Raw genomic sequence first — 57,671 nt, 5'->3', positions numbered from 1 at the left:
TGTTCATCGGTCGTCTCCTGAATTAGTAATGATGTTCCGTTTGATGAAGTAAGTATGCACACAGGCCGTACATGCGTCCGGTTCCTGATGTAACTCCCTATGTGGGGACGCCCTTTTTCTTTCCCAAGGGTTTTACAGCAATTTTTTTGTTTTTTTAGACTGGCAACTTTCTCCGATTGTGAGGATCCGCTAGGGTAAGCCGTCCCAACCCAGTGATAAGCGATTATGAACGACAAACACGGGCTGCTGTCCGCCCCGATCAACCTCACATTGCGTAAGATGACCGTGCCCATGGTATTTGGGCTGTTCGCGATCATCATGTTTAATGTGGTGGATACCTTCTTTATTTCACTGCTTGGCACGGAAGCACTCGCTGCGGTGAGCTTCACCTTTCCCATCACCTTTGCAGTTAACTCCATCACGCTAGGATTAGGGGTCGGCATTGCCGCCTTGGTCGCGCGATTACTCGGCCAGGGTGATCATCAAGATGCCGCGCGGGTCTCGAGTCATGGTTTGATCTTGGCGGTACTCATGGTGATGGTCGTCGGTTGGTTAGGAGCCGCCACCATCAATCCGGTGTTCTCAGCGTTGGGGGCAAGCGATAGCTTATTGCCATTAATCCACGATTACATGCAGGTGTGGTATCTCACTATTCCATTGCTCGTCGTGCCGATGGCAGGGAACGCGGCTATCCGCGCCACGGGCGATACAAAAACCCCAGCAAAAATCATGATGGTCTCCGGCCTGATTAATGGAGCGCTCGACCCCTTACTGATTTTTGGTTTGGGCCCATTTCCAGAACTGGGAGTGCAAGGGGCGGCCATCGCCAGTGCCGTCAGTTGGGCGGGGGCATTAGTTGCCGCGTTGAGTATACTAATTCGCCGTGAGCGACTGCTGATGGCGCCGCAATGGACCAAGCTAGCGACTGACGTGCGTCAGATCCTCAAAATTGGCATGCCGGCTGGAATGACCAATGCCTTAAACCCAGCCGCAGGCGCCATTTTAATGATGATGCTCGCCTCACAGGGAACAGAAAGCGTTGCCGCCTATGGCGCCGCTCAGCGTATTGAAGCCATTTTATTAATTGTGATGATGGCGATGACGTCATCGCTCACGCCCTTAATGTCGCAAAACTTTGGTGCGCAATACCATCAACGGGCCTTTCAAGCGCTGTTTAGCGCGATGCGATTTGCCATCTTGTTCCAGTTTGCCTTGTACTTGTCGCTGTGGCCTTTTATCGATTTGATTGCGAATTTATTCAGTGACGATGTGCGGGTGCAACAAGAAATTGCCCACTATTTAATGGTGGTCCCGGCAAGTTACGGCTTACAAGGCACCTTGATGTTATTGGTCGGCGGCCTGAATGCGATGAAGCGTTCGCTGCATTCGTTCGCCTGCAACCTCGTCCGTTTGTTTGTCTTTTTAGTACCTTGTGCGTGGCTGGGCGGCATGGTCAACGGCACCCATGGCTTGTTTGCGGGCATCGCGATTGCCAACCTGCTGGCGGGTATTATGGCGTACCTCTATGCTGTGGTGTTGCGCCGTCAAACACTCGCGGCGTCATTGCCCGTCTGAGCCAACTCATGAACGCGGTGCTGCAGAGCGTCTAACGCCTGATAAAGCGCTTGATACTGCGCGGCACTGAGTCCCTCAAGCATGGCTTTTTCCCACTCCAACACCTTGGGAACAATGGTCTGGTAATGGGTGCGGCCTTTGTCGGTCAAATGGACTAACGCGGCGCGTTGATCACCTTGGCACGCGCGTCGCTCTACCAGCTGGTGCTGCTCTAAACGGGTAAGCAAGCGCGACACTTTTACTTTATCCAGCCGCGTTTCTGCGGCTAAATCTTTCGCCATCACGCCATCCCGTGCCCCCAAAGAGGCCAGCACGCGCCATTCTGGACGCGATAATCCAAACTCTGCTTCATAACGTGCCGCAAGACTATCTGCCACCAACTCCGCCGTGTGAACCAGCTTATAAGGCAAAAAGCTATCGAGCGTTAAATGAGGAAGGGTCATATCAATTAGTTTCAAGTGAAATCATATAGCCTACTTTACGAGAGGCTTCGATAAGATGCAAAGGTAGTGCTTTGTTTACACTTAAGGTTTTTAAGCGGCAAAAATACTGAACACACAAGGTAAAATATTTGTTAACACCACGTTGCTTTTTCTCGTCTCTGATCGCTAGTATACACAGATAGATTGTTTCTTTTGAAACTATTTGGCGGTCCCAGTGAGCTCGGCCGCCCAGCACAAGGAGCGAGTTATGCGAAAGTGGTTTTCATTCCCCATTCGTGAAGGAGATGCCTCTCGTCAAGCCCACTGCGACTTTCCCGAGGGAACCTACGAACGCGAGTGTGGCAAGGAAGGCTTTTTTGGCCCGGCCAGTCATATGTATCACCGCCATCCCCCGACGGGCTGGAGCGAGTGGGAAGGGCCATTGCGACCGCATGCTTTTGACACCAACCGAGTTGAAACTCAAGGTACGTCGCCAATGGATGCGCCGGTGCTGTTATCCAATGCCAACGTTCAGGTTCGCTTATGGCGCACCGATACCGCCATGTCTTATCTGGTGCGCAACAGCGATGGCGACGATTGCTTGTTTGTCCATCAGGGCGAAGGCTCACTGTATTGCGATTATGGCCACTTGCGCTACAGCAAAGGCGATTATTTGATCATTCCTCGCGCCACCAGCTGGCGACTGGTGCCGGATGAGGCCACCACCTTGTTGATGATTGAAGCGACACACGGCTCCTACATGAGCGCCGAACGAGGCATTGTCGGCGAACATGCGGTGTTTGACCCCGCGGTGTTAGAACATGCACGCATTGACGATAGCTTTAAAGCCCAGCAATCCGACAGCGAAAGTTGGCAGGTGATGATCAAATCGCGCCAGCAGCTTAACCGTGTCACCTATCCTTACAACCCACTCGATGCGGTGGGCTGGAAAGGTAACCTCACCGTGTTCCGACTCAACTGGCGAGATATCCGCCCATTAATGAGCCATCGTTATCACTTGCCGCCATCGGCGCACACCACCTTTGTCGCGCAAGGTTTTGTGATTTGTACCTTTGTCCCCCGCCCGATCGAGTCCGATCCTGGCGCACTGAAGGTGCCTTTCTACCACAATAACGATGACTATGATGAGGTGCTTTTCTATCACCAAGGTGACTTTTTCAGCCGCGATAACATTGATGCCGGCATGGTGACCTTACACCCTTGTGGCTTCCCACATGGTCCTCACCCAAAAGCCTTTGCCGCGGGCAAAAAGCATCAGAAAAAAGAGACCGATGAAGTGGCGGTGATGATCGATACCCGCATGCCACTTGATATGGGCGACGCGGCGAAAACCACCGAGCTGACCGATTATGTTTACTCTTGGCGCACGCCAAGTGACGCAGAATAGCGAAGGAGAAAGCAATGAAACTGGCTTCACTCAAACACGGACGTGATGGCAAATTGATTTTGGTCTCTCGTGACCTTACTCGCGCCGTCCACGCCGACGATATTGCGCCCACACTACAAGCGGCGCTCGATAACTGGGCGACACTTGCGCCCAAACTGACTCAACGCTACGACGCGCTCAACGACAACCAAGTCAGTGAGTCCTTTGCCTTTGACCCCATTGTCTGCGACTCACCACTGCCCCGCGCCTATCAGTGGGCGGATGGTAGTGCCTACGTTAACCACGTTGAACTGGTGCGCAAAGCACGCGGCGCACAAATGCCTGAGAGTTTTTGGACCGACCCGCTGATGTATCAAGGCATGTCTGATGGCTTTCTCGGTCCACGTGACGAGATTGAATTGGTCGATGATGCATGGGGCTGTGACTTTGAAGCCGAGCTTGCCGTCGTCACCGATGATGTCCCCATGCACCTTAATGCTGACAAAGCGGGCCAACACATTAAACTGCTGATGCTGGTCAACGACGTTTCACTGCGCAACCTGATCCCCGGCGAGCTTGCCAAAGGGTTCGGCTTTTTCCAATCCAAGCCGGCTTCTGCATTTTCACCAGTGGCGGTTACCCCAGATGAGCTGGGCGATCACTGGTGCGATCATAAAGTCCACTTACCGATGCATGTCACCCTCAACGGCGAATGGTTCGGGTCACCCGACGCCGGTGTGGATATGACCTTTGATTTTGCCGAGCTGGTCGCCCATGTGGCGAAAAGCCGCCATGTCAGTGCGGGGACCATTATTGGCTCCGGTACTGTGTCCAACACCGATCGCAGCAAAGGCTCGTGCTGCTTAGCCGAAAAGCGCATGCTGGAAATTATCGACCAAGGTGAGGCAAAAACCCCGTTTATGACCTTTGGCGATAGCGTCACCATCGATATGCGCGACAGCCAAGAGGCATCTATTTTCGGCGCCATTGAGCAAACCGTGACCCGTTACATCCCGGAGTAACCTTGATGCGCGCCTAGAGTCTCTAGGCGCGCTTGACGTTGACGCCGTCTAGGAGCTTGTATGCTGCTTTATGATTACAGTAAGTCGACCGCGGCCTACCGCGTCCGCATCGCCCTTGGCCTTAAAGGCCTCACTTACCAACGAGAAACCGTGTCCCTGCTGGATAAACACCAGCACAGCGACGCCTATCGTTCGCTCAACCCCGCCGGTTTAGTGCCTACCTTGGTCGATGGCGATGTCACCTTGAGCCAATCGCTCGCCATTATCGAATACCTCGACGAGCGCTATCCACAGGTCAAACTGCTCCCCAGTGATCCAGTGCAAAAAGCCCAGTGTCGATCACTGGCGCTCGACATTGCCTGTGATGTGCATCCACTCAATAACTTGCGGGTTCTGCAATACTTAACCGGCCCCTTTGGCCACAGTGATGACGACAAAATCACTTGGTATCACCATTGGCTAAAACAAGGGTTCGATGGTTTGGAAGCCAAATTACAAGGATTAGACAGCCCCTTTATTGGCGGCGAAGCGCCCAATTTGGCCGATATTTGTTTGGTCGCGCAGCTGTTTAATGCACGCCGATTTGCGTTTGATTTAACGGCCTACCCAACCCTGACGCGCATTGAATCACAATGCCAAGCGCTGGATGCATTTATACAGGCACACCCTGATAAGAGCTAAGGAGAGGACATGAAAGACGGATTGTTGTGGGCGCCGGATAAGGAACGTCAAACCCACACCTTACTCGCCGCGTTTATCCGTGCCGTGAATCAAGATCACGACACCCAGCTGAGTGGCTATGACGATCTTTATGCATGGTCAGTACGCCAAAGCGGCGATTTTTGGCAACAGTTATGGCAATTTGCTGGCGTGATCGGCGATCCGGGCGAGAGAGTGTGCGATATCGACCCCGAGCACCCTAATCGGGATAGCCAGTGGTTTCCCACCGCACGTCTGAACTATGCCGAAAACCTGCTCAAGCACGCAGAGCAATATGCCGACCAACCGGCGATGATTTTTAGCGGTGAGCATGAGGTAGCACGCACCCTCACTTGGCGTGAGCTCGTCGATCAGGTGGCGGCCATCCGTCACTACCTAGATACGCAAGGCGTTCAACCAGGCGATGTGGTTGCCGGCTATTTACCCAACCTACCGGAAACCGTGATTGCGATGCTTGCCACCGCGGCACTAGGCGCGATTTGGACCTCAACTTCACCGGACTTTGGCGTCGACAGTGTGTTAGACCGTTTTGGCCAAACCGAGCCCAAAGTGCTGTTTACCACCGATCACTACCACTACAACGGCAAAACTTATGACTGCCTGAATAAAGCGCAGCAGGTGGTGGATAACGTACCGGCCATTGAGCGCCTAGTGGTGATCCCTTTTGATGGTGATCGACCTTCTTTACCTGCTGGCGTGGATAATTGGCAAGATTTATTGACTAACGACGCGCCGCCGCTTCGCTTTACCCGCGTGGCGTTCAATGCCCCACTCTTTGTGCTGTACTCTTCCGGCACCACGGGTAAGCCCAAGTGCATTATTCATTCGGTGGGGGGGATATTGCTCAATCATTTGAAAGAGCATCAGCTCCATTCGGATGTACGCCCCGGCGATCGCTTTTTCTATTTCACCACCTGCGGCTGGATGATGTGGAATTGGCAAGTCAGCGCTTTAGCAAGTGGCGCGACCTTGGTGCTTTATGATGGCTCGCCGTTTTATCCGGATGCGGGAGTACTTTGGCGACTGGCCGAGCGGCACCAGCTCACCCTTTTTGGCACGGCGGCGAAATACTTAGAGGCATTGGAAAAACAAGGGGTGGCGCCAAAAGATGATTACTCGCTGGCGTCGCTACGCGTCCTATGTTCGACCGGCTCGGTACTTGCGCCCGAGCAGTTTGATTATGTCTATCAAAAGATAAAGTCCGATCTGCAGTTAAGCTCGATTGCGGGCGGCACCGACATTTGTGGCTGTTTTGTTCTTGGCAGCCCACTGTCACCGGTTTATCGCGGCGAAAGCCAAAAGCGAGGCTTGGCGCTCGATGTACAAGTGTTTAACGCCCAAGGCCAAGCGGTTGAAGAGCAGAAAGGGGAGCTGGTGTGTTGTAATAGCTTCCCCAACCAGCCGGTTGGCTTTTGGCACGATACCGATGGCAGCCGCTACCACAATGCCTATTGGAACAAGATTGATGATATCTGGTTTCATGGTGACTATGTACGCCTGACTGCACAAGGTGGTATGGTGTTCTATGGCCGGTCTGATGCGGTATTAAATCCAGGCGGGGTACGAATTGGTACGGCGGAAATCTATCGCCATGTGAATCAGCTTAGCGAGATCATGGATTCGGTGGTCATTGGTCAGCAATGGCAAAATGATGTCCGCGTGGTGCTGTTCGTCAAACTCGCCGCCGGAGTCACACTGGATGAGTCACTCAAGCAAACCATCAAAAAAACCATCCTCACCCAGTGCACGCCGCGTCACGTTCCCGCCGTAATTGCCGAGGTGAGCGATATTCCACGCACCAAGTCAGGGAAACTGGCCGAGTTGGCAGTGCGCGATGTGGTCCATGGCCAAGACGTGGCGCAGTTAAGTGCGCTGGATAACCCAGCATCACTCGACCAATACCGTCAGCGCCCCGAGCTCACCGAGTAAGCGGGACGCCATGATCGAAAAAGGCCGCATCCTCATGCGGCCTTTTGGCTGGGTTTAACCCCGACATGGCTTAGCGCAGGCGATGGTCATCATCGTCGTCATCTTTGCGCTCATATTCCCCCTCAAAGGTATTGCCATCCTCACCACGGCCTCCGCGACGGAACGGATCCTCCCCAAAAGGACCTTGCGTATTGCCCCCTTGATGGAAGTTACCTTGGCTAAAGCTCGCTTGAGACACAGTGACGCGCTTCATCACTTGTTTGGCGAGCGCGGCTCGCGGCCCAGGCAAAAGCACCAACATCCCCATCGCATCGGTCATGAAACCTGGCGTTAACAGCAGCACACCGGCGACGGCCAGCATCACGCCTTCAAGGATTTGCTGGGCGGGTAACTCACCGCGGTTGAGCCTATCTTGCACCGAAGCCAGAGTCATCAGTCCTTGACTCCGTACCAAAGAGGCGCCGACGAATGCGGTGATCAAAACCAGCGCCAGTGTTGGCCACAATCCCAACCAACCACCAACCTGAATGAACAGGCCGATTTCAATCACTGGGACCAGAATAAATAGCAGCAATAAGATTGGAAACACGATTCACCTCGCGCTGGAAATGGACTGTTCATCCTAACATCAAAATCCGCCAAAAGCCGAACAACGAAACCGAATTTAGCCCTTGAATCAAAGTGCAAGAAAGCGCATTTTGTCTGTGCGCCATGCTACAGCTGTGACCGGGGTCAGCCCTTTTCACCGCATTATATGCTGTAATGGCGGCTGAAAGGATGTAACAGATAATACATCCAGCCAAAATCTCTGAGGAATGGATTCTACAGCAAAATTTGTGGCGACGTTTTAATCATTATAATAACTTGATGTTAAGGCCAACGCATGTCTCAGACGATTATAACACCCAATGAAACCTCAACCCTAACCACAGCAACCCGTTTAGAAGAAGATTTACTCGGCCAACGCGCGGTACCTGCCGATGCCTACTACGGCATCCATACGCTGCGGGCGATCGAAAACTTTACTATTTCCGGCACCCGGATTTCTGATATCCCCGATTTCGTACGCGGCATGGTTTACACCAAAAAAGCCGCCGCGATGGCAAACCAAGAGCTCGGCGTGATCCCCGCAGATGTCGGCGATTACATCATCAAAGCCTGCGACCAAATCCTACAAACAGGCAAATGCATGGATCAATTCCCCTCGGACGTCTTTCAAGGCGGCGCTGGGACGTCAGTCAACATGAATGCCAATGAGGTGATTGCCAACCTTGCGCTTGAGCTGATGGGGCACGAAAAAGGTGACTATGATGTGATTAATCCCAACGATCACGTCAATAAGAGCCAATCGACCAATTGTGCCTACCCCACCGGTTTTCGTATTGCCGTTTACAACAGCATTCTAAAATTAATGGATGCGATTGATTATCTGCAAAAAGAATTCGACGCCAAGGCCGAAGCCTATGCACACGTGATCAAAATGGGCCGCACCCAGCTGCAGGATGCGGTGCCGATGACGGTCGGGCAAGAGTTCAAAGCCTTCTCAGTGCTACTGCGTGAAGAGATTAAAAACATCAAATACACCGCAGCGTTACTGTTAGAGGTCAACCTCGGCGCGACCGCGATTGGTACTAAGTTGAATGCCGCCGAAGGCTATCAACAACTGGCGGTAAAACGCCTAGCTGAAATCACGGGCTTACCCTGTATCCCGGCCGAAGATTTGATTGAAGCCACGTCAGACTGTGGATCCTATGTGATGGTGCATGGTGCGCTAAAACGCCTGGCAGTGAAACTATCGAAGATTTGTAACGACCTCCGTCTACTTTCCTCGGGCCCACGTGCGGGGCTCAATGAAATTAACCTACCCGAAATGCAGGCCGGTTCATCCATCATGCCCGCTAAGGTTAACCCGGTGATCCCAGAAGTGGTTAACCAGGTTTGCTACCGGGTAATGGGGAATGACACCACCATCACCTTTGCCGCCGAAGCCGGTCAGCTCCAGCTTAACGTGATGGAGCCCGTCATTGGGCAGGCGCTGTTTGAGTCTATCTCGATTTTAGCCAATGGTTGCCGCAATCTCGGTGAAAAATGTGTGAGCGGGATTACCGTTAACCAAGCGGTGTGCGAGCACTATGTGCATAACTCGATTGGCATCATCACTTATCTTAACCCCTTTATCGGCCACCACGAGGGCGATATTGTCGGTAAGATTTGTGCTGAAACAGGTAAGAGCGTTAAAGAAGTGGTGCTCGAACGCGGTTTAATGACCGAGGGGGAGCTGGACGAGATCTTCTCGGTTGAAAACCTGATGCATCCTAAGTATCGCGGTAAACGTTTTAACGCGTAGTGGGTCAGTCATCGTAGTGGGTCACTCACAACAGACACCGACGACCGATAGAGACAACAAAGGGCGCTGACAGCGCCCTTCTTTTATACCGTAAACCGCCGTTACAGCACCTGCGTAATCAGCAAGCCACAAGCGATACTGAACACCATACTCAGCAAGCCTGGTGCCATAAAGCTGTGATTAAAAATGTACTTACCAATCCGCGTGGTGCCGGTTCGGTCAAAGTCGATGGAGGCAATGATAGGCCCGTAGTTAGGAATAAAGAAATAGCCGTTGACGGCCACAAAGGTCGCAATGATCATCGAGGGTGGCAGCCCCAAGGTAATCGCCACCGGCACCAATACCGCTGTCGTCGCACCTTGACTGTTCACCATCACTGACAAGGCGAACAGCGCAAACGCAAATGTCCATGGCGCCATTTCTACCAAGCCAGACACCGCCTCTTTCACCATCTCACCATGGCCACCAATCAAGGTATCACCTAGCCACGCAATACCAAAGATAGCGACAATGGCGCGCATCCCAGCATGGAATACCGAGCCTTGGCTAATCGCATTACCGTCCGGCTTACAGGTCAAAATGATCAATGCACCCACTGACAGCATCACGATTTCAATGGTATGCGCCATCCCCATTGGCTCGCCATCAAAGGCCGGGCGCAGGGTTGGGAATGCCCCCATTATGACCACGGCTAAGGCACCAAATAAGAACAAGCCAACCGATTTCTTCGCCTCCGGCGTGACTTCGATATCTTCCACCGCCAAATCCGCTTCCATTTCTCGACGAAAGTCAGGGTCTTGCAGGCGACGTTGATATTCAGGATCGTCTTTAAGCTCTTTACCTAGCTTATTAACAATCACACACGCCAAAGCAAGGCCGATAAAGGTGCTAGGAATGGTGACCGACAGTACATCAGTGAGCGTAATCCCTTTGTGCTCCAAAAAGGCCACACATGCAACCACCGCTGCCGCGATGGGGCTGGCTACAATCGCAAATTGCGAGGCAATGACCGCCATACCCAAAGGGCGAGCCGGACGAATGCCGCTTTTGCGACTGACTTCAGCAATCACCGGCAATACCGAATAGGCAACGTGTCCGGTTCCCGCCATCATGGTGAAGACATAAGTCACTAAAGGGGCAACAAAGGTAATGTGACGTGGGTTTTTACGTAATATATTGGTGGCAATTTTAATTAAAAAATCCAAGCCACCTGCAGCTTGCATGGTTGCTGCAGCGGCGACCACCGCCATGATCATCAGCAACACGTCGATAGGTGGATGCGTGGGTTGCAAACCGAAACCAAAACTGAGTACCGCGAGCCCGACCCCGCCCATCACACCTAAACCAATGCCGCCGATACGGGCACCGATTAAGATGCAGCTGAGTACCACTAATAACTCAACCAAGAACATAACTTTCTCCTACTTTGGATAGACGTCCCCACACGCCCGTTCACATGCATTCATTGTCTTATGGCACGCACATGGCGTATTAGGGCGTAGATACGATATGACGATTCCTCCGTCTGCTTACCACCACCGATAAGCACCATCCTTGGTGGGAGATGTGAGCAACCGCGCTCAGCACCATGGCCAAATCCTAACCAGATACAGTCACGCGCATGTTGATTCAGGTAAGAAAAAGTAACACTTTTCGCGAACTGACAACAAAAAGTTCAGAAATTGAGATCTTTCACCTAGACACTGATGGACTTTTCATCCTCCTTAGTAAGTGTTATGTTATATCATAACAAACAATAGGGAGTCGTTATGAAAGCCAATATCCACCCCGAATATCGTTCTGTCGTTTTTCATGACACCAGCGTTGACGCCTATTTTATTGTCGGCTCAACCTTACAAACATCACGTACCATCGAGTGGCAAGATGGCAAAACCTATCCTTACTATCCACTGGATATCTCGAGCGCCTCACACCCGGTGTATACCGGAAAGCAACGAGCGACGAACAAAGAAGGCCGAGTTGCCCACTTTGCGCGTAAGTTTGGCCAAGTCGGTCGCCGCAAAAAGGAACAGGCATGAAAGTCGTCAATTCACTAAAAAGTGCCCGTCAACGCCATCCTGACTGTCAAGTCGTTCGGCGTCGCGGACGCATGTTCGTCATTTGCAAAACCAATCCACGTTTTAAGGCGGTGCAAGGCCGCGCAAAAAAACGCGTCTAAGCGTCGGCGACGCACTGCCACTGATGTGGCAGTGCCTCACGATGTGAGCACATCTTGAGGTCATCATTTCCTTTTTCGAGGCGAATCATGGTATGTGTGTATACTCATCCTATTTGCCGCAAAAGGAACAAGTATGAAACCGGGTCGTCGCTTCACGCTGGCTGCTGGATTATTGATTGCTGCACTGGGTGCCAGTGCGCTTTATATTGCGCGAACCCACCAAGCGACAGTGCCACCGACAACCCCTGCTACCGCACCGCCATTTATCACCGTCAACTCGCAAGAAGCACTTGATGCAGAGCTCGCCAGCGCCGCGGCTAATCAACAAGTCGCCTTGGTTGATTACTACGCCGATTGGTGCATTCCGTGTAAACAATTCGCCCAAAAAACCTTCACGGATCCGGCTGTGGCTCAGCAGCTCAGCCGCATGCACCGCATTAAAGTGGATCTGAGTGAAAATCGTCCTAATGATTTTGCGTTAATGCGCACCCAAGACGTGGCCGGGCTACCCACACTCGACTTTTGGTTACCCAATGGAGAGCGTCATGCGACAGCCCGCATTACCGGCTTTTTAGCACCTCAAGCTTTCATGACTCACCTACGCCAGCATGGATTGAAACATGAAGTAAAAAGCGAGCAATGATCAATCTCTTAGTTCTCTTGTTACAAAATTGATAAACCCCATATCTGGTGGTAGCTTTATTGAAAACAAAGGGAAGATAGCCGCATTATGGAAGCGCAACACACCATCGTTATCGCTGATGATCATCCACTGTTTCGGAACGCCCTCTTTCAATCCGTGCATATGGCGATAAGCGGAGCCAACCTGCTAGAGGCAGACAGCTTAGACAGTTTAAATCAGATCTTAGCGCGAGATGCTGAGGTCGACTTGGTGCTGCTCGACCTAAAAATGCCTGGCGCGAATGGCATGTCAGGGCTGATTGCGCTGCGTCACCAATATCCCACCCTACCGATTGTGGTGATCTCTGCCAGTGAAGAGCCGAGTGTGATCCGTCAGGTACGCGCTCATGGTGCCTTTGGCTTTATTCCTAAATCCAGCGATATGCGTGCGTTGGTACAGTCGTTAACCCAAGTGCTCGACGGCACGCCCTGCTTTCCAGATAATCTCGGCGAAGACGATGAGAGCGAAAGCTTATCTGACAAACTCGCCACACTCACCCCACAGCAGTACAAAGTATTGCGAATGCTTTGCGATGGCTTGCTGAATAAGCAGATCGCTTATGACTTAGCGGTATCCGAAGCGACCATTAAAGCCCACATGACGGCTATATTTCGCAAACTGGGCGTGAAAAACCGCACTCAGGCGGTGATTTTATTGCAGCAATCTAATATCGAACTTTGATACGCTAGCGCTCTAGACACCGACTTTGGAGCGCCTATGTTAAGTATTCTTGCTACGCAATTCGTGATTTTATGGGCCGTGATCGACCCTGTCGGTAGCGTGCCCATCTATCTGTCGCAAACCAGCCACATGTCCGCCAAACAAAAGCGCCGCGTCGCGGTGAAAGCCTTGGCAATTGCCTTTGCCATTTTGCTGTTCTTTTTAATTGTCGGTCAGATTTTGCTTGAAGCCATGCAAATCCCGTTACCCGCATTCCAAGCGGCCGGTGGCTTGGTGTTGCTATTGTTTTCCCTCACCATGATTTTCGGTGAAGGAAAACCCGGCCAAGAAGCCAAAATGCTGAGTGAAGACGTTGATAAAGCAGAAATTGCCGCCACCGCGGTTTATCCACTCGCCGTCCCTTCTATTGCCTCCCCCGGTGCCATGATGGCGGTAGTCATGCTCACAGATAACAATCGGTATGCCATTGCGGAACAAGCGGTGACCGCTGGGGTGATGTTTGTTGTTTTGGTCGCGACCTTGGTCTTACTCCTCGGCGCCAATGTGATTCACAAAGTGATTGGGAATGTGGGGGCGTCGATTATCAGCCGCGTCATGGGGCTGATCCTTGCCTCGGTCGCCGTTGCGAATTTACTCGAAGGCATCCAAAAGTTTTATCACCTCAGTTAGACCTTTGGCGAAAGACTTGGCTGGCTCAACCCGAGTCAGCCGTACCTAGCTCACAAAAACCCTGCTTTTTCCGCTCATTATCGCTGACTGCGCTCGACTAAAGTTGCAATGTCGCTTCGTCCATCCCCTGCTATCGTCTTCAAGTAACATTCCATTAACGTGCTAAACAAGGAGAAGGCGATGGCGTTTCAAAGCAAGGAACACGCGAAAGCCTACTGGGACAGAAACGTCAAACTGATGATCAGTCTGCTGATTGTCTGGTTTGTTGTCTCATTCGGCTGTGGGATCTTATTCGTGGATGCCCTCAATACTATTCAAATTGGTGGCTACAAACTTGGGTTCTGGTTTGCTCAGCAGGGATCGATTTATACCTTCCTCGGCATCATATTTGTGTATGCCAAACAAATGCGCAAACTCGATCGCGAGTTCGGCGTGGACGACGAGTAAGAGGACTAACACATGGATTTAAGAACCATTACTTATATTGTTGTCGGGTTCACGTTCGCCCTCTATATTGGGATTGCGATCTGGGCACGCGCAGGCTCCACCAAAGAGTTCTATGTCGCCGGTGGCGGGGTGAACCCAGTGGCGAACGGGATGGCGACCGCTGCCGACTGGATGTCAGCTGCCTCGTTCATTTCTATGGCCGGCTTAATCGCGTTTATGGGCTATGGGGGCTCGGTCTTTTTGATGGGCTGGACGGGCGGCTTCGTCCTCCTCGCACTGTTGCTCGCCCCTTACCTACGTAAGTTTGGCAAGTTTACCGTGCCAGAGTTTGTCGGTGAACGCTTCTATTCAAAAACCGCGCGCATTGTTGCCGTCGTTTGTTTGATCATCGCCTCCGTCACCTATGTTATCGGCCAGATGAAAGGGGTGGGCGTCGCCTTTGGCCGCTTCTTAGAAGTCGACTATTCCACCGGGCTATTAATCGGGATGGTCATTGTCTTTATGTATTCCGTGATGGGCGGGATGAAAGGCATTACCTACACCCAAATTGCTCAGTATTGCGTGCTCATTTTAGCTTACACTATTCCCGCAATCTTCATCTCCCTCAAACTGACGGGTAACCCATTACCACAGCTTGGTTTAGGTAGCACCATGGCGGGGACGGATCAGTACTTGCTCGACCGACTCGATCAGGTGGTGACCGAACTCGGCTTTGTCGAATACACCACCGCCGTGCGGGGTAGTACACTCAACATGTTTGCCTACACCATGTCACTGATGATAGGTACGGCCGGTTTACCCCACGTTATTATTCGCTTTTTCACCGTCCCTAAGGTGCGTGATGCACGGACATCTGCCGGTTGGGCGCTGTTCTTTATCGCGATTTTGTATACCTCAGCACCTGCGGTGGCGGCAATGGCGCGCTTGAACTTAATGGACACGGTGAATCTACCGAACGGTGACAACCTCGCCTATGACCATCGTCCAGACTGGTTTAAGAACTGGGAAACCACCGGGCTGCTAGGCTTTGAAGACAAAAACGGTGATCAGAAAATTCAATACACCTCGAATTCAGAAACCAATGAGCTACGTGTTGACCGCGACATCATGGTGCTGGCCAACCCAGAGATTGCCAAGCTACCTAACTGGGTGATTGCCCTGGTCGCCGCCGGTGGCTTAGCCGCGGCACTGTCGACTGCCGCCGGGTTGTTGCTTGCGATATCGTCAGCCATATCCCACGACTTAATTAAAGGGGTCGTCAATCCAAATATCAGCGAAAAAGGCGAGCTACTGGCAAGCCGGATATCTATGGCATTAGCCATTGCTGGGGCCGGCTACTTAGGGCTCAACCCACCAGGCTTTGCGGCCGGGACGGTGGCACTGGCGTTCGGCTTAGCCGCGTCATCGATTTTCCCGGTACTCATGATGGGGATCTTTACCAAGACCATTAACAAAGAAGGGGCGATTGCCGGTATGGTCGCGGGGATCAGCGTTACCCTGTTCTACGTATTCCAACACAAGGGGATTTTGTTTATCTCTGACTGGACATACTTAGAAAGCCTCGGTAGCAACTGGATACTGGGTATCGAGCCCAATGCCTTTGGCGCAGTAGGGGCCGTGTGCAACTTTGCCGTGGCGATCATTGTCTCGCGCATGACCAAAGAAACACCGCAAGAGGTGCAAGATTTGGTCGAGCACGTTCGTATGCCGTCTGGAGCCGGTGATGCGCAATCACACTAATCCCGTGTTAACCTATCAAGCCCCTGCGGGGGCTTTTATACTGTTGGTTACGACCAGCCAAGGAGAGGCATGATGTCAACGGTCACGCGTTTACTCACCAATAAACATGTGGTTATTGCGATGCTGGTTGCGCCAGTGTTAGCGGTGATCGCCTATTTTGCCGTCGATGCCAGTGTGTCTGAGACGCCCAAAGCCGCTCAGCCAGGGCAAAGCTATCCGCTGGCGGTCCGTTCTAATTGCCGTTATACCAGCGGGTTTTGTCAGCTCGAAAATGGCGATATGAAACTCAAACTGGAATCGCAAGGCGTCGAAAACAACCGGCTAACGCTGCGGTTGGTCAGCGAGCTGCCCCTGGAAGGCGCACAAATCGGCCTGACAAACATCGCACCGCAAACCATGCAAATCCGCGATGAACAAGGCATGACCTGGACGGTCTCTCTGCCAGCACCACGCAGCGAAGAGACGCAAATCCGCCTGGCCGTGAGTATGAAAGGGAGCCACTATTATGCCGAAACGCCAGTGACCTTTATCGAACATAAAACGTTTTATACCGAGCACCAACAGGCGCAGGATGCGTCATAATGTGAGACGGTTGCCATTCACGCGTCAATTGACATCAACGATGTTCGGATCGCCGCTACGATGGTGGCGATTTTGTTTTCATACGCTTGCTCTGTCAGCCAATGACTCACATCCGCCCACCCATCACCGTCTAGGTGTGCCAATTCATCAACCTCGATATGCCCATCAACAGGGTTAAAGTGCCCTGCCACCTTAACAATACCCACATCTGTTTCTAGGCGCGGTAGGGTAAAAGGGGTCATCGTTTTCCTCGCTGTTGTAATAATGCACGCAACTTAAGCGGCTTTACCGGTTTAGAGAGATACATAAAGCCTAGTCCAGTCACGGTCTGTTGTGTCTCGGCGCTGCGGTCAGCACTGATGATCACCCCTTGAAAGCAGCACCCTACTTTTAGTTGGCATTGTTGTAGCACTTGCAACCCCGTTTGCTGGTTCGTTAAGTGATAGTCACTCAGGACAAACTCAGGCTGCCATTGCTCGCCGATCGTCTTGATCGCACCACTCACGTCAGGGGCGCAGCGAACGTCGCATCCCCACCGTGATAAAAGCTGCGCCATCCCATCCAAGATGTCTTGCTCATTGTCCACACATAAGACACGGCAACCTTCGAGCTCTCGCGCCGATGAGGTGGCAGGCGCCACAGGACTTGGCTCGACCTTTTCCGCTTGGCTCGCATTCACTGTGATTGAGAACACCGTGCCCCGACCCGGCCAGGACTGCAATGCCAGAGGCTGAGAGAGGATTTGGCTAATGCCCTTCGCGATCGCCAACCCTAAGCCCAGCCCTTGCTCGGCCCCTTCGCGGTCAATGCGGGTGAACTCTTGAAAGATATCTTGCTGACGATCGACAGGGATCCCGTCGCCATCGTCCCACACCTCAATGCGGTAGTCGCGCCCTGCCCGTCGCACACCTAACAACACTCGGCCCTCAGGGTTGTAGCGAAAGGCATTGGTCAAAAAGTTTTGCAGCACCCGGCGCAGCAAGTTCTTATCAGACTGAACAAACACCTGGCTGGTCACAACGCGAAAGTCCAACCCCTGGCGGCGAGCCAGTACGCCAAACTCCGCCTCTAGCGCATGAAACACCTCGCTTAATGCAAAGGTCTCGATACGTGCTTTCATTTTGCCCGACTCCAGGCGTGAGATATCGAGCAAATCACCAATCAACACTTCCGCACTTTCTAGTGCGCTTTCTATGTGCTGAGCAACGGCTTCAGTATCTCGGTTTGCCGCCATCTCACTGAGTGACGAAGCAAACAAACGTGCAGCATTAAGTGGCTGCATCAAATCGTGACTGACCGCGGCCAAAAAGCGACTCTTCGACTGTGAGGCGGATTCAGCCTTGCGGGTCGCATCAATCAATCGGCTATTTAGCCGCTCTAATTCACGCGTTCGCTCAGTCACCCGCGCTTCAAGGGTTTCATTAGACTGCTTGAGCGCCGCTTCCGCATCCCGAAACGCGGTGATATCGGTAAATGTCATGACAAAACCACCGCCCGGCATCGGGTTGCCCTGCAGCTCAATCACTCGTCCGTCTGGATGCACTCGCGAAGAAGTATGCGGTTTTCGTCGTGTTAAGTGCAGCACTCGCTTGCTGACATGCTCTTCCGGATCACCCGGCCCACAAAGTCCGCGCTGAGCATTGAATCGGATTAAGTCCGCGACCGGTCGCCCGACCTGGATAAGCCCAGGTGGAAATTGAAACATATCAATGTAGCGCTGATTCCATGCCACCAGCCGCAGTTGCTTGTCCACCACAGAGATCCCTTGGTTGATATGCTCGATAGCCCCTTGCAGTAATCCCCGCGAGAAATCAAACAGCTCAGAGGCCTCATCAACAATGGTGGCAATTTCTTCCAACTGCATATTGCGCCCCTGAAGGGCCGATGAAAGGACTAAGCGTGCCGACGACGAACCAAACACGCCTGCCAACACCCGCTCGGTATGACGGATCAGCGGTGCGCTGGCCTGTTGTTGGGGCATCAGCTCTTCACCACGCTGCTCTGCAAATTGGCTAAACGCCTGGCGCATGCGCCGGCGACCCACGAAGCGAGCCGCGAGCATCTCCAGCTCCGCCACTGTCACCCGGCTTTGATACAAGCGCGCATCATCGTTTTCCGGCAGTGGCATGCCAACAAACGCGGCGGCCTGTAAACGCTCACTCAGTGATGGTCGCGTGAGTAAAGAAACCACCACAAAGCCAAGAGCATTCATTAACACACTGAAGGCCAGTCCCCAATCCACGGTATTGAGGTGAGTAAACGGTGAAAAATCGGGAGGGGTGATAAGCCAAATCAATAGGTTAGATTGGCCATCTCCTGCCAGCATGCCGGTTTGGGTCATCATGGTCACCAACCACAGTGAAAACCCCACGAGTAAGCCAGCATATACGCCTTTTTTGTTGCCTTGACGCCAGTACAAGGCGCCAATCATCGCAGGGGCAAACTGAGCAATGGCCGCAAAGGAGAGAAAGCCAATTTCCGATAAAGTGGGCACAGTGAGGATCAGATGATAGAAGCCCCACGCGGCAATTAAGATCAAAAAGATCAGCGCACGACGAACGTTAAGTAACAGCCCAGAGAACTGCGCAAAGTTACGGGATTTCAGCTTCATTCGCCGCAACAACAGTGGCATCACCAGATCGTTCGATACCATGATCGCCAACGCAATGGTTGAAACAATCACCATCCCGCTGGCAGCCGATGCCCCCCCCATAAAAGCCAGTAGCGCCATCCCCTCAGCCCCTACCGATAGCGGAAGCCGAATCACATACGTATCAGCTGGTGCTCCAGGTAACAACGCTTGCCCCGCATAGGCGAGCGGTAGCACAAAAATCAGCATCAGTAACAAATAGGTCGGGAAGACTTTACGCGCCGTATTCAGATCACTCGCGCGCGTGTTTTCCACTACCATGGTGTGAAACTGGCGCGGCAAGCAAATGATTGCCGCCCCTGTGAGCAAGGTGTGAATGATTAAGCTGCCCACATCCGGGCGACCAATCACGCCAGAGTCCTCAAGACTCACGGGCAAGCTGGGCGCTTGGAATAGCAGCCATACCACAAAAATACCCACCCCGAGAAACGCGACCAGCTTGACGATCGACTCGAAAGCGACCGCCATCATCATCCCTCGGTGGTGCTCCGTACTGTCAATATGACGCGTACCAAATAACACGGTAAATGCGGCCAAGGAGATACACACGAGCCAGGCGATTTGGGGCTGTGCCAAGCCAATGCTTTGCCCCAGCTCTGGCGACAGAACATCGAGCCCCATGGCAATACCGCGCAGTTGCAACGCGATATAGGGCAGCACACCGACTACGGCAATCAAGGTCACCATCACCGCTAAGCCCTGCGATTTGCCATATCGCGCCGCAATAAAGTCGGCAATGGAGGTAATGTGCTCGCGCTTGGCGATCAAGATCATTCGGGCAAGAAAACGCCACCCAAGGGTAAACACCAAGATAGGGGCAAGATAAATCGGTAGGAATGACCATGGTGAGCTGGACGCTTGGCCAACCGTGCCAAAAAAGGTCCAAGAGGTGCAATACACCGCGATAGAAAGGCTATAAATCCACGGGCGCCATGAGCGTAACCAGCGCGGTTGACGATCACCATACCAAGCAATCGCGAACAGTGCGCCCATATAAAGCAGTGAAACAGAGACAATTACCCAGCCTTGTGTCATGGCTCCCTTCCTGACGCAATCCTTTGCCGAACCCTTGAGCTGGGTGTAACACGGTATCGGCGCCCACTCAATCGTCTCGTATTCGCTTTGTGGGCACCTTAGCTAACTTTACTGCAAGCCTAATCGTGGTTTATTACAGCTTAGGCCTGTTTATGCCACCTTAGCTTGCTTGGCACGCCAAAATGCCGGCTCACGCAGGGGTAAAACGAAAACAGGCAACGCAAGCAGCGCCATGGTATAAAAAGTGCCAGAGGGCGATACAGCATAAATCCACCCACTTGCCGTGGTCAGCGCCGCCACCACTGCGCCCATTGGTAGCGCATTGTACGCCGCTTGTGTGGCCACCAATCGCGCCCCACACTCGCGCTGAATGTACTGCATCGCGCCAAGGTGTGCGCCGGCAAACGTAATGCCATGAAGCAGTTGCACCAGTATCACAGGCACCGCAGCGGTCGTCGTCCCTGTGATCCCCCAGCGCAGCAATACACCCACAGCCGCCAATTGGAACAAGGCTTTTGATGACCAGCCATTAAAAAGCCGCGCCCCCAAGGCAAATACTGCCACTTCCGCGACAACCCCGAGGCTCCACAAATAGCCCACGATGCTCTCGCTATATCCAGCCTGCTTCCAGTAGATCGCACTAAAACTGTAGTACGCTGCGTGGCTGCCTTGCAGCAGGGAGGCGATTAACAAGAACACGACCACCTGACGGTCGCGGAAAAGCTGACGCATCGAGACTTTGCTATTGGTCATATCGTGCTCGCTTTGTGGCATCAATGTCGGTCGACGCAACGTCAGTAGCAAACAGGCAGACAAGCCGCCAATCGCGATCCAGGGAATAATCGCCGCCGATTGCTCGGTCACCAGCCATCCGGTCAAACTCGACCCAACAATAAAGGCTATCGATCCCCAGAGGCGAGTTCGACCATAGTCGATAACTTTATGGCGCGCATAATAGTTGGCGAGCGCATCTGACAGCGGGACGGAGGGACCAATGGCTAAATTAAATAACACGGTCACCAAAGCCAGCCACCACACATTGGCACCCATCATAGGATGCAAGGCACACGTCACTAACGCCATGAGTGTCAAGACCCGCAGGGCCGGCAACAAGGCTTCAACCTGTTGTACGCGCGGTGTGAACACTAAGTTGGCCACACAACGGGTTGCAAAACCAAGCCCAATCAAGGTGCCGATCACGCCTGAATTGAGACCAAGATACTCAAACCAAACCGCCCAAAACGGGAGATATACACCATAGGAAAAAAAGAAACCGCCAAAGTATTCTGACAGCCAGCGAAACGGGGAACATTGGGTTAAGGTCATCTCATTACTTCACATTAAGATAGATACCCGCTAAGTGTCGCAGCTCTGTGCGAGGAAAAAAAGACACGCGCGCCACGATTGTCGACAAATACATGGTGGTGACCAGTCCAGGTGCATGACTGGCTAGACTAAAGTCGGCTAGCGAGATCGGAAAGGGTGAGACACACTGTGAATATCACAGTGAGGAGTGCGACTATGCCTGAACCTTTTGACACCTCTCATGCGCCCTTTGACTGCCTAACCGCATCACAAGTCAAACAATGCCGCCAAGCACTCGACGTTGCCTACTTTCGCCGTGGCGACACCCTGATCCAGCCCGGTGATACGGGCGAGCAGCTCTTTATCATTATCAAAGGCAGCGTGGAAGAAGTGTCAGAAGACGGCAAGGAAGTGTTTTCTCATTACACCACCGACGACTTATTCGACGTGCCAGCACTGCTTAATGGCACCGCCAAACACCGATACCGCGCGCTAGAAGATACCCTCTGCCACCTGTTACCCGCCGAGGTGTTCCTCGCCATTTATCATCATAATCACGCGTTTCGAGGCTACTTTGATACCAACCTTCAGCGCCGACAAGCACTGATGGTGCAAGCTCGTCAGCAACAAAATCTCGCCGAGTTTATGCTGACAAGAATTGATGACAGCAATATTCAACCTGCCTTGTGTGTCTCCCCCGACGTGCCCCTGTATGCCGCTACCGCCCAGATGAAAGCGGAGCGCTGCGACTGCGCCTTGGTCGATGATGAAAATGGCGACTGCGGTATTATCACCCGCACCAATTTGCTTCATGCGCTCGTGCTCGAGGGCTACGATCAATCCGTGCCTGTTGGCGAGGTGGCCACACGTCCGGTGATCAGTGTGGAACGCGGCGACTTTCTCTTTCACGCCATGATTAAGATGACACGCCAGCGCGTAAAACGTGTCCGGGTCGTCAATGAACACGGAAACACCGCAGGGATGCTCGATCTTCCTCAGGTACTGAGCCTCTTTTCGACTCACTCTCACGTGCTTAACTTACAGATTGCCCGCGCACAGACCATCGACGAACTGGTGATCGCCGCAAACAGCCAGAGCAAGCTGGTACACACCTTATTTAACAATGGCATTCATACCCGCTTTGTGATGCAGCTTATCGCCACGGTGAATGAGCAAATCATGGAAAAAGCCTTTCGCTTGTTAGTGCCCGAGGCTTACCAACGTCAGTGCTGCTTGGTGGTCATGGGCTCTGAAGGGCGCGGCGAGCAAGTACTCAAAACCGACCAAGACAACGCCTTGATTCTCGCCGACGATCTCAACTGGCCCGATTGCCAGCAAGTGATGGAGACCTTTTCACATACACTGTATCAACTCGGTTACCCGCCCTGTCCGGGTCACGTGATGGTCAGTAATCCCAAGTGGGTAAAAACCGCCACGCAATGGCAGCAAACCGTGCGTAATCTGGCACAAAGTGCCAACCATCAAAGTGTCATGGACTTGGCGATCCTTGCTGACAGCCAGCCGATCGCTGGCGATCTTAGTCTGATTGATGCGATCCAAACACCACTCAAAGACAGCTTGACCGACAATATGTTGACGCTCAACACCTTTGTCCGTCCTGCGCTAGCCTTTCGCGTTCCTTTGACCGTATTTGGCTCCCTCAAAAGCAGCAAAGAAGGGCTGGATATCAAAAAAGGGGGGATTTTTCCCATCGTCCATGGCGTACGTACCATGAGCTTGGAAAAAGGTGTACCACACACCAACACCTTTGAGCGGCTGGAGCAGCTTGCCAACCTAGGGGCACTGGCGGAAGAAACGGCGGAAAACCTCTCCGAAGCCTTGAAGCTATTTATCCGATTACGTTTAAGACAACAATTGAGTGGTGAACCACAAAGCAACTACCTCGACGTAGCTCAACTCCCTTCTAGCGAACGCGACTTACTGCGCCACGGGCTGCATGTGGTGAAAAAGTTCAAAGAGTCACTCGCTTTCCATTATCACGTGAGGGATTAATTTGAATTGGCTGACTCGGCATTGGTACCGTCATCGTCTACGACACTCACCCTATCGGGACTTATTTTTGCCCCCCGACTCAAGCACGCTGATTTCACTGGACTGTGAAACGACCAGCTTGGATCCGCACCGTGCAGAGCTGGTTACGATTGCGGCCACTCCGATTAAAGGCAATCGGATCCTCACCAGTCACGCTCTCACCTTGATACTGGCCGCGCCAGAGAGTTTGAGCGCCGGCTCGGTCAGAATTCATCGTCTGCGCCACCAGGATCTGGTTCACGGTGTCACGGCAGATCAAGCAATCACCGCACTGGTCGACTTTATTGGTAATCATCCATTGGTCGGCTATCACATTCGTTATGATAAAAGTATTCTCGATCGCTACGCGCGGCATTTTCTCGGCTTTCCTCTCCCCAACCCTCTGATTGAAGTCAGTGATATTTATCAACGCAAACTCGATCGCCTGCTACCTAATGCCTATCACGACATCAGCATGGAAGCCATTAGTCGTCACCTCGATGTCCCTTTGCCGGCCCGGCATGATGCATTGGATGATGCGCTCGCCGCCGCATTGATTTATGTCCGCCTCACCCAAGGTGAGATGCCCATGCTGCAATCCAAATAACGCATCGAAGCCGCGACTTGCGCACGAACGCAAAGACAAAGTGGGATCTAGCCCCCACTATCTGGCCTGACAACTGCGCAAATCGCTTAAAAATCAATGGGGTCATCCTAAAGTCTAATTGTCGGACGTCCCGATATGTCACACCTTTACTGCATGGTTTTCGTTTGCCAGGCAGCGGTAACGCCTGACATCTCATGACATGGAAGCGCCGCGTGGAGCATCGCGGACACGAGGAGAAACAGGATGAGCGATAGTCACGTATACCCCGTCATGCCTTCAATAGCACAAAAGGCACACGCGGATGAAGCCAAGTATCAAGCACTCTATCAGCAGTCAGTGGCCGACCCAGAAGGCTTTTGGCGCGAGCACGGGCAAATTCTGGATTGGATGACGCCTTATACCAAAGTCAAACACACCTCGTTTGATACCGGCCACGTGGATATCCGCTGGTTTGAAGATGGCACACTCAACGTCGCAGCCAACTGTATCGATCGTCACCTCAAGGCGCGAGGCGATCAGGTTGCCTTGATTTGGGAAGGCGACGACCCCAAAGACGATGCCACGCTCACCTATCACCAACTCCACCAGCAGGTATGCCAATTTGCCAATGTCCTAAAAGATAACGGCGTAAGAAAAGGCGATGTGGTGTGTCTTTATATGCCGATGGTGATGGAAGCCGCCGTCGCGATGCTGGCGTGCGCCCGTATTGGTGCGGTGCATACCGTGGTATTTGGCGGCTTTTCTCCCGAAGCATTGGCCGGTCGGATTATTGACTCCAATGCCAAAGTGGTGGTGACAGCCGATGAAGGGATACGTGGTGGCCGTGCGGTGCCCCTGAAGAAAAACGTCGATGATGCCCTAGCAAACCCCAAAGTGAAATCGATCGAAAAAGTAGTGGTGTACCAACGCACCGGGGGACACATTGACTGGCACAGTCATCGTGATGTGTGGTGGCACGAGGCCGCCGCGAAGGTGTCAGACGACTGCCCCGCCGAAGAGATGAAAGCCGAAGACCCTTTGTTTATTCTTTACACATCAGGCTCCACAGGCACCCCAAAAGGGGTACTGCACACGACCGGTGGCTATCTGGTGTACGCGGCGATGACCTTTAAGTATGTCTTCGACTATCAAGAGGGAGACGTGTTCTGGTGTACCGCAGATGTCGGCTGGATCACCGGTCACAGCTACCTTGTCTATGGTCCGCTTGCCAATGGTGCGAAAACAATCTTATTTGAAGGTGTCCCCACTTATCCAAGCACGGCACGCATGAGCGAAGTGGTCGATAAGCACCAAGTGAATATTCTTTACACCGCGCCCACCGCGATTCGCGCACTGATGGCAAAAGGCAACGAAGCGGTCGCGGGCACCCAACGCGACTCACTGCGGATCATGGGCTCGGTGGGTGAACCCATCAACCCAGAGGCTTGGGAGTGGTATCACAGCACCATAGGGAACCAAGCCTGTCCGATTGTCGACACTTGGTGGCAAACAGAAACCGGTGGGATCTTGATTACCCCGCTACCGGGCGCCACCGCGTTGAAACCAGGCTCGGCAACCCGTCCTTTCTTTGGCGTACAGCCTGCATTAGTCGATAACATGGGCAATATACTCGACGGTGCCACCGAGGGTAATCTGGTCATGCTTGACTCGTGGCCAGGACAAATGCGCACCGTCTTCGGTGATCATGACCGCTTTGAGCAAACCTACTTTTCCACCTTTAAAGGGATGTACTTTACCGGCGATGGGGCGCGTCGCGATGAAGATGGCTATTACTGGATAACCGGCCGTGTCGATGATGTCCTCAATATCTCGGGGCACCGGATGGGAACGGCAGAGATCGAGTCGGCGCTCGTCGCATTCGATAAGATTGCCGAAGCCGCGATTGTTGGTGTGCCACACGATATCAAAGGCCAAGCGATCTATGCGTATATCACCCTCAATGCGGGTGAAGTGCCCAGCGCCGAACTCCACAAGGAAGTCAAAGAGTGGGTGCGCAAAGAGATTGGCCCCATTGCGACACCCGACTTCATCCACTGGACGGATGCACTGCCTAAAACCCGTTCAGGCAAGATCATGCGTCGCATTCTGCGCAAAATCGCCACTGGTGATACCGGTAGTCTTGGCGATACTTCCACATTGGCCGATCCTAGTGTGGTCGATAAGCTTATCGCAGAAAAAGAAAGTGTGGTTTAACCCTAACGAAAGATTGCTTAGCAACCTTTGCCGCCTTCGGGCGGCTTTTTTGATCCCCAGCACACGGTAAACTGAACTCTTTCCCTCCCTCGCAATCACACAAAAAGTAGGGACTTGCGGTGTCATCCCGCATCAAACCGCCGACGAGCAACCCTTTTGATATCGCTAACAGACAAACTGTGCTGATTAGACCAGTATTTTGCTGCGATTTGCGCTGAAGTCTCTATAATTGCTGTCAGTAAGGACAAAATTGCATGGTATGCGCCGTCATAACATGTCCATCGGCTGGAATCCGCGTTAAGCTGCACAATAACAGCGAATAGGAGAAGTAAGCGTCAAGATGTCTACAAGAAACCAAGTTTTAGTGTTAAATGGCCCAAACCTTAATTTGCTCGGTCAGCGTGAGCCCGAACATTACGGCGCCCAAACGCTTGGCCAAATCATGGCGGCTCTCGAGGCACAAGCCACGACCTTGGGGCTCAATCTTGAACACTTTCAATCCAATAGCGAAGCTAGCCTTATCGATAAAATCCACCAAGAGATGGAGACCGTGGATTTTATCATCATCAACCCAGCCGCGCTGACCCACACCTCCGTAGCCCTGCGTGACGCTTTACTGGGTGTGAGTATCCCCTTTATCGAAGTGCATTTGTCGAATGTTTATGCCCGAGAGCCCTTCCGGCATCACTCGTACTTATCAGACAAAGCCGTCGGGGTGCTCAGCGGGTTTGGCGCTGATGGTTATGAATTCGCCTTAACAGCGGCCGCGCGTCATTTAGCGTTTGCGGCTGAGTAAAACAAAACATATAGAAGAGACCTATCATGGATATCCGTAAGATTAAGAAACTGATCGAACTTGTTGAAGAGTCTGGCATCTCCGAGCTAGAAATTGCCGAAGGTGAAGAGTCAGTTCGTATCAGCCGCTCTTCCCCTGCTGCACCGGTACAAATGGCCGCCCCGCAATACGCGGCACCAGCGGCCCCGGCCCCCGCGCCAGCCGCCCCTGAAGCGCCGGCTGCTGAGCCTGCAAGTGCACCACAACCGACGGGACACCAAGTGCTTTCCCCAATGGTCGGTACCTTCTATCGCGCTCCAAGCCCTGAGTCTGCCGCATTTGTTGAAGTCGGCAGCCAGGTGAATGAAGGCGATGCCCTGTGCATTGTCGAAGCGATGAAGATGATGAACCAAATCCAAGCCGACAAGAGCGGTGTGGTCAAAGCGATTCTATGTGAAGACGGTCAGCCCGTTGAATTCGACGAACCACTCGTGATCATCGAATAAGCGAGGGCGCATGTTAGATAAAATTGTAATTGCTAACCGCGGTGAAATTGCACTGCGCATTTTACGTGCGTGTAAAGAGCTAGGGATTAAAACCGTCGCGGTGCACTCTACCGCAGACCGTGACCTTAAACACGTGTTGCTCGCCGATGAAACCGTGTGTATTGGCCCGGCGCCAAGCAACCAAAGTTACCTCAACATTCCCCGCATTATCAGCGCGGCTGAAATTACCGGCGCGGTGGCGATTCACCCCGGTTACGGATTCTTATCCGAAAACGCGGATTTTGCCGAACAAGTTGAGCGTTCAGGGTTTGTCTTTGTCGGCCCCAAAGCTGACACCATCCGTTTGATGGGCGATAAGGTGTCGGCCATTGAAGCGATGAAAAAAGCAGGGGTGCCCTGTGTGCCTGGTTCAGACGGTCCATTGGGCAGCGATCAGGAAAAAAACAAAACCATTGCTAAGCGCATTGGCTACCCGGTGATCATCAAAGCATCAGGCGGCGGCGGTGGCCGGGGAATGCGCGTGGTTCGCTCCGAAGCTGAATTGGTTGATGCGATTGCGATGACCCGTGCTGAAGCCAAATCGGCGTTCAGCAACGACATGGTTTACATGGAAAAATTCCTGGAAAATCCACGCCATGTTGAAGTACAGGTGCTCGCCGACGGTCAAGGCGGGGCGATTCACCTGGGTGAGCGCGATTGCTCGATGCAGCGTCGCCATCAAAAAGTGGTTGAGGAAGCGCCAGCCCCTGGTATTACCGCAGAGATGCGAAAATTCATTGGCGAACGTTGCTGCCGCGCATGCGTTGAAATTGGCTATCGCGGCGCAGGTACCTTTGAGTTCTTATATGAAAACGGCGAGTTCTACTTTATTGAAATGAACACTCGCATTCAGGTCGAGCACCCCGTTACCGAAATGGTGACCGGGATTGACTTGGTCAAAGAGCAACTGCGTATTGCAGCAGGTCAACCTCTGTCGTTCACCCAAGACGACATCCAAATTCGTGGCCATGCGGTTGAATGCCGGATCAACGCTGAAGATCCAGAGCGGTTTATCCCTAGTCCAGGGAAGATTGAACGCTTCCACTCGCCAGGTGGGATGGGCGTGCGTTGGGAGTCACATGTGTACGCAGGCTATCAAGTACCGCCCCACTATGACTCCATGGTCGGCAAGCTTATCTGTTACGGTGAGAACCGCGATGTCGCCATTGCGCGCATGCGTAATGCCCTCGCGGAAACCGTCATTGATGGGATTAAAACCAATATTCCTCTACAACTCGATATTATGAATGACGAGCACTTCCAACATGGGGGCGCTAACATTCATTACCTCGAGAAAAAGCTTGGTTTGTCGTAATGACATCTTGGCACTAGAAGCGATATAACCGCTTCAAGGTAAGCACAAAACCGCCGTCAATCGGCGGTTTTTTTATCCTTTTTAGCGTGATTATCTTGCGAGCTCTCTTAAGCCTTTGCAGGCTGACCTTTATCTCTCGCCTGACCGGCCAACTTAAAATCATTCAAGGTTTCTTTTAGGTACAACGACTGACTCATCAGTTGCGCCGCAATATCTGCCGTTTGCGTCGCCTGCTCACTGGCGGTGTAGCTTTGACCATTTATTTGCTCCACCGACTCACTCATGTCTTTGGTCACATTGGCCTGCTCATCCGCCGCTGTCGCCACTTCACTCCCCATTACCTTAACTTGATTCACTTTATCAAAGATGTCTGCCAGTACCGCGCGCGATTCCGCCACCACTGCCAGCGTTTCTTGCGCCATGTGGTTATTACTTAGCACTCGTTCAGAGGAGTGATGGATCCCCGTATGTAGCCCCTCTAGCATGGTTTTTATATCACGGGTCGCCTGTTGGGTGCGCTGCGCTAGGCTCCGTACTTCATCGGCGACGACGGCAAAACCTCGCCCCTGCTCTCCGGCTCTCGCAGCCTCGATAGCCGCATTCAGAGCCAGTAAGTTGGTTTGCTCGGCAATGTCACTGATTGTTTGTGTCACCTGAGTAATTTTTTGACTTTCTTCAGCACTGGCTTGAATGTGTGCAATGGTCTGCTCCAACTCTTGGATAAAGTCAGTCATGCTGGTGGTCGCACGGCCGACCACATCGGCCCCCTCACTCGCACGCCCTTGCGTGAGGGAGATAATGTCGGCAGTACGGTTCATGTTTTGTGCCACTTGCTCAATGGTGGCACTCATTTGCGTCATCGCGCTGGCAACATGGGTGATCTGTGACGATTGCGTGCTCATGTTGTCTTGCACGCTACGACCGCGTGCCGCCAGATGATCCGCATGTGCAAGGAGCACTTGGGTGTTCTCCACCACTTGACCGATGATCGCGCCAAACCGTGCTTTCACCATGCGGTAATTATCATTGAGCTCACCCAATTCATCATGACGAACCGGTTCATCCCCAGAGACAAGGTTCCCTGAAGCTAAGTGTTTCAACGCCTCACTGGTCTCTTTGATTGCGCCAATTACACGGGTTTGCATCACCCAAGTCATACCTGCCGTGAGCAGCAGCAGTGTCGCCATCACGCCGAACAAAGAGAATTGCCCCTGCCTGAGCGCCAGTCCCATACCTAAAGTACATAGCGCCAACGCCAACACAAAACAAAGGTTGAAAAAGAATCGCAACTGAAGACGCTGCATCAGAGGAGCCGGGGGGAGCGGGCGTGTCGGGTTGTCTCTCAGCTTGCGATACAACGACTCAGCCTCCGCAACTTCATTGCGGCTAGGCTCGCTGCGCACAGATTGATAACCAACGATGTTCCCGTCTTTTACTACCGGTGACACAAAGGCGTTTACCCAATAGTGGTCACCGTTTTTACACCGATTTTTAACCATACCGCGCCAATTTTTACCGGCCTTAATGGTCTGCCAAAGATCCTTGAACGCGGCCGGTGGCATATCAGGGTGGCGAACGAGATTATGGTCGCTGCCGATTAGCTCATCACGGCTATAACCGCATATTTCGATAAAGGCATCATTGGCGTATTGTATCTTGCCGTGAAGATCGGTTTTCGATACCAGTTCTCCTAAACCGTTAAACATCACCTCTTTTTGTGTCACTGGTCCCGTATCTCTCATTCTCCAATCCTTCGCTTATCCATGACAGTGAGGCGCAAAGCCGCCAAACTTGCTACCAGTCGCGGAGCAATAATGTAGTCAATAGCCATAATAAATAAAGGGCTATTTGCATAAAACCCGCGCTAACTTGCAAAAAATCCCACCCATCCTCAATGCTCATCATGCTGTCATCATCTTGTGCAGCGAGCACAGTATGGATCTGGTAAAATCGACGTATTCCTTTTCCGACACGAGACACACCATGCCTTGGATCCAACTCAAACTGAATGCAACGTCTGACAACGCCGAAGCGATTGGCGACCTGCTAATGGAAGAAACGGGCGCCCTATCTGTCACCTTCTTAGATGCCAAAGACACCCCGGTATTTGAGCCTTTACCCGGCGAAACGCGCTTGTGGGGCGAAACAGACATCATGGCCTTGTTCGATGCTCAAGCCGATATGGGCACGGTGTTATCGGTATTACAAGCCAGTCCATTGCTGGCTGAAAACTTTGCTCATAAAGTCGAGCAGTTGGAAGACAAAGACTGGACACGCGCATGGATGGATAACTTTAAGCCAATTCAATTTGGCGAGCGGTTGTGGATCTGTCCAACCTGGTATGAGGTACCTGATGACAACGCGGTGAACGTGATGCTCGACCCGGGCCTCGCCTTTGGCACCGGCTCGCACCCGACCACCGCACTATGCTTGGAATGGCTTGATAGTCTGGATTTAAGCGGCAAAACCGTGATTGATTTTGGCTGTGGCTCCGGCATTCTCGCGATTGCGGCGATTAAACTTGGGGCCGAGCGTGTGATTGGTATTGATATTGACCCACAAGCGCTGCTGGCATCAAAAGATAACGCCGAGCGCAATGGTGTCGCCGACCAACTTCACCTGTATCTTCCTAAGGATCAACCGGCTGACTTAAACGCCGATGTGGTGGTGGCCAATATTCTTGCCGGACCATTGCGTGAATTATCGAGTGTCATCAAAGGCCTGATCAAACCCGGTGGTCAGCTGGCGATGTCTGGCGTGCTAGAAACTCAAGCGGATGACGTGGCGAACCATTACCGTGATAGTCTCACTATCGACCCGATTGTCGAGCGCGAAGAGTGGTGCCGGATCAGCGGTCATTTGCCCGAGTAACTGGCCAAATGATGATGCCATTGGCTTACCGCCCCTATCCACTGTCGTCGGTAAGCCATGGCTGACGTGCTACTCGAACTGCTTGATTAATCAGCGAAACACCATCGATACAAAAACTGCTGTAAAAATCAAGCCATCAATGCTCAAATATTGTCCTTTTCAGATGCTGAAAAAATGCGTAAAATGCGCGCCCTTGCTGACTCAGAGCGGCTGAAGAGGATTTAGAGCTTTTGCGTATCGGACCCTACACCCTGGATGTCCCCTTGATCGTTGCCCCAATGGCAGGCGTGACAGATAGACCATTTCGTGAGTTATGTCTTGCACATGGTGCGGGCATGGCTATTAGCGAAATGATGTCGTCGAATCCAGCGTTGTGGCGGACGAGCAAATCGCAAAAGCGCATGGTTCATATTGACGAGTCCGGTCTGCGTTCGGTGCAAATCGCGGGGGCTGAACCCGAGCTTATGGCTGACGCAGCGCAGTTTTGTGTTGAAAACGGGGCGCAAATTATCGACATCAACATGGGTTGTCCGGTGAAGAAGGTCAATAAAAAGTTAGCAGGCTCTGCCTTGCTAACGCGGCCTGATCTCATTGAGCAAATCCTCAAAGCCACGGTAAACGCGGTGGATGTTCCCGTGACACTCAAAACGCGCACAGGCTGGGATCCGGACAATAAGAATTGTGTTGAGATCGCCCGGATGGCGGAAGATTGTGGCATCCAAGCCCTTGCACTGCATGGCCGCACGCGTGCCTGTATGTACAAAGGTGAAGCAGAATACGACAGCATTAAGGCTGCCAAGGCAGCGGTATCCATTCCGGTGATTGCCAATGGCGACATTGACTCACCAGAAAAAGCTCAGTATGTCCTCGACTACACGGGTGCGGATGCGGTAATGATTGGTCGCCCTGCTCAAGGACGCCCGTGGATTTTTCGCGAAATCCACCACTATCTCACCACAGGTGAGCACTTGCCTGCCCCTTCACTAGAAGAGGTTAGGACAATTTTGTTGGGTCATGTTCAAGAGCTTCATCAGTTTTATGGGGAGCTCAAAGGGTTACGTATTGCCCGTAAACACGTGGGCTGGTACCTAAAAGAGCATGACCAAATTGGCGACTTTCGCCGCACCTTCAACGCAATCGAAGATGCACCACAGCAGATCGATGCGCTGCAAGGCTACTTCGACAACGTTGCATAAATACGAGAAGAGCTGACAGAATATGTTCGAACAAAACCTGACTTCCGAAACATTGACAGTAACGACTGTAACTTCACAAGATCAAATTACGCAAAAGCCACTTCGTGACTCTGTAAAAGCGTCCTTGAAGAACTACCTCGCGCAATTGAATGGCCAGGAAGTCAACGATCTGTATGAGCTTGTCCTCGCAGAAGTTGAGCAGCCACTGCTGGATACCATCATGCAATACACGCGCGGTAACCAAACGCGCGCAGCCACCATGATGGGCATTAACCGCGGTACATTGCGTAAAAAACTGAAAAAATACGGCATGAACTAATCAACCATTGGTTTGGTTGTGATAAAACGGGCTAACCGTCAACCGGCTAGCCCGTTTTTGTTGCCTCTGACTGCGCATAAGTGCTCCCTCTTTAGCTGCATGAGTTGGAGTCCTCACTCTCCGCCAGGGTTTCCAATATCGAGCAATGGGTCGCGTCATCGTCGTCCATACCGCAGCAGGCGGCATTTAAACGTGTCAGTGCATGCTTGACCCGCTCAAGCGCCGCTATCTTCTCTGAGACCTCATTCAGGCGCCGCTGGGTGATCCCTTTTACTTCTGCACAAGTGTGTAAGGTCGCTTCTTCGCGAATGTCGGACAACTCGTGAATTTCATCAAGCGATAACCCCATCTCTTTGCCGCGCAAAATGAACATCACTTGGCTAATGGCCTCATCGGCATAAAGCCGGTATCCACCTTCGGAGCGCGCACTCGGCGCCAGCAAGCCTGATTTTTCATAAAAACGCAGTGTGTCGGTAGAGACACCACAGTGCTTGGCAAGCTCGCCAATTTGCAGCAATTTGGTCATCACCGCTCCTCTATCGTAATGCGATTGATCCTTCTTTTTGTAGCAAAGCCGCGACCTTATGACCAGCATTGCATGAGAACCAGAAAAAGCTGAAGTGTAAAAACAATAAAAGTGTCGCCATCAGCAAATAGCAATCGATTGCGCAAAGAAAATCAGATAGAATATCGCCGCTTTGACAGTTGGCGATTTAATAAAGCTTATCCATGTTGATAGACACGATGGGCTTTGATAAGCATTCAATCTGTCAGTGAAGAGAACTAAGCCATGGAAAATCTGCGTCCTATTCGTCGCGCGTTACTGAGCGTGTCTGATAAAACCGGTGTGGTCGAGTTTGCCCAAGCGCTCGCCCAACGCGGTGTCGAACTGCTTTCGACCGGCGGCACGGCCCGTTTACTCGCAGAAAGCGGCCTTGCGGTCACCGAAGTCTCCGAGCATACCGGCTTCCCCGAAATGATGGATGGCCGCGTGAAAACCCTCCATCCGAAAGTTCACGGCGGCATTTTGGGCCGACGCGGTCAAGACGATGCGGTGATGGAAAGCCATCAGATCGCACCGATTGATATGGTGGTGGTGAATCTCTACCCGTTCGCACAGACCGTTGCCAACCCAGACTGCACACGTGAGCAAGCCATCGAAAATATCGATATCGGCGGTCCGACCATGGTACGTTCAGCGGCGAAAAACCATGCCGACGTCACCATTGTGGTGAACAGCCAAGACTATGATCGCGTGCTGACCGAGATGGATCAGCATCAGCACTCTTTGACACATGCCACGCGCTTTGATTTAGCCATTGCCGCGTTTGAGCACACCGCGGCCTACGATGCCATGATTGCAAATTACTTTGGCACCCAAGTCCCTGCCTACCATCACGCCGAAGAGAGCCAAGACTCGCCATTCCCGCGCACCCTGACGCAACATTGGGTCAAAAAGCAAGACATGCGCTATGGCGAGAACAGCCATCAGGCAGGCGCGTTTTATACTGAAACTCAACCGCAAGAGGCCTCGGTAGCGACGGCGACCCAACTACAGGGCAAGGCGCTGTCTTATAACAATATCGCTGACACCGATGCGGCATTAGAGTGCGTGAAAGAGTTTGAACAGCCTGCTTGCGTGATTGTAAAGCACGCCAATCCCTGTGGCGTTGCCATCGGTGAAGACTTACTCAGCGCCTATCAACGTGCTTATCAAACCGATCCTACCTCAGCATTTGGTGGCATTATTGCCTTTAACCGTGAACTGGACAGCGACACGGCACACGCCATTGTCGAACGTCAATTTGTTGAAGTGATCATCGCACCTCGCGTCAGTGACGCCGCCAAGGCGGTGGTTGCAGCGAAGAAGAACGTACGCCTTCTCGAGTGTGGTCAATGGCAAACGCGCACCACAGGTTGGGATAGCAAGCGGGTTAACGGCGGCTTGTTAGTCCAAGCCCGCGACCAAGGCATGGTCGGCTTAGACGATTTGCGTATTGTCACTGAGCGCCAGCCCACAGACAAAGAGCTAAACGATGCGCTATTTTGCTGGAAAGTGGCAAAATACGTGAAATCGAACGCGATTGTGTATGCTAAAGACAGCATGACCATTGGCGTCGGCGCCGGCCAAATGAGCCGCGTCTACTCGGCGAAAATAGCCGGTATTAAAGCGGCCGATGAGCATCTCGAAGTGGCCGGTAGCGTGATGGCCTCCGATGCTTTCTTCCCTTTCCGTGACGGCATTGATGCTGCGGCAAACGCTGGGATCACCTGCGTGATCCAACCGGGTGGTTCGATGCGTGATGAAGAAGTGATTGCCGCCGCCAATGAGCATGGCATGGCGATGGTCTTTACCGGTATGCGCCATTTCCGCCACTAAGTGGGTATGAAGGAGAAAACATGAAGGTATTAGTGATTGGTGGCGGTGGCCGTGAACATGCCCTGGCGTGGAAAGCCGCGCAGTCATCAAACGTTGAAATCGTGTATTGCGCACCGGGCAATGCCGGCACCGCCCACGAGGAAAAAGTCAGCAATATCGCCATTGCTGCTGATGACGTTGAGGGATTGCTGGCCTTTGCGCGCGAGCAACAGATTGGCTTAACCATCGTGGGCCCAGAAGCGCCACTGGTCTTGGGCGTGGTCGATGCCTTCCGTGAACACGGCTTGGCTATCTTTGGCCCTACTCAAGCAGCGGCACAACTTGAAGGCTCAAAAGCCTTCAGTAAAGACTTTTTGGCACGTCACGGTATTCCCACCGCTGACTACCAAACCTTTTCTACGGTTGAGCCCGCGCTAGCCTACATCGCTGAAAAAGGTGCGCCCATTGTGGTCAAAGCCGATGGCTTGGCCGCCGGTAAGGGCGTCATTGTGGCAATGACCGAGCAAGAAGCCACCGACGCGGTACGCGATATGCTCTCGGGTAATGCATTTGGTGAAGCAGGCCACCGTGTGGTCATCGAGGAATTCCTGCAAGGTGAAGAAGCAAGCTTTATCGTCATGGTGGATGGCGAGCATGTGCTCCCCATGGCCACCAGCCAAGATCACAAACGGGTCGGTGAAGGCGATACCGGCCTGAATACCGGCGGGATGGGTGCATACTCACCCGCCCCTGTGGTGACCGATGCGATTCACCAACGCGTGATGGAAGAGGTGATCATGCCCACCGTGAAAGGGATGCACGAAGACGGTGTGCCCTACACCGGCTTTTTGTACGCAGGACTCATGATTACCGCCGATGGCACCCCAAAAGTGATCGAGTTTAACTGTCGCTTCGGCGATCCGGAAACCCAACCAATTATGATGCGCTTGCAATCTGACTTGGTTGCGCTTTGCTTGGCGGGCACAGAGGGACGCCTTGATAAGGTCGAGTCTCACTGGGATCCGCGTGCAGCCGTGGGTGTGGTCTTAGCCACTGGCGGCTATCCAGGTGAGTATCGAAAAGGCGATCGTATCACTGGGTTGCCCACCGATAGTGAGACGGCCAAAGTGTTTCACGCAGGTACCGCGCTAAAAGACGGCGATATCGTGACCGCTGGCGGGCGTGTACTCTGTGCTACCGCATTAGGTGAGAATGTGACCACGGCAAAACAAGGGGCTGACGCGCTCGCGGCCTTGATTCATTGGCCCGGTTGTTTCTACCGCTGTGACATCGCCCACCGCGCCGTTTCACGCGAGCAAATGGCATAATTGTCGCAACACATGATATAAAAAATGCGCCAAGTAGGCGCATTTTTTCACCGCTCTTCACTTTACTCATCCAGTAAGCGAGGGCGCTGTAAACAACGCTTTTCCCCCTCGACATGTACCAAAAAGTCTATCTGGTCGCGACCGATACTTGGGCTCCCTCCTGCAATCACAAACGTGCCAGGCTGGTTGAGACGCTGCACTAAAGACGGTGTCATCGTCTCGGGAAATGCCCAACGCTGACGATCGTCGTCGCAATCAAGCCAATAGTCACCTTGTCGCTGCGCTTGCAGCACCGAGACATTGTTGGCTAATTGCGCCTGCGCTTGGCGCTCAATTTGATTCGCTTCTTGATACAGGCGGGATAAAGTCGCACTGTCTAAAGGCAACAGCGCATCATCTTGATGATAGCGCTGGAAAACCGGCTCACCATTGGCGTCAAACCGTACGTGCATCGAAAAGGGCACCAAGCGGTTATCGACCAGCTTTTTCCCTTCACGCTTTAACGCACGCAGACTACCCGCTCGCCAAGCATATTCACTGCGATACTGACCGTAATCGCCTTGCCACGCTTTCTCCGCTAAACCGATAACCTGCCCTTGTTGGCTATCTAGCCAATAAACGGCGCGATAATCTCCCGCTGAAAATGCGGTAGTATGAGTGACGGGCTTTGGCGGCTTACCGCTAGAACAGCCTGTCAGTGCCATTACTAAGGCAAGTATGCAGAGGTAAAATCGCATGGCGGGCTCAGAGACAAAAACGCCATAGCGGGAGGCTATGGCGACATCAGCATGCGTGCTTACTTAACCGCGTCTTTTAACGCTTTACCTGCGACAAACGCAGGGACGTTTGCTGCAGCGATTTGAATTTCTTGACCCGTTTGTGGGTTACGACCAGTGCGTGCTGCACGGTGGTTAAGCTTAAACGTACCGAAGCCAATCAGTTGTACCTGCTCGCCTTCTTTTAAGGCGCCTTCAATACCGCCCAAAGTCGCTTCCAAAGCTGTTTTCGCTTGTGCTTTTGAAAGGTCTGCTTTTTCCGCGATCAGGTCGATCAGTTGGGTCTTGTTCATTATGTCTTCCCTTCTAGGTTTTTTAGAGACGAAGTCACTCTAATTCAAAAGAAGCCCGGCTGGCAAAGGTTTGTGGCGCTGAGTGTGGCTGTATGGAGGCTCTTTAACCACAAACTGAGCGCGATCTCACAATTTGTTGCGTTTTTTCTCAGTTGAATGGTTGTAAAAGCCCGCCAATGGCCTGATCTTTAGGGTGTTGATTGGCTTTTAACTCCGGAAACCTATGCTCATTCTGGTTCTTTTTATTTCGCTTTCTATTGGTGTCTCATTCATCTGCTCTGTGCTCGAAGCGATTTTGCTTAGCATCACCCCCAGCTACATAGCGAACCTGCGCCATCAAGCGCATCCTGCCGCCGAGCGGCTCAATGCGCTTAAGAAGGATATTGATCGCCCTTTGGCCTCCATTTTAACCCTCAATACCATCGCCCATACAGTCGGGGCAGCTGGCGCGGGGGCGCAAGCGGCTCACGTGTTTGGCGATGCGTGGGTCGGGGTTTTCTCTGCCGTATTGACGCTTGCGATTCTGCTTCTCTCAGAAATCATCCCTAAAACCATTGGCGCGAACTTCTGGCCGCAATTGGCACCTGGCGCGGCGCTGGTACTCAAGTGGATGGTGTGGGCGCTGACGCCATTCGTTTGGCTGTCTGAACAAATTACCAAGCGACTTAGTGCGGACACCACCCATGTTAAACTGCGGGACGAAATCTCAGCGATGGCGATGCTGGCCTCAGAAAGTGGAGAAATGGGTGAGGACGAAACGCAAATGCTTCATAACATGCTGAAGTTACGTGACCTGCCCGCAACACAGCTGATGACACCGCGCCCGGTCCTGTTTCGCATTCCTGCCGAGATGGATGTGAATACCTTCCTCGACGAACACGGTGACTGCCCATTCTCTCGCCCACTGGTTTACGGTGAACAGCGTGACGATATTCTAGGCTTTGTCCACAAGTCCAATATCTATGAAGCCAAAACCCAAGGCGCTGGCCAAACGCCGATAGGCAATCTCATGCGCCCCCTCGCGGTGATCCTTCCCGGCAACAGTGTTTTGCAAGCGTTTGATATATTGATGATCCGCCGCGCCCAGTTGGCGATGATTGTCGATGAATATGGCACGGTGCAAGGTATTATCACCTTGGAGGATGTGTTTGAGTACTTAACGGGGCGAGAAATCATCGATGAGGCGGACACGGTCACCGATATGCAACAACTCGCTTATCAGCGTTGGGATGCTTGGAAGAAGCAGCACAACATGATTGAAAGCCAAGACGACGATGAACCCCCGGTGCAGCGACATACGGATGAGTCATGATCAGAAAAGGCGGCTTGCGCCGCCTTTTCTCGGATAAAGTGTGCTTACTCGACACTTAACCCAAGGTTACTCACGCCCGCCTCACGCAGCTCTTGGCGAATGCTTTTGATCATCTCCACATCACGGCTTTCCGCACTTTTCAGCACGCGAAAAATGGCCCATTGGGCATCCCACTCTTCGCAAACCGCTTCAAACGTCTTTTGATTCTCATCCGTCACCGCCTCACCCGTTTGTGCCTCTTCTAGCTGCGCTACGCTGTGGACAGATTGCTGAGAGACTTTCAGGGTAATAGGGAGTATTTCATCACGATCCAACAGGGCGTGAAGAAGCTGAGACAAGGCGATGCAAGCATCAATTGCCGGGTAGGTCAAGTAAATGGCCTCATCGTCAGCCACCGGGATCAATGGCTCCAGCTTCTCCAGCTGCCGCTCAAAATCAATCTTGGCCGTTTTGACTGTTTGCGACTCCCACACTGCATCGAGAATATTGCGAAACGCTTGGGGATCAGCAAACTCGGTTTGCGCACAGTAAAGGGCATAGTTGGGCACCATACGCTCCACCAGCGCAGCCATAAAACAAATATGCTGCCAATTCTCACATTTTTCCAAACGTAGTTGTAAAGGGTTTCGTAACATAGCCAGTTGATCTTTAATAGCGAGAAGGAGTGTTATCCTCATAGAATGCGCTCAGTGTACTTGATTCCCCCCACCATAAAAAGGAGCCTTTGTGGATAAAATTTACGTTGTCAGCGAGCATGCCGAGACTTATCACCAGTTGATTGAAACGGCTCAGCTTCCCGATCTCGCTATCACCTCATCCGCAGAGGAGGCCAGTATCTGGTTGGCCGATCCGCCGCTTGCGGCCCCGCTATTGCCCAAAGCCAAGGCCTTGCGTTGGCTCCAGTCGACCTTTGCCGGTACCGATGCCCTGATTAAAGCCCCTTTCCGTCATTATCAACTCACCAACGTGCGCGGCATATTCGGGGCACTGATGGCCGAATATGTCTTCGGGTTTGTGCTCAATGAAAGCCGACATATTGGTCAGTACGCGAAGCAACAAGCGCAGTGTCACTGGCAGCCTCAGCCCTATCAGTCATTGCGAGGGCAAACGCTCGCCATCTTAGGCACAGGGGCGATTGGCCAGCATATCGCGACCGTCGCACACGCCTTTGGCATGACGGTACTTGGCGTCAACCAAGATGGGCGGCCAGTCGATAGCTTTGATCACACACTGACGCTGCCAGCATTACAGCAACGCTTGGGCGAGGTAGATGTTTTGGTCAGTACCTTGCCCGCGACGCCAGCCACATACCAATGCCTGAATGCAGTTTTTTGGCAGCATGGGCAACATCTCTTGTTTATTAACGTTGGCCGTGGCGCGACCGTGGATGAGCTCGCCCTGCTCGACGCTTTAGACAACAAAAAACTACGCCTGGCGGTCTTGGATGTGATGCAACAAGAGCCGCTACCGAAGCAGCACCCCTTTTGGACACACCCCAACGTGAGCGTGACGCCACATATTGCTGCCGTCAGTTTTCCTGAGCAGGTTTTTGCGCTCTTTGCGGATAATTATCGTCGCTGGCATGCAGGCCAGCCTCTGATTCACACTGTCGACTTTGACAAAGGGTACTAATGCTCTTTCCGGATTTAGACACGGCTTTAGCCGCAGCACGTGAATGCCGTTTGTGTCAGCATTGGCTAGCAGACGGCCCTCGGCCGGTGATCCAGGCCAGTGCTGACGCTCGCGTTCTGATTATCGGCCAAGCACCAGGTAGACGTGTCCATGAGAGTGGGCTGCCGTTTAATGACCCCAGTGGCGACCGCCTGCGTGAATGGCTGGGAGTCACACGTGAGCAGTTTTATCAGTCGGATTTATTTGCCATCATGCCCATGGGCTTTTGTTATCCCGGCAAAGGTAAATCGGGCGATCTACCGCCGGCGCGTATCTGCGCCCCCGTATGGCACCAGGCAATCAAAGCGCACCTTCCTCATGTTGCGGTAACCTTGCTGATTGGCCAATATGCACAGCAGTACTATTTAGCCAATAAACCCAAAACATTGACCGAGACCGTCAAGCACTGGCAAAAGTGGGCCCCTCATACCTTTGTACTGCCTCACCCCTCGCCCAGAAATAGCTTATGGCTGCGCCGTAATCCGTGGTTTGAAGAGCAGGTGGTGCCCGCCATGCGTTATCACGTTCAACAGGCTTTATACGATTGAGGCTAAAAAGAACAACGCTCGCCAGACGGCGAGCGTGTTTGACTAATCGTGGTAAGGGCGCGAGAGTTCATGCACCGCATCAATAAAGGCGCCTGCGTTTTCTGGCGGCACATCCAAATGAATGCCATGCCCAAGGTTAAACACATGGCCCGTGCCTTCTCCAAACCCTTCGAGGATGGTGGCCACCTCTTGGCGAATGCGCTCTGGACTCGCATAGAGCATCGATGGATCCATATTGCCTTGCAGCGCCACTTTGTCGCCAATTCGCGCTTTGGCATCCGCAATGTTAATGGTCCAGTCTAGTCCCACACCGTCGCACCCTGTGGCCGCGATATGCTCTAACCACATCCCCGCATTTTTGGTGAACAAGGTAACAGGGACACGGCGACCGTCATTTTCGCGAATAAGGCCATCAACGATTTTCTGCATATACTGCAAAGAAAAGTCGTTGTAGTCGCGTGGCGTGAGCACGCCCCCCCAGGTATCAAACACCATAACCGACTGGGCGCCGGCTTTAATTTGCGCATTCAAATAACTGGTCACGCTGTCAGCGAGTTTATCGAGTAAGGCATGCAAAGTTTGAGGCTCGGCATACATCATCTTCTTAATTTTGGTAAAGGCTTTTGAGGTGCCACCTTCCACCATGTAGGTCGCCAAGGTCCACGGGCTTCCCGAAAAACCAATTAACGGCACGTCACCGTTTAACTCACGACGGATGGTACGTACCGCATTCATCACATACTGCAGTTCCCCTTCGGGATCAGGCATGCCAATTTTATCCACGTCGGCTTTACAGGTGATGGGGCGGGAAAACTTGGGACCCTCGCCTGTTTCAAAGTACAGCCCGAGCCCCATCGCATCCGGAATGGTGAGGATGTCTGAGAACAAGATCGCCGCATCTAAATCGAAACGACGCAGTGGCTGCATGGTGACTTCGCAAGCCAGCTCGGCGTTTTTACACAATGACAAAAAATCCCCCGCTTGCGCACGCAATTCACGATACTCCGGTAGATAGCGACCCGCTTGGCGCATCATCCATACGGGGGTGCAATCGACTGACTGCTTGTAAAGGGCGCGTAAATAACGATCGTTTTTTAATTCGGTCATTGTGTTAAACCTGTGTGCGAATAGTGGCGCTCATTGTATCACTGTGCGGTAGCAACAAAAGCCAAGCTTTGTTAACAGGATCATAAAACTGTCACCTAGGGGCAGCAAAGGATTGCTGATCATTTAACCGCATGTTACAACCGACCCATAACGACAATAGGTCTACGAAAGACAATATGTTCGCATCTTACCCCGGCTCCCCTACGGCCGGGTTTTTTTATGCCTGCGCCAAGGTGCAACTGGCCTCAATCAAGCGTCGGGCAATCGTCCCCCTTGGCGCCACTGGCGGTAGGGCGTCGCAATCAAACCATTGTGCGTCACTGAGCTCTTCGTAGTCAGGCTTTAGCTCACCGCCCGCATACTCTGCTAAAAAGCCCATCATCAAATTAGAGGGAAACGCCCAAGGCTGGCTACCCATATAACGGATATTTTTAACCTGAATCCCCGTCTCCTCCTCGACCTCGCGCGCCACACACTGTTCGAGCGTTTCTCCGGGCTCGACGAACCCAGCAATCACGGTATACATCCCGGTTTTATGCCTTGGATGTTGTGCCAGTAGTAACCGCTTATCATCGCGCACCGCCACAATCACACACGGCGAGACACGCGGATAATCGTGACGCTGACAGTTAGCGCACCGCATCGCCACCGCCTGAGCGTCGAACGCAGTGCGCTGACCACAACGACCACAGAATGCTTGCTGCTGGCGCATATAATCGAGCTGAACCACACACCCCACTAACGCAAATAAGTCGGCTGACAGAGAGGGAAGTAAGTCTCGTAAACCCGCCATCTCATCATGGGGAAGCATCGGGTTACAATTAAATACCCCCACGACGGGCGTGTGCTGATAATCACCGACTGTTACGGTTTCACCGCCAGAAAAGGGTAACTGCGACAAGGGGATACATGGCAGCTCTCCTTTGGGTAGCCAGAGTTTGCCCTTGGTAATCGCGCACACATAGACGGCTTGTTGATTCTGAGACATGGTCACTTCCTTAGCCTTGCAGCTATACTTGAATACTGGCAATCTAGCTTTATAACGTGATGCAAAGGATTGAGCAGCCCGTTAATTTTCAGCTGGCCTTTTATAGTGCCATTCATTCGCTGATCGATCACGAGGATACCGATCATGCTGAGACAACTCGAACGAACCAAAGCACAATGGAGCGGTTACGACGAGGTTATCGATTACTGGCTCGAGCTACGTCGCCAACTGTTGGTGGAGTATTACAATGTGGCCGGCGTGGCCGCGAAAAAGAAGCAAGCCTTGCCAACCAAAGCCGAGCTTGACCGTTTTTGTGACTACCTAGTCGATTACATCTCCACCGGTCACTTCAAAATTTATAACATGGTCATGGAGCGTTGGCAGTCGACAGGCTTCTCTGCCACCAAAGAGACCGACAACCTCTATTTCCGTATTGTCGATACGACCGATCCACTGTTGGACTACAACGATAAATTTAGCGCGATCGACCTCGACGATGATGATTATGACGCCACGGAGTTCGATCAAGATATGTCTGCGATTGGTGAGTGGTTAGAGCAGCGTTTTGAGTTAGAAGATACCCTAATTCGCGTCATTGCCGACAGCCTTGCTCACCCACCGGGTGCGTAAGTCAACCTGCCTGTCAGCTGTATAACGCCGCCAACCTAGGCGGCTTTTTTGTTGCTGTCGTCACTGACAACCCCACACGCCAGATAAACAAAAGGCACCTCCGAAGAGGTGCCTTTTTATTTCGCTGTGGGCGTTGATATTATCAACGCTTCCACGCTTAGCTATCGTCGTTCAGACCCGCGTTCAGTAGCGCAGCAAGATCTTGCGAAGCTTGCTCTGCATCGACCTGAGGGGCTACTGGCTGCTCTGGCTCGGCACGTTTTGCTTGACGGTCTTTGTGATACGCGAAGCCGGTACCGGCTGGGATCAGACGACCCACAATCACGTTCTCTTTCAGACCACGCAAGTCATCACGCTTACCTGCCACGGCTGCTTCAGTCAGCACGCGCGTGGTTTCCTGGAACGATGCCGCTGAGATGAATGACTCAGTCGCCAACGAGGCTTTGGTGATACCCAGCAGATCACGACCAAAGGTCGCCGGCTGCTTGCCTTCCGCTTCGAGATCACGGTTAGCAATCATCACACGTGAGTATTCCACCTGCTCGCCTTCCAAGAACTCCGTATCACCGGCAGACTTAATGGTCACTTTACGCAGCATCTGACGCACGATGGTCTCGATGTGCTTATCGTTGATCTTAACACCCTGCAGACGGTAAACGTCTTGGACTTCGTTAGTGATGTATTCTGCTACCGCGTGAATACCACGCAAACGCAGAATGTCGTGTGGTGATTCAGGACCGTCTGCGATCACATCACCTTTCTCGACTTTTTCACCTTCGAATACGTTGAGCTGACGCCATTTTGGAATCATCTCTTCGTAAGCTTTACCCTCTTCTGGCGTGATAATCAGGCGGCGCTTACCTTTGGTTTCTTTACCGAAGGAAACAGTACCTGTGATCTCTGCCAAGATAGCAGGCTCTTTTGGCTTACGTGCTTCAAACAGGTCAGCAACACGTGGTAGACCACCAGTGATATCCTTGGTACCGCCGCTTTCTTGCGGGATACGAGCAAGGGTGTCACCAATACCAACGCTTGCGCCGTCGTCCAGTTGAACGATCGCTTTACCAGGCAAGAAGTACTGAACTGGCATATCAGTGCCAGGTACCATCACATCGTTGCCTTGTGCATCCACCAACTTCACCGCAGGACGCTTGTCTTTACCGGATGATGGGCGCTCAGAGGCATCCATAACCACGATAGAAGACAGACCCGTGAGCTCGTCCGTTTGACGCTGCATAGTCGCACCATCAATCATATCCACGAAGCGAAGGCTACCTTCTACCTCAGTGATGATTGGCATGGTGTGTGGGTCCCAGTTAGCTACCACGTCGCCGGCTTCAACGGCTTCGCCGTCTTGCTTGCTCAGCATGGCACCGTAAGGGACTTTGTAGCTCTCTTTGGTACGGCCAAACTCATCCACAATGGTCATCTCTGACGCACGCGAGGTAATCACTAGCTTACCGTCGCTATTGGTCACAGATTTCACATTGTGCAGGTGCATAGAACCTTTGTTCTTCACCTGGATGTTGTTTTCTGCTGCTGCACGCGATGCCGCACCACCGATGTGGAAGGTACGCATGGTCAGCTGTGTGCCTGGCTCACCGATAGACTGTGCGGCGATAACGCCCACAGACTCACCGTGGTTAACCAAATGACCACGTGCCAAGTCACGGCCGTAACAGTTCGCACAGCAACCAAAGTCAGTTTCACAGGTCACGACAGAGCGCACTTTTACCTTGTCGACAGAGTGGTGCTCAAGAATGTCACACCATTTCTCGTCCAACAGGGTGTTACGTGGCGCCAGCACTTCTTCTGTGCCCGGCTTAAGCACATCTTCAGCCACGACACGACCCAGCACACGCTCACGCAGGGCTTCTTTTACGTCGCCACCTTCGATAACCGCCATCATGTGGATACCACCTTCGGTACCACAATCGGTTTCGGTCACCACCACGTCTTGGGCAACGTCAACCAGGCGACGCGTCAGGTAACCTGAGTTCGCTGTCTTCAGTGCGGTATCGGCGAGACCCTTACGCGCACCGTGCGTAGAGATAAAGTACTGTAGTACGTTCAGACCTTCACGGAAGTTCGCGGTGATCGGCGTTTCGATGATAGAACCATCCGGTTTCGCCATCAGACCACGCATACCCGCCAGCTGACGGATCTGTGCGGCAGAACCACGCGCCCCTGAATCGGCCATCATGTATACGCTGTTGAACGAGCTTTGCGTCTCTTCTTCACCGTCACGGTTAATCACTGTCTCATTAGACAGGTTATCCATCATGGCTTTCGCGACTTGCTCGTTCGCCGCCGCCCAAATATCGATCACTTTGTTATAGCGCTCACCAGCGGTCACCAGACCCGACTGGAATTGCTCTTGGATTTCCGCAACTTCGCTTTCAGCCGCTTCAATCAGATCGTATTTCGCTTGTGGGATCACCATGTCGTCGATGCCGACAGAGGTGCCCGATAGCGCGGAATAAGCAAAACCTGTGTACATGATTTGGTCAGCAAAGATAACCGTATCTTTCAGACCCAGCTTACGGTAGCACGTGTTGAGCAAATTAGAGATTTGCTTTTTGCCTAGCGGCTGGTTAACCAACTCGTAGGGCAGGCCGTCTGGAACAATAGTCCACAGCATGGCACGACCGACGGTGGTATCGACGAGCGCTTCTTTCTCAGTGCGTGCACCCATCTCATCGATATCGATTTGCTTGATGCGCACTTTTACACGGCTATGCAGTTCAGCATGACCGGTACGGTAAACTTTTTCAGCTTCGCCTGGGCCTGCCAGGTACATGCCTTCGCCTTTGCCGTTCACCTTCTCACGGGTCATGTAATAAAGACCCAGTACCACGTCCTGAGACGGTACAATGATAGGATCACCCGATGCTGGCGAAAGAATGTTGTTGGTTGACATCATCAACGCACGCGCTTCGAGCTGCGCTTCCAGCGTCAGCGGTACGTGAACCGCCATCTGGTCACCATCGAAGTCGGCGTTATAGGCCGCACACACCAATGGGTGTAGCTGAATCGCCTTACCTTCGATAAGCACAGGTTCAAACGCTTGGATACCCAAACGGTGAAGCGTTGGTGCACGGTTTAGCAGCACAGGGTGTTCACGGATGACTTCATCCAAGATATCCCATACCACGGCTTCTTCGCGCTCAACCATCTTCTTGGCGGCTTTGATAGTGGTCGCCAGACCACGGGTCTCAAGCTTGCCGTAGATAAACGGTTTAAACAGCTCGAGTGCCATTTTCTTTGGCAGACCACACTGATGCAGGCGCAAGTATGGACCCACGGTAATCACCGAACGGCCAGAGTAATCAACACGTTTACCCAGCAGGTTCTGACGGAAACGACCCTGCTTACCTTTGATCATGTCAGCCAGCGATTTCAGCGGACGCTTATTCGAACCGGTGATCGCACGACCACGACGGCCGTTATCCAGCATCGCATCCACAGACTCTTGCAGCATGCGCTTTTCGTTGCGCACGATGATGTCTGGGGCAGCAAGATCAAGCAGGCGCTTCAAACGGTTGTTACGGTTGATCACGCGGCGATACAGATCGTTAAGATCTGACGTCGCAAAGCGACCACCATCCAACGGTACCAATGGACGCAGATCCGGCGGCAGCACAGGCAGCACGGTCAGGATCATCCACTCAGGGTTGTTACCTGATTGCAAGAAGGATTCAACCAGCTTCAAACGCTTGGTGATCTTCTTACGCTTGGTCTCAGAGTTGGTCTCTTCGAGCTGCTCACGCATTTGTTCTGTCTCAACCGACAGATCCATGTTCGCCAGCAGTGCTTTGACTGCTTCAGCGCCCATGCGCGCGTCAAATTCGTCGCCCCACTCTTCGAGTGCGTCTAGATATTGTTCTTCAGACATCATCTGACCACGCTCGAGGTTGGTCATGCCTGGTTCAATAACAATGTACGACTCAAAGTAAAGCACGCGCTCGATGTCACGCAGTGGCATGTCCATCAGCAAGCCGATGCGCGATGGCAGCGACTTCAGGAACCAAATGTGGGCAACAGGAGAAGCCAGCTCAATGTGACCCATACGCTCACGGCGTACTTTGGTCTGAGTAACTTCAACGCCACATTTTTCACAAATGACGCCGCGGTGCTTGAGGCGCTTGTACTTACCGCAAAGACACTCATAGTCTTTGACCGGGCCAAAGATACGTGCACAGAACAAACCGTCACGTTCAGGCTTAAAGGTACGGTAGTTAATGGTTTCTGGCTTTTTCACTTCACCAAACGACCATGAACGAATCATGTCAGGTGAGGCAAGACCGATCTTGATTGAATCAAATTCTTCGGTCTTATGTTGTGCTTTCAGAAACTTAAGTAAGTCTTTCACAATCGGCTCCTGTGAGGAGTTGACCCATAAAGGCGCTGACCGGCAGCGCCTTCATATTCTTACCGGAGAGAGTAGCGCGTGGCTTACTCGTCTTCCAGCTCGATGTTGATACCCAACGAGCGGATTTCTTTCAGCAATACGTTGAAAGATTCCGGCATGCCCGGCTCCATACGATGGTCGCCATCAACGATGTTTTTATACATCTTGGTACGGCCATTAACGTCATCCGACTTCACGGTGAGCATTTCTTGCAGGGTATAGGCAGCACCGTATGCTTCCAGTGCCCATACTTCCATCTCACCGAAGCGCTGACCACCGAACTGTGCCTTACCACCCAGCGGCTGCTGAGTTACCAAGCTGTAAGAGCCTGTTGAACGGGCGTGCATCTTATCGTCAACAAGGTGGTTGAGTTTCAGCATGTACATGTAACCCACGGTTACTGGACGCTCAAACTTCTCACCCGTGCGGCCATCGTAAAGGTCAAGCTGACCTGACTCTGGCAAATCACCCAGTTTCAATAGCTCTTTGACAACCGGCTCAGGCGCACCATCAAAGACAGGAGACGCGGTTGGCAGACCATCACGCAGGTTATTGATCAACGTGCGAACTTCCTCGTCAGTCAGTTTACTGATGTCCACTTCCTGACGGGTCTCACCCAGATCATAGACCTTCTGCAAGAACTCACGGAATTTCGCCAGTTCCTGCTGCTCTTTGAGCATGCGATTGATCTTGTCACCAATACCTTTCGCCGCCAGACCCAAGTGTGTTTCTAGGATCTGACCGATGTTCATCCGCGAAGGAACACCCAGTGGGTTCAGCACTAAGTCAACAGGCTCGCCTGACTCGTCGTAAGGCATATCTTCGATCGGGTTGATCTTAGAGATAACACCTTTGTTACCGTGACGACCGGCCATCTTATCGCCTGGCTGAATGCGACGTTTCACCGCAAGGTAGACTTTAACAATCTTCAACACGCCTGGGGCAAGGTCATCACCTTGAGTGATCTTGCGACGCTTGGTGTCGAATTTCTTATCAAAGTCGGCTTTGATTTCGTCGTATTGCTCAGCCAATTGCTCAAGCTGGGTTTGCTGTGCTTCATCATCCAGCGTTTGCGTCAACATGGTCTGACGATCCATGCCGTCGAGCTGGTTGTCGGTATAACCGGCTTGAGAAAGCAGTGTGCGAACACGCGCCATCAGACCGCCTTCAAGGATAGAGAACTCCTCGGTCAGGTCTTTCTTGGCTTCTTTCAACTGCATTTCTTCGATTTCGAGTGCACGCTTGTCTTTCTCTACGCCATCGCGAGTAAAGACTTGTACATCGATAACCGTACCAGACACACCATTCGGTACACGCAGTGACGAGTCTTTCACGTCAGACGCTTTTTCACCGAAAATGGCACGCAGCAGCTTCTCTTCTGGTGTCAGTTGTGTTTCGCCTTTTGGCGTCACTTTGCCGACCATGATATCGCCACCTTTCACTTCGGCACCGATATACACCACACCTGACTCATCCAGCTTAGACAGCGCAGCTTCACCCACGTTTGGAATATCCGCGGTGATTTCTTCGCTACCCAGCTTGGTGTCACGCGCCACACAAGACAGCTCTTGAATGTGGATAGTGGTCAAACGGTCTTCCTGAGCAACACGCTCAGAAATAAGGATGGAATCCTCAAAGTTGTAACCATTCCACGGCATAAACGCGATACGCATGTTCTGCCCCAGTGCCAGCTCGCCCAAGTCAGTCGATGGGCCGTCAGCCAGTACATCACCTTTTGCCACTTCGTGGCCCGGCATCACTGTTGGACGCTGGTTAATACAGGTGTTCTGGTTAGAACGTGTGTATTTGATCAAGCTGTAGATGTCGATACCGGCTTCGCCTGGTACCAATTCATCTTCATTCACTTTCACTACGATACGTGAGGCGTCAACGGACTGAATGGTACCGCCACGTTTGGCTACCGCGGTAACACCCGAGTCAACGGCGACGTTACGCTCGATACCCGTACCAACCAGCGGCTTTTGCGCACGCAATGTTGGCACGGCCTGACGTTGCATGTTCGCGCCCATCAAGGCACGGTTCGCATCGTCATGCTCAAGGAACGGGATCAGAGAAGCAGCCACCGATACGACCTGGTTGGTCGCAACGTCCATGTACTGGACATGGTCTCGTGGGTGCAAGCCTGATTCGCCTGTCTTACGGGCCGTGATCAGTTCGTCAGTGAATGAGCCATCTTCATTTAACGCGGCGTTTGCCTGCGCAATGACGTAGTGACCTTCTTCAATTGCTGACAAGTAATCGATTTGATCCGTCACTTTACCGTCAACGACTTTCCGGTAAGGTGTTTCGAGGAAGCCATAAGCGTTGCAACGCGCAAACGCAGACAGTGAGTTAATCAGACCGATGTTCGGCCCTTCCGGTGTTTCGATCGGACAAAGACGACCGTAGTGCGTCGCATGAACGTCACGCACTTCAAAGCCGGCGCGCTCACGCGTCAGACCACCTGGACCCAAGGCAGAGATACGACGCTTATGCGTCACCTCAGACAATGGGTTGTTTTGGTCCATAAACTGTGACAGCTGCGAAGAACCAAAGAACTCTTTCACTGCCGCAGAGATAGGCTTGGCGTTAATCAAGTCTTGTGGCATCACGTTATCGAGATCGCCCAAGCTCAAACGCTCTTTAACGGCACGCTCTACACGTACCAAACCAACACGGAACTGGTTTTCTGCCATTTCACCCACAGAGCGAATACGGCGGTTACCCAGGTGATCAATATCGTCCACTTCACCAATACCGTTACGGATATGGATAAGTTTACGCATCACCTCGATGATGTCTTCTTTGCTCAGTACGCCAGGCCCGGTGAGGTCGTCACGACCCAACGAGCTGTTGAACTTCATACGACCAACAGATGATAAATCATAGCGGTCATCTGAGAAGAACAGGCTCTCAAACAGTTGCTCGGCTGCTTCACGCGTTGGCGGCTCGCCAGGACGCATCATGCGATAGATTTCGACTAGCGCCGTGAGACGATCCGTGGTGTTGTCGATACGCAAGGTATCGGACATGTACGGGCCATGGTCCAGGTCATTGGTAAACAGGGTTTCGATACGTTTGTGACCTGCTTGCGACAACTGCGCCAGTGTCTCCAGGCTGACCTCTTGGTTAGCCGAGACAATCACTTCACCTGTGTCCTGATTGACATACTCACGCGCAGAAATCTTGCCCGCAATGTACTCAACTGGCACTTCGATGTGATCAACGTTATCTTTCGTCAACTGACGGATATGACGCGCAGTGATTCGACGACCCTGCTCCACGTAGACTTTACCGTCCGCTTCGATATCAAAGCTGGCGGTTTCGCCACGTAGACGCTCAGGCACCAGTTCCATCACCAGAGACTTGCCTTTTACTTCGAAAACAACTTTTTCGAAGAACAGGTCTAGGATCTCTTCAGTGGTGTATTCCAGCGCACGCAGAATAATCGAAGCTGGCAGCTTACGACGACGATCGATACGAACGTATACGATATCCTTAGGATCGAATTCGAAATCCAACCATGAACCACGGTATGGGATCACGCGTGCGTTATATAGCACTTTTCCTGAGGAATGGGTTTTACCCTTATCGCTGTCGAAAAAGACGCCCGGACTACGGTGCAGCTGGGATACGATAACCCTCTCAGTACCATTGATGACAAAGGTACCATTTTCAGTCATGAGCGGAATTTCGCCCATATAGACTTCTTGTTCTTTGATGTCTTTAACGGTACCAGCCGGGGCATCCTTATCAAACATCACCAAGCGCAGTTTGACGCGTAGTGGGGCCGAATAGGTTACGCCGCGAATTTGGCATTCTTTGACATCGAAAACTGGCTCACCGAGACGATAGCTAACGTATTGCAGCTCGGAATTGCCGTTGTAGCTCTGAATTGGAAAGACAGAGCGAAAGGCAGCTTCAAGACCGTATTGCCCTTCTGGATCCTGCTCGATAAAGTTCTTAAAAGATTCAAGCTGGATCGACAGCAAGTATGGCACGTCCAGAACTTGCGGACGCTTACCAAAATCCTTACGGATACGCTTTTTCTCGGTATAAGAGTAAACCATAGGGTTCCTCAGCTCGCTGATAAGTGACCCAAACTGTCCAGTACAAGGGACAGTGACTAAACAACCACCGTTTAGTGTAGGAAAATCAAAGCGCTTGCTTTGATTTTTTTTGCATGGTCAGCAGTGATAAAACGGGGTGAAAATTTCACTACTGCCCTACAGCGCAAAAAGGCCGGTGGCTTTTTAGCCACCAGCCAATGCCTTTTCAGGCTAGGAAATTAAGTATAAATTACTTAACTTCAACAGAAGCACCAGCTTCTTCTAGCTGAGCTTTAAGCGCGTCAGCTTCTTCTTTCTCAACACCTTCTTTCAGAGGTGCAGGCGCGCCGTCAACAAGCGCTTTCGCTTCTTTCAGGCCTAGACCAGTTGCGCCACGTACCGCTTTGATAACGGCTACTTTATTCGCACCCGCTTCAGTTAGGATAACGTCAAATTCGGTTTGCTCTTCAGCCGCGCCGCCTTCAGCAGCACCGCCAGCAACAACGGCTGCTGCCGCTGATACGCCGAATTTTTCTTCCATAGCTTCGATAAGCTCAACAACTTGCATTACAGACATGTCTGCAATTGCGTCTAGGATTTGCTCGTTAGTGATAGACATAACAATTCTCTTTAAAGTCAACAATAAAAGGATTAAGCAACCAAATTAAACGGGCGATTAGGCCGCGTCTTTTTGATCGCGAACAGCGGCGATAGTACGAACCAGCTTGCCGGCAGAAGCTTCTTTCAAGCCCATCATTAGGCGTGCAATTGCTTCGTCGTACGTTGGCAGTGTCGCCAGTACCTCTGGGTCAGTGATCGCGCCTTCGAATGCAGCAGATTTAACCTCAAACTCTTTGTTTTCTTTTGCGAAGTCTTTGAAAAGACGCGCAGCGGCACCTGGGTGCTCGTTAGAAAACGCAATCAGAGTTGGGCCAACAAAAGTGTCTTGCAGACACTCATACTCAGTGCCTTCAACTGCACGGCGAGCCAGTGTGTTACGCACAACTTTCATGTAAACGCCCGCTTCACGCGCTTGTTTACGTAGAGAAGTCATTGCGTCAACGGCAACACCGCGAGAATCAGCAACTACTGCAGACAGGGCTCCACTGGCAGCTTCGTTGACTTCAGCAACAATTGCTTTTTTGTCTTGAAGGTTTAAAGCCATTTGGATTTGCTCCTGGATTGTTTAACACCACTCTCTACAGCCTTGCAGAGAGAGCTTGTACGGTGCAGATCCAAGAAAGACGAGAAATCTATCATGTTCTGGCACCGTCTACGTAGGAAATATTAAGTTCGTAATGAACGCCTACGGTCTTGGACGAAGTTTGCCGAGGCAAACTCAGCCATAAAATTGTCAAGCGAGAGAGTATAAACTACTCACTCGCTTGTCGCAATTAGTTAACGCTTGCTTCCAAAGAGTTCTGGTCTAGAGAAACACCAGCACCCATGGTTGTTGAAAGGCTAACTTTCTTGATGTAAGTACCTTTAGCTGAAGTTGGCTTCGCCTTCTTCAGTGCCACCAACAGCGCTTCCAGGTTTTCTTTCAGGCTGTCTGCGTCAAAGTCAACTTTACCGATGGTGGTATGAACGATGCCGTTCTTATCATTACGGTAACGAACCTGACCTGCTTTCGCGTTTTTAACCGCTTCAGCAACGTTAGGCGTGACAGTACCCACTTTCGGGTTTGGCATCAGGCCACGTGGGCCTAGGATGGTACCTAGCTGGCCAACAACGCGCATTGCGTCTGGTGAAGCGACGACGACGTCAAAGTTCATTTCGCCTTTCTTCACTTGCTCAGCAAGATCTTCCATACCTACGATATCAGCACCCGCTTCTTTCGCCGCGTCAGCGTTCGCACCTTGTGTGAACACAGCAACACGGATGTCACGGCCTGTACCGTTAGGCAGTACAGTCGCGCCACGAACGTTTTGGTCTGATTTACGAGCATCGATGCCAAGGTTGACAGAAACATCAACACTTTCAACGAATTTTGCAGTCGCCAGTTCCTTCAGTAGAGCAACGGCTTCGTTGATGTCGTACTCTTTGGTCACATCAACTTTTTCGCGGATTACGCGCATGCGCTTAGTCATTTTAGCCATTGTCTTAACCCTCTACGTTCAGGCCCATTGAACGGGCAGTACCCGCAATGGAGCGTTTCATCGCTTCGATGTCCGCACCGGTCATGTCTGCCGCTTTGGTTTCTGCGATCTCTTGGATCTGCGCGTCAGTCACGGTACCCACTTTTTCAGTGTTCGGACGACCTGAACCAGATTTCACGCCTGCTGCTTTCTTAAGAAGAATCGCGGCTGGCGGAGTCTTGGTTACGAAGGTGAAAGAACGGTCACTGTATACAGTGATAACAACTGGAGTTGGTAGACCTTTCTCGATAGATTCGGTCTTCGCGTTAAACGCTTTACAGAACTCCATGATGTTCACACCGTGTTGACCCAGAGCAGGACCAACCGGTGGCGATGGGTTAGCTGCACCCGCTGCAACTTGCAGCTTGATGTAAGCTTCTACTTTCTTTGCCATTATTCAATTACCTTATTTTGGGTACTAACGTCTATCTCGCGATAAACTCCCCGTTTAACAAAAGGGCGCGAAATTATAGTCAAATTTCGCGCCCTTGCCAACCATTAGCGGTGCTTTTTTGATCAGGTTTTTTCTACCTGGCCAAACTCAAGCTCAACAGGGGTCGCACGGCCGAATATAGACACCGAGACTTTAAGGCGGTTCTTATCGTAGTCAACTTGCTCTACGACACCATTAAAGTCTGCAAACGGTCCTTCGGTCACACGCACCACTTCGCCCGCTTCAAACACGGTTTTATGAACCGGAGACTCGCTCGCTTTTTCTAAGCGATTGAGAATAGAGTCCGCTTCTTTATCAGAAATAGGTGCTGGGCGATCTGAGGTGCCACCAATGAAACCCATCACACGTGGCACACCACGTACCAAGTGCCAAGATTCATCGTTCATCACCATTTGGACGAGCACATAACCTGGGAAGAATTTACGCTCGCTCTTGCGACGTTGTCCCTGGCGCATTTCAACCACTTCTTCGGTTGGCACCAAGACTTCCCCGAAATAGTCTTCCATTTCGTGCATTTTGATATGTTCGCGCAGTGACTGCGCAACACGGCTTTCAAAACCAGAGAAAGCCTGGACCACATACCAACGTTTTTTGGGAGCTTCGCTCATGTACTTTTACCTCACACGCCAGTGATTAGGCGGACTAGACGGACCATGATTCCGTCAACGCCCCACAAGATGAGCGCCATAACAACAGTAACAGCCAGAACGATGAGAGAAGTCTGTAAAGTCTCTTGGCGGGTTGGCCAAATCACTTTACGCACTTCCATACGCGATTCGCGTGCAAACGTGATCGCAGCTTTTCCTTTCATCGTGAGTGCAGCGACACCACCGGCAGCGGCAACCAATACCACCACGGCAGCAGCTCGCACTACCACAGACACGTCACTGTACAGGCTATTCCCTATCACGGCTGCGGCCAATAGGACAAAAACAACACCCCATTTAAGGATGTCCATCGAACCGGATTGGGTCTCAGCGTTCGCTTTCATACATTCTACCTGTAACAAGTCTACATAGACGGCAGTGCCTTTTCAGCCATCCACAATCAGTGTTTGGCAAAGGCACATGGTGACCATAACGCCTCAATCAAGCACGATACGATCACTAAACTCTGCGCTTGCTAACGACTGCTGGCTAAATTCACACCAATAGGAGCGTCAAACGCAGAAAAAGGGCATCAAATGATGCCCTTTTTACTAGTGTTTCGTCAAATCATTATTCAATGATGTTAGCAACAACACCAGCGCCTACAGTACGGCCACCTTCACGGATAGCGAAACGTAGGCCTTCGTCCATCGCGATAGGTGCGATGAGCGTAACAACCATCTTGATGTTGTCACCAGGCATTACCATCTCAACGCCTTCTGGCAGCTCGATAGTACCGGTCACGTCAGTCGTACGGAAGTAGAACTGTGGACGATAGCCTTTGAAGAACGGCGTATGACGGCCACCTTCGTCTTTGCCCAGTACGTATACTTCTGACTCGAACTTGGTGTGCGGAGTGATTGAACCAGTGAACAACCATCTTGATGTTGTCACCAGGCATTACCATCTCAACGCCTTCTGGCAGCTCGATAGTACCGGTCACGTCAGTCGTACGGAAGTAGAACTGTGGACGATAGCCTTTGAAGAACGGCGTATGACGGCCACCTTCGTCTTTGCCCAGTACGTATACTTCTGACTCGAACTTGGTGTGCGGAGTGATTGAACCAGGCTTCGCCAGTACTTGACCACGCTCTACTTCGTCACGCTTAGTACCACGCAGAAGAACACCAACGTTCTCACCCGCACGGCCTTCGTCTAGAAGCTTACGGAACATYTCAACACCAGTACAMGTGGTCTTSGYGGTGTCTTTCATGCCCACGATTTCAACGTCGTCACCYACAGTGATGATRCCTTGCTCAACACGACCAGTGACAACAGTACCACGGCCTTGGATTGAGAATACGTCTTCGATTGGCAGGATGAACGGCTTGTCGATCGCACGCTCTGGCTCTGGGATGTAAGAATCCAGCGCTTCAGATAGCTCAACGATCTTCTGCTCCCACTGCTCTTCACCGTTCAGGGCACCCAGCGCTGAACCTTGGATTACTGGGCAGTCGTCACCTGGGAAGTCGTACTCTGAAAGTAGTTCACGTACTTCCATTTCAACCAGCTCAAGCAGCTCTTCATCATCAACCATGTCACATTTGTTCATGAACACGATGATGTTTGGAATACCAACCTGACGGCCAAGTAGGATGTGCTCACGCGTCTGTGGCATTGGGCCATCAGTTGCTGCTACAACCAGGATACCACCGTCCATCTGCGCCGCACCGGTGATCATGTTTTTCACATAGTCAGCGTGTCCTGGGCAGTCAACGTGTGCGTCAACGTGTGCG

The 57,671-nt window shown here is 52.2% G+C and carries 53 protein-coding genes (1 of these 53 running past the window's edge); 29 read left to right on the top strand and 24 right to left on the bottom strand.

Annotation, left to right across the window (positions count from 1 at the left end; translation table 11 throughout):
- Positions 1-7, bottom strand: partial view of a co-chaperone GroES gene (locus BZG72_RS12755; RefSeq protein ID WP_046074554.1) — the 5' end (the start) only. It extends 284 nt beyond the left edge of the window; the window shows 7 of its 291 coding nt (coding positions 1-7); it begins with the start codon at positions 5-7; its stop codon lies off the left edge, out of view.
- Between the two features lie 218 nt (positions 8-225).
- Here BZG72_RS12755 and BZG72_RS12750 point away from each other — a divergent pair, with 218 nt between their 5' ends.
- Positions 226-1,575: an MATE family efflux transporter gene (locus tag BZG72_RS12750; protein WP_077666950.1), complete on the top strand. Its 1,350-nt coding sequence runs from the start codon at positions 226-228 to the stop codon at positions 1,573-1,575.
- On the opposite strand, the gene BZG72_RS12745 is transcribed toward BZG72_RS12750, so the two are convergent.
- Positions 1,545-2,033, bottom strand: a complete 489-nt coding sequence (locus tag BZG72_RS12745) for a MarR family winged helix-turn-helix transcriptional regulator (RefSeq protein WP_338013103.1) — start codon at positions 2,031-2,033, stop codon at positions 1,545-1,547. The genes BZG72_RS12750 and BZG72_RS12745 overlap by 31 nt on opposite strands.
- A 232-nt stretch (positions 2,034-2,265) precedes the next feature.
- Here BZG72_RS12745 and BZG72_RS12740 point away from each other — a divergent pair, with 232 nt between their 5' ends.
- From BZG72_RS12740 to BZG72_RS12725, 4 genes are read left to right on the top strand one after another with little or no spacing between them, the layout of a single operon-like run.
- Positions 2,266-3,405 (top strand): homogentisate 1,2-dioxygenase, encoded by a 1,140-nt coding sequence (locus tag BZG72_RS12740; protein WP_077666949.1) that lies wholly within the window; start codon positions 2,266-2,268, stop codon positions 3,403-3,405.
- A 14-nt stretch (positions 3,406-3,419) separates the two neighbouring features.
- Positions 3,420-4,406, top strand: coding sequence for a fumarylacetoacetate hydrolase family protein (locus tag BZG72_RS12735; RefSeq protein WP_077666948.1), 987 nt, complete (start codon positions 3,420-3,422; stop codon positions 4,404-4,406).
- A 60-nt stretch (positions 4,407-4,466) separates the two neighbouring features.
- A complete protein-coding gene (gene maiA, locus BZG72_RS12730; protein WP_046074549.1) occupies positions 4,467-5,087 on the top strand; it encodes a maleylacetoacetate isomerase in 621 nt (206 codons plus the stop codon).
- 9 nt (positions 5,088-5,096) lie between these two features.
- The gene (locus BZG72_RS12725; RefSeq protein WP_077666947.1) at positions 5,097-7,055 is read left to right on the top strand and encodes an acetoacetate--CoA ligase; all 1,959 of its coding nucleotides are present in this window, start codon (positions 5,097-5,099) and stop codon (positions 7,053-7,055) included.
- A 70-nt stretch (positions 7,056-7,125) separates the two neighbouring features.
- Here BZG72_RS12725 and BZG72_RS12720 read toward each other — a convergent pair whose 3' ends face one another.
- The gene (locus tag BZG72_RS12720) at positions 7,126-7,644 is read right to left on the bottom strand and encodes an FxsA family protein (RefSeq protein WP_077607354.1); all 519 of its coding nucleotides are present in this window, start codon (positions 7,642-7,644) and stop codon (positions 7,126-7,128) included.
- Positions 7,645-7,938: 294 nt separating this feature from the next.
- Between BZG72_RS12720 and aspA the strand changes: the two genes are divergently transcribed.
- Positions 7,939-9,402, top strand: a complete 1,464-nt coding sequence (aspA, locus tag BZG72_RS12715) for an aspartate ammonia-lyase (RefSeq protein ID WP_046074546.1) — start codon at positions 7,939-7,941, stop codon at positions 9,400-9,402.
- 101 nt (positions 9,403-9,503) lie between these two features.
- Here aspA and BZG72_RS12710 read toward each other — a convergent pair whose 3' ends face one another.
- Positions 9,504-10,814, bottom strand: coding sequence for an anaerobic C4-dicarboxylate transporter family protein (locus tag BZG72_RS12710; protein ID WP_077666946.1), 1,311 nt, complete (start codon positions 10,812-10,814; stop codon positions 9,504-9,506).
- Positions 10,815-11,171: 357 nt separating this feature from the next.
- On the opposite strand from BZG72_RS12710, the gene BZG72_RS12705 reads away from it, so the two are divergent.
- The 8 genes from BZG72_RS12705 (at position 11,172) to BZG72_RS12670 (ending at position 16,382) form a co-directional block, all read left to right on the top strand.
- Complete coding sequence (locus tag BZG72_RS12705; protein ID WP_046074544.1) at positions 11,172-11,441, top strand: type B 50S ribosomal protein L31; 270 nt, start codon at positions 11,172-11,174, stop codon at positions 11,439-11,441.
- Positions 11,438-11,581, top strand: coding sequence for a type B 50S ribosomal protein L36 (gene ykgO, locus BZG72_RS12700; protein WP_077639285.1), 144 nt, complete (start codon positions 11,438-11,440; stop codon positions 11,579-11,581). The genes BZG72_RS12705 and ykgO overlap by 4 nt, the downstream gene beginning before the upstream one ends.
- A 133-nt stretch (positions 11,582-11,714) precedes the next feature.
- Entirely contained in the window at positions 11,715-12,224 is a 510-nt protein-coding gene (locus BZG72_RS12695) for a thioredoxin fold domain-containing protein (protein WP_077666945.1), read from the top strand.
- An 87-nt stretch (positions 12,225-12,311) separates the two neighbouring features.
- A complete protein-coding gene (locus tag BZG72_RS12690) occupies positions 12,312-12,944 on the top strand; it encodes a response regulator (RefSeq protein ID WP_046074542.1) in 633 nt (210 codons plus the stop codon).
- A gap of 36 nt (positions 12,945-12,980) precedes the next feature.
- Positions 12,981-13,613, top strand: coding sequence for a MarC family protein (locus BZG72_RS12685; protein ID WP_077666944.1), 633 nt, complete (start codon positions 12,981-12,983; stop codon positions 13,611-13,613).
- Positions 13,614-13,793: 180 nt separating this feature from the next.
- Positions 13,794-14,060 (top strand): DUF4212 domain-containing protein, encoded by a 267-nt coding sequence (locus BZG72_RS12680; protein WP_046074540.1) that lies wholly within the window; start codon positions 13,794-13,796, stop codon positions 14,058-14,060.
- Between the two features lie 12 nt (positions 14,061-14,072).
- Positions 14,073-15,800 (top strand): sodium:solute symporter family protein, encoded by a 1,728-nt coding sequence (locus tag BZG72_RS12675; protein WP_077666943.1) that lies wholly within the window; start codon positions 14,073-14,075, stop codon positions 15,798-15,800.
- A 69-nt stretch (positions 15,801-15,869) separates the two neighbouring features.
- The gene (locus BZG72_RS12670) at positions 15,870-16,382 is read left to right on the top strand and encodes a hypothetical protein (protein ID WP_046074538.1); all 513 of its coding nucleotides are present in this window, start codon (positions 15,870-15,872) and stop codon (positions 16,380-16,382) included.
- A gap of 17 nt (positions 16,383-16,399) precedes the next feature.
- On the opposite strand, the gene BZG72_RS12665 is transcribed toward BZG72_RS12670, so the two are convergent.
- The 3 genes from BZG72_RS12665 to BZG72_RS12655 form a co-directional block, all read right to left on the bottom strand.
- A complete protein-coding gene (locus BZG72_RS12665) occupies positions 16,400-16,624 on the bottom strand; it encodes a hypothetical protein (RefSeq protein WP_077579409.1) in 225 nt (74 codons plus the stop codon).
- Positions 16,621-20,067, bottom strand: coding sequence for a hybrid sensor histidine kinase/response regulator (locus BZG72_RS12660; RefSeq protein ID WP_077666942.1), 3,447 nt, complete (start codon positions 20,065-20,067; stop codon positions 16,621-16,623). Before BZG72_RS12660 ends, BZG72_RS12665 begins: the two co-directional genes overlap by 4 nt.
- Positions 20,068-20,217: 150 nt before the next feature.
- On the bottom strand, positions 20,218-21,393 hold the full coding sequence (locus tag BZG72_RS12655; protein ID WP_077666941.1) for a 3-phenylpropionate MFS transporter: 1,176 nt from the start codon (positions 21,391-21,393) through the stop codon (positions 20,218-20,220).
- A gap of 195 nt (positions 21,394-21,588) precedes the next feature.
- Between BZG72_RS12655 and BZG72_RS12650 the strand changes: the two genes are divergently transcribed.
- From BZG72_RS12650 to accC, 6 genes are all read left to right on the top strand, one after another.
- The gene (locus BZG72_RS12650) at positions 21,589-23,385 is read left to right on the top strand and encodes a DUF294 nucleotidyltransferase-like domain-containing protein (protein ID WP_077666940.1); all 1,797 of its coding nucleotides are present in this window, start codon (positions 21,589-21,591) and stop codon (positions 23,383-23,385) included.
- Position 23,386: 1 nt separating this feature from the next.
- Positions 23,387-24,010: a 3'-5' exonuclease gene (locus tag BZG72_RS12645; protein ID WP_077666939.1), complete on the top strand. Its 624-nt coding sequence runs from the start codon at positions 23,387-23,389 to the stop codon at positions 24,008-24,010.
- A gap of 243 nt (positions 24,011-24,253) precedes the next feature.
- Positions 24,254-26,203 carry an acetate--CoA ligase gene (gene acs, locus BZG72_RS12640; RefSeq protein WP_077607351.1) on the top strand — a complete coding sequence of 650 codons (1,950 nt, stop codon included), beginning with the start codon at positions 24,254-24,256 and terminating at the stop codon, positions 26,201-26,203.
- A gap of 340 nt (positions 26,204-26,543) precedes the next feature.
- Positions 26,544-26,999 carry a type II 3-dehydroquinate dehydratase gene (aroQ, locus tag BZG72_RS12635; RefSeq protein ID WP_077666938.1) on the top strand — a complete coding sequence of 152 codons (456 nt, stop codon included), beginning with the start codon at positions 26,544-26,546 and terminating at the stop codon, positions 26,997-26,999.
- Between the two features lie 26 nt (positions 27,000-27,025).
- A complete protein-coding gene (gene accB, locus BZG72_RS12630; RefSeq protein ID WP_046074530.1) occupies positions 27,026-27,484 on the top strand; it encodes an acetyl-CoA carboxylase biotin carboxyl carrier protein in 459 nt (152 codons plus the stop codon).
- Positions 27,485-27,494: 10 nt separating this feature from the next.
- Positions 27,495-28,838, top strand: coding sequence for an acetyl-CoA carboxylase biotin carboxylase subunit (gene accC, locus BZG72_RS12625; protein ID WP_046074529.1), 1,344 nt, complete (start codon positions 27,495-27,497; stop codon positions 28,836-28,838).
- 107 nt (positions 28,839-28,945) lie between these two features.
- On the opposite strand, the gene BZG72_RS12620 is transcribed toward accC, so the two are convergent.
- Positions 28,946-30,580 (bottom strand): methyl-accepting chemotaxis protein, encoded by a 1,635-nt coding sequence (locus tag BZG72_RS12620; RefSeq protein ID WP_077666937.1) that lies wholly within the window; start codon positions 30,578-30,580, stop codon positions 28,946-28,948.
- A 241-nt stretch (positions 30,581-30,821) separates the two neighbouring features.
- Between BZG72_RS12620 and prmA the strand changes: the two genes are divergently transcribed.
- From prmA to fis, 3 genes are all read left to right on the top strand, one after another.
- Positions 30,822-31,709 (top strand): 50S ribosomal protein L11 methyltransferase, encoded by an 888-nt coding sequence (gene prmA, locus BZG72_RS12615; RefSeq protein ID WP_077666936.1) that lies wholly within the window; start codon positions 30,822-30,824, stop codon positions 31,707-31,709.
- Positions 31,710-31,939: 230 nt separating this feature from the next.
- Positions 31,940-32,905, top strand: coding sequence for a tRNA dihydrouridine synthase DusB (gene dusB / locus BZG72_RS12610; protein WP_046074526.1), 966 nt, complete (start codon positions 31,940-31,942; stop codon positions 32,903-32,905).
- 22 nt (positions 32,906-32,927) lie between these two features.
- Positions 32,928-33,224: a DNA-binding transcriptional regulator Fis gene (fis, locus tag BZG72_RS12605; protein WP_021024113.1), complete on the top strand. Its 297-nt coding sequence runs from the start codon at positions 32,928-32,930 to the stop codon at positions 33,222-33,224.
- A gap of 91 nt (positions 33,225-33,315) precedes the next feature.
- On the opposite strand, the gene zntR is transcribed toward fis, so the two are convergent.
- Positions 33,316-33,741: a Zn(2+)-responsive transcriptional regulator gene (gene zntR, locus BZG72_RS12600; protein ID WP_443508087.1), complete on the bottom strand. Its 426-nt coding sequence runs from the start codon at positions 33,739-33,741 to the stop codon at positions 33,316-33,318.
- Between the two features lie 273 nt (positions 33,742-34,014).
- On the opposite strand from zntR, the gene purH reads away from it, so the two are divergent.
- On the top strand, positions 34,015-35,604 hold the full coding sequence (purH, locus tag BZG72_RS12595; protein WP_077666934.1) for a bifunctional phosphoribosylaminoimidazolecarboxamide formyltransferase/IMP cyclohydrolase: 1,590 nt from the start codon (positions 34,015-34,017) through the stop codon (positions 35,602-35,604).
- A 20-nt stretch (positions 35,605-35,624) separates the two neighbouring features.
- Positions 35,625-36,911, top strand: coding sequence for a phosphoribosylamine--glycine ligase (purD, locus tag BZG72_RS12590; protein WP_077666933.1), 1,287 nt, complete (start codon positions 35,625-35,627; stop codon positions 36,909-36,911).
- A 62-nt stretch (positions 36,912-36,973) separates the two neighbouring features.
- Here purD and BZG72_RS12585 read toward each other — a convergent pair whose 3' ends face one another.
- Both BZG72_RS12585 and hupA read right to left on the bottom strand, forming a co-directional pair.
- Complete coding sequence (locus BZG72_RS12585; RefSeq protein WP_077666932.1) at positions 36,974-37,648, bottom strand: DUF1481 domain-containing protein; 675 nt, start codon at positions 37,646-37,648, stop codon at positions 36,974-36,976.
- Positions 37,649-37,707: 59 nt separating this feature from the next.
- Entirely contained in the window at positions 37,708-37,980 is a 273-nt protein-coding gene (hupA, locus tag BZG72_RS12580) for a nucleoid-associated protein HU-alpha (protein ID WP_046074522.1), read from the bottom strand.
- Positions 37,981-38,203: 223 nt separating this feature from the next.
- On the opposite strand from hupA, the gene BZG72_RS12575 reads away from it, so the two are divergent.
- Positions 38,204-39,292, top strand: coding sequence for a CNNM domain-containing protein (locus BZG72_RS12575; RefSeq protein WP_046074521.1), 1,089 nt, complete (start codon positions 38,204-38,206; stop codon positions 39,290-39,292).
- A gap of 44 nt (positions 39,293-39,336) precedes the next feature.
- Here BZG72_RS12575 and BZG72_RS12570 read toward each other — a convergent pair whose 3' ends face one another.
- A complete protein-coding gene (locus tag BZG72_RS12570; RefSeq protein ID WP_077666931.1) occupies positions 39,337-39,927 on the bottom strand; it encodes a YjaG family protein in 591 nt (196 codons plus the stop codon).
- A 91-nt stretch (positions 39,928-40,018) separates the two neighbouring features.
- Here BZG72_RS12570 and BZG72_RS12565 point away from each other — a divergent pair, with 91 nt between their 5' ends.
- Together BZG72_RS12565 and BZG72_RS12560 are read left to right on the top strand one after the other, a co-directional pair.
- Positions 40,019-40,924 (top strand): D-2-hydroxyacid dehydrogenase, encoded by a 906-nt coding sequence (locus BZG72_RS12565; RefSeq protein ID WP_077666930.1) that lies wholly within the window; start codon positions 40,019-40,021, stop codon positions 40,922-40,924.
- Positions 40,924-41,511, top strand: coding sequence for a uracil-DNA glycosylase family protein (locus BZG72_RS12560; protein WP_077666929.1), 588 nt, complete (start codon positions 40,924-40,926; stop codon positions 41,509-41,511). The genes BZG72_RS12565 and BZG72_RS12560 overlap by 1 nt, the downstream gene beginning before the upstream one ends.
- Before the next feature lie 42 nt (positions 41,512-41,553).
- On the opposite strand, the gene hemE is transcribed toward BZG72_RS12560, so the two are convergent.
- Complete coding sequence (gene hemE, locus BZG72_RS12555) at positions 41,554-42,618, bottom strand: uroporphyrinogen decarboxylase (RefSeq protein ID WP_046074517.1); 1,065 nt, start codon at positions 42,616-42,618, stop codon at positions 41,554-41,556.
- Between the two features lie 217 nt (positions 42,619-42,835).
- Positions 42,836-43,606, bottom strand: coding sequence for an NAD(+) diphosphatase (gene nudC, locus BZG72_RS12550; protein ID WP_077666928.1), 771 nt, complete (start codon positions 43,604-43,606; stop codon positions 42,836-42,838).
- 144 nt (positions 43,607-43,750) lie between these two features.
- On the opposite strand from nudC, the gene BZG72_RS12545 reads away from it, so the two are divergent.
- Positions 43,751-44,236 carry an Rsd/AlgQ family anti-sigma factor gene (locus tag BZG72_RS12545; RefSeq protein WP_077666927.1) on the top strand — a complete coding sequence of 162 codons (486 nt, stop codon included), beginning with the start codon at positions 43,751-43,753 and terminating at the stop codon, positions 44,234-44,236.
- 157 nt (positions 44,237-44,393) lie between these two features.
- Here BZG72_RS12545 and rpoC read toward each other — a convergent pair whose 3' ends face one another.
- The 10 genes from rpoC to tuf form a co-directional block, all read right to left on the bottom strand.
- Positions 44,394-48,608 (bottom strand): DNA-directed RNA polymerase subunit beta', encoded by a 4,215-nt coding sequence (gene rpoC / locus BZG72_RS12540; RefSeq protein WP_046074514.1) that lies wholly within the window; start codon positions 48,606-48,608, stop codon positions 44,394-44,396.
- Positions 48,609-48,691: 83 nt separating this feature from the next.
- Entirely contained in the window at positions 48,692-52,717 is a 4,026-nt protein-coding gene (gene rpoB / locus BZG72_RS12535; protein ID WP_046074513.1) for a DNA-directed RNA polymerase subunit beta, read from the bottom strand.
- A 229-nt stretch (positions 52,718-52,946) separates the two neighbouring features.
- Positions 52,947-53,315, bottom strand: a complete 369-nt coding sequence (gene rplL, locus BZG72_RS12530) for a 50S ribosomal protein L7/L12 (RefSeq protein WP_046074512.1) — start codon at positions 53,313-53,315, stop codon at positions 52,947-52,949.
- A gap of 57 nt (positions 53,316-53,372) precedes the next feature.
- The gene (rplJ, locus tag BZG72_RS12525) at positions 53,373-53,861 is read right to left on the bottom strand and encodes a 50S ribosomal protein L10 (protein WP_046074511.1); all 489 of its coding nucleotides are present in this window, start codon (positions 53,859-53,861) and stop codon (positions 53,373-53,375) included.
- Positions 53,862-54,090: 229 nt separating this feature from the next.
- On the bottom strand, positions 54,091-54,795 hold the full coding sequence (gene rplA / locus BZG72_RS12520) for a 50S ribosomal protein L1 (RefSeq protein ID WP_046074510.1): 705 nt from the start codon (positions 54,793-54,795) through the stop codon (positions 54,091-54,093).
- Positions 54,796-54,799: 4 nt separating this feature from the next.
- Positions 54,800-55,228, bottom strand: a complete 429-nt coding sequence (gene rplK, locus BZG72_RS12515; RefSeq protein ID WP_046074509.1) for a 50S ribosomal protein L11 — start codon at positions 55,226-55,228, stop codon at positions 54,800-54,802.
- Positions 55,229-55,350: 122 nt separating this feature from the next.
- Positions 55,351-55,896, bottom strand: coding sequence for a transcription termination/antitermination protein NusG (gene nusG / locus BZG72_RS12510; RefSeq protein ID WP_025744447.1), 546 nt, complete (start codon positions 55,894-55,896; stop codon positions 55,351-55,353).
- 11 nt (positions 55,897-55,907) lie between these two features.
- Positions 55,908-56,279, bottom strand: coding sequence for a preprotein translocase subunit SecE (gene secE, locus BZG72_RS12505; RefSeq protein WP_025674747.1), 372 nt, complete (start codon positions 56,277-56,279; stop codon positions 55,908-55,910).
- A 226-nt stretch (positions 56,280-56,505) separates the two neighbouring features.
- Positions 56,506-56,757: an elongation factor Tu gene (locus BZG72_RS16460; protein WP_128080537.1), complete on the bottom strand. Its 252-nt coding sequence runs from the start codon at positions 56,755-56,757 to the stop codon at positions 56,506-56,508.
- Positions 56,681-57,671 (bottom strand): elongation factor Tu (gene tuf / locus BZG72_RS12495; RefSeq protein WP_443508086.1); only part of this gene is annotated, 991 nt, incomplete at its 5' end. The genes BZG72_RS16460 and tuf, both read right to left, overlap by 77 nt.

The sequence above is a fragment of the Salinivibrio sp. PR6 genome (assembly GCF_001995955.1).
In the GTDB taxonomy this organism is placed as follows: Bacteria; Pseudomonadota; Gammaproteobacteria; order Enterobacterales; family Vibrionaceae; genus Salinivibrio; species Salinivibrio siamensis.
The sequence above is the reverse complement of the archived record's forward strand: the minus strand, read 5'-3'. Positions and strand labels throughout refer to the sequence as shown.

What these genes read in the sequence shown, in the direction of transcription:
- BZG72_RS12710 (WP_077666946.1), bottom strand. Translation starts at nt 10,814, where the DNA reads ATGTTCTTGGTTGAGTTATTAGTGGTACTCAGCTGCATCTTAATCGGT.
- prmA (WP_077666936.1), top strand. Translation starts at nt 30,822, where the DNA reads ATGCCTTGGATCCAACTCAAACTGAATGCAACGTCTGACAACGCCGAA.
- fis (WP_021024113.1), top strand. Translation starts at nt 32,928, where the DNA reads ATGTTCGAACAAAACCTGACTTCCGAAACATTGACAGTAACGACTGTA.
- accB (WP_046074530.1), top strand. Translation starts at nt 27,026, where the DNA reads ATGGATATCCGTAAGATTAAGAAACTGATCGAACTTGTTGAAGAGTCT.
- BZG72_RS12545 (WP_077666927.1), top strand. Translation starts at nt 43,751, where the DNA reads ATGCTGAGACAACTCGAACGAACCAAAGCACAATGGAGCGGTTACGAC.
- BZG72_RS12740 (WP_077666949.1), top strand. Translation starts at nt 2,266, where the DNA reads ATGCGAAAGTGGTTTTCATTCCCCATTCGTGAAGGAGATGCCTCTCGT.
- hemE (WP_046074517.1), bottom strand. Translation starts at nt 42,618, where the DNA reads ATGACCGAATTAAAAAACGATCGTTATTTACGCGCCCTTTACAAGCAG.
- nudC (WP_077666928.1), bottom strand. Translation starts at nt 43,606, where the DNA reads ATGTCTCAGAATCAACAAGCCGTCTATGTGTGCGCGATTACCAAGGGC.
- BZG72_RS12735 (WP_077666948.1), top strand. Translation starts at nt 3,420, where the DNA reads ATGAAACTGGCTTCACTCAAACACGGACGTGATGGCAAATTGATTTTG.
- rplA (WP_046074510.1), bottom strand. Translation starts at nt 54,795, where the DNA reads ATGGCTAAAATGACTAAGCGCATGCGCGTAATCCGCGAAAAAGTTGAT.
- BZG72_RS12725 (WP_077666947.1), top strand. Translation starts at nt 5,097, where the DNA reads ATGAAAGACGGATTGTTGTGGGCGCCGGATAAGGAACGTCAAACCCAC.
- rplK (WP_046074509.1), bottom strand. Translation starts at nt 55,228, where the DNA reads ATGGCAAAGAAAGTAGAAGCTTACATCAAGCTGCAAGTTGCAGCGGGT.
- BZG72_RS12705 (WP_046074544.1), top strand. Translation starts at nt 11,172, where the DNA reads ATGAAAGCCAATATCCACCCCGAATATCGTTCTGTCGTTTTTCATGAC.
- accC (WP_046074529.1), top strand. Translation starts at nt 27,495, where the DNA reads ATGTTAGATAAAATTGTAATTGCTAACCGCGGTGAAATTGCACTGCGC.
- BZG72_RS12680 (WP_046074540.1), top strand. Translation starts at nt 13,794, where the DNA reads ATGGCGTTTCAAAGCAAGGAACACGCGAAAGCCTACTGGGACAGAAAC.
- BZG72_RS12620 (WP_077666937.1), bottom strand. Translation starts at nt 30,580, where the DNA reads ATGAGAGATACGGGACCAGTGACACAAAAAGAGGTGATGTTTAACGGT.
- BZG72_RS12570 (WP_077666931.1), bottom strand. Translation starts at nt 39,927, where the DNA reads ATGTTACGAAACCCTTTACAACTACGTTTGGAAAAATGTGAGAATTGG.
- rplJ (WP_046074511.1), bottom strand. Translation starts at nt 53,861, where the DNA reads ATGGCTTTAAACCTTCAAGACAAAAAAGCAATTGTTGCTGAAGTCAAC.
- aroQ (WP_077666938.1), top strand. Translation starts at nt 26,544, where the DNA reads ATGTCTACAAGAAACCAAGTTTTAGTGTTAAATGGCCCAAACCTTAAT.
- aspA (WP_046074546.1), top strand. Translation starts at nt 7,939, where the DNA reads ATGTCTCAGACGATTATAACACCCAATGAAACCTCAACCCTAACCACA.
- BZG72_RS12585 (WP_077666932.1), bottom strand. Translation starts at nt 37,648, where the DNA reads ATGCGATTTTACCTCTGCATACTTGCCTTAGTAATGGCACTGACAGGC.
- secE (WP_025674747.1), bottom strand. Translation starts at nt 56,279, where the DNA reads ATGAAAGCGAACGCTGAGACCCAATCCGGTTCGATGGACATCCTTAAA.
- BZG72_RS12665 (WP_077579409.1), bottom strand. Translation starts at nt 16,624, where the DNA reads ATGACCCCTTTTACCCTACCGCGCCTAGAAACAGATGTGGGTATTGTT.
- BZG72_RS12685 (WP_077666944.1), top strand. Translation starts at nt 12,981, where the DNA reads ATGTTAAGTATTCTTGCTACGCAATTCGTGATTTTATGGGCCGTGATC.
- BZG72_RS12655 (WP_077666941.1), bottom strand. Translation starts at nt 21,393, where the DNA reads ATGACCTTAACCCAATGTTCCCCGTTTCGCTGGCTGTCAGAATACTTT.
- purD (WP_077666933.1), top strand. Translation starts at nt 35,625, where the DNA reads ATGAAGGTATTAGTGATTGGTGGCGGTGGCCGTGAACATGCCCTGGCG.
- hupA (WP_046074522.1), bottom strand. Translation starts at nt 37,980, where the DNA reads ATGAACAAGACCCAACTGATCGACCTGATCGCGGAAAAAGCAGACCTT.
- BZG72_RS12670 (WP_046074538.1), top strand. Translation starts at nt 15,870, where the DNA reads ATGATGTCAACGGTCACGCGTTTACTCACCAATAAACATGTGGTTATT.
- rpoB (WP_046074513.1), bottom strand. Translation starts at nt 52,717, where the DNA reads ATGGTTTACTCTTATACCGAGAAAAAGCGTATCCGTAAGGATTTTGGT.
- BZG72_RS12660 (WP_077666942.1), bottom strand. Translation starts at nt 20,067, where the DNA reads ATGACACAAGGCTGGGTAATTGTCTCTGTTTCACTGCTTTATATGGGC.
- BZG72_RS12675 (WP_077666943.1), top strand. Translation starts at nt 14,073, where the DNA reads ATGGATTTAAGAACCATTACTTATATTGTTGTCGGGTTCACGTTCGCC.
- rplL (WP_046074512.1), bottom strand. Translation starts at nt 53,315, where the DNA reads ATGTCTATCACTAACGAGCAAATCCTAGACGCAATTGCAGACATGTCT.
- BZG72_RS12750 (WP_077666950.1), top strand. Translation starts at nt 226, where the DNA reads ATGAACGACAAACACGGGCTGCTGTCCGCCCCGATCAACCTCACATTG.
- nusG (WP_025744447.1), bottom strand. Translation starts at nt 55,896, where the DNA reads ATGAGCGAAGCTCCCAAAAAACGTTGGTATGTGGTCCAGGCTTTCTCT.
- BZG72_RS12575 (WP_046074521.1), top strand. Translation starts at nt 38,204, where the DNA reads ATGCTCATTCTGGTTCTTTTTATTTCGCTTTCTATTGGTGTCTCATTC.
- purH (WP_077666934.1), top strand. Translation starts at nt 34,015, where the DNA reads ATGGAAAATCTGCGTCCTATTCGTCGCGCGTTACTGAGCGTGTCTGAT.
- BZG72_RS12690 (WP_046074542.1), top strand. Translation starts at nt 12,312, where the DNA reads ATGGAAGCGCAACACACCATCGTTATCGCTGATGATCATCCACTGTTT.
- BZG72_RS12560 (WP_077666929.1), top strand. Translation starts at nt 40,924, where the DNA reads ATGCTCTTTCCGGATTTAGACACGGCTTTAGCCGCAGCACGTGAATGC.
- acs (WP_077607351.1), top strand. Translation starts at nt 24,254, where the DNA reads ATGAGCGATAGTCACGTATACCCCGTCATGCCTTCAATAGCACAAAAG.
- BZG72_RS12695 (WP_077666945.1), top strand. Translation starts at nt 11,715, where the DNA reads ATGAAACCGGGTCGTCGCTTCACGCTGGCTGCTGGATTATTGATTGCT.
- maiA (WP_046074549.1), top strand. Translation starts at nt 4,467, where the DNA reads ATGCTGCTTTATGATTACAGTAAGTCGACCGCGGCCTACCGCGTCCGC.
- ykgO (WP_077639285.1), top strand. Translation starts at nt 11,438, where the DNA reads ATGAAAGTCGTCAATTCACTAAAAAGTGCCCGTCAACGCCATCCTGAC.
- BZG72_RS12650 (WP_077666940.1), top strand. Translation starts at nt 21,589, where the DNA reads ATGCCTGAACCTTTTGACACCTCTCATGCGCCCTTTGACTGCCTAACC.